The 57671-nt window shown below is 33.8% G+C and carries 54 protein-coding genes (1 of these 54 running past the window's edge); 19 read left to right on the forward strand and 35 right to left on the reverse strand.

Annotation, left to right across the window (positions count from 1 at the left end):
* Positions 1–594: 594 nt before the first annotated feature.
* Positions 595–1206: a hypothetical protein gene (locus ACRD69_RS17315; RefSeq protein WP_430816382.1), complete on the forward strand. Its 612-nt coding sequence runs from the start codon at positions 595–597 to the stop codon at positions 1204–1206.
* A 216-nt stretch (positions 1207–1422) separates the two neighbouring features.
* Positions 1423–1857, forward strand: a complete 435-nt coding sequence (locus tag ACRD69_RS17320) for a hypothetical protein (protein ID WP_430816383.1) — start codon at positions 1423–1425, stop codon at positions 1855–1857.
* 115 nt (positions 1858–1972) lie between these two features.
* Here the strand turns inward: ACRD69_RS17320 and ACRD69_RS17325 are convergent, their stop codons facing one another.
* Positions 1973–2506 carry a hypothetical protein gene (locus tag ACRD69_RS17325; RefSeq protein ID WP_430816384.1) on the reverse strand — a complete coding sequence of 178 codons (534 nt, stop codon included), beginning with the start codon at positions 2504–2506 and terminating at the stop codon, positions 1973–1975.
* 158 nt (positions 2507–2664) lie between these two features.
* On the opposite strand from ACRD69_RS17325, the gene ACRD69_RS17330 reads away from it, so the two are divergent.
* The 4 genes from ACRD69_RS17330 (at position 2665) to ACRD69_RS17345 (ending at position 5291) form a co-directional block, all read left to right on the forward strand.
* Positions 2665–3018 carry a helix-turn-helix transcriptional regulator gene (locus ACRD69_RS17330; protein WP_430816385.1) on the forward strand — a complete coding sequence of 118 codons (354 nt, stop codon included), beginning with the start codon at positions 2665–2667 and terminating at the stop codon, positions 3016–3018.
* 9 nt (positions 3019–3027) lie between these two features.
* Positions 3028–3636: a hypothetical protein gene (locus tag ACRD69_RS17335; RefSeq protein WP_430816386.1), complete on the forward strand. Its 609-nt coding sequence runs from the start codon at positions 3028–3030 to the stop codon at positions 3634–3636.
* A gap of 85 nt (positions 3637–3721) precedes the next feature.
* Positions 3722–4621, forward strand: coding sequence for a hypothetical protein (locus ACRD69_RS17340; protein ID WP_430816387.1), 900 nt, complete (start codon positions 3722–3724; stop codon positions 4619–4621).
* 4 nt (positions 4622–4625) lie between these two features.
* Positions 4626–5291: a metallophosphoesterase family protein gene (locus ACRD69_RS17345; protein WP_430816388.1), complete on the forward strand. Its 666-nt coding sequence runs from the start codon at positions 4626–4628 to the stop codon at positions 5289–5291.
* Here the strand turns inward: ACRD69_RS17345 and ACRD69_RS17350 are convergent.
* From ACRD69_RS17350 to ACRD69_RS17360, 3 genes are read right to left on the reverse strand one after another with little or no spacing between them, the layout of a single operon-like run.
* Positions 5288–5581 (reverse strand): hypothetical protein, encoded by a 294-nt coding sequence (locus tag ACRD69_RS17350; RefSeq protein ID WP_430816389.1) that lies wholly within the window; start codon positions 5579–5581, stop codon positions 5288–5290. The two genes, ACRD69_RS17345 and ACRD69_RS17350, sit on opposite strands and share 4 nt — an antisense overlap.
* A 3-nt stretch (positions 5582–5584) precedes the next feature.
* A complete protein-coding gene (locus tag ACRD69_RS17355; protein ID WP_430816390.1) occupies positions 5585–5911 on the reverse strand; it encodes a hypothetical protein in 327 nt (108 codons plus the stop codon).
* A complete protein-coding gene (locus ACRD69_RS17360; RefSeq protein WP_430816391.1) occupies positions 5908–6261 on the reverse strand; it encodes a hypothetical protein in 354 nt (117 codons plus the stop codon). The genes ACRD69_RS17355 and ACRD69_RS17360 overlap by 4 nt, the downstream gene beginning before the upstream one ends.
* Before the next feature lie 33 nt (positions 6262–6294).
* Here ACRD69_RS17360 and ACRD69_RS17365 point away from each other — a divergent pair, with 33 nt between their 5' ends.
* Complete coding sequence (locus ACRD69_RS17365) at positions 6295–7251, forward strand: HNH endonuclease (RefSeq protein WP_430816392.1); 957 nt, start codon at positions 6295–6297, stop codon at positions 7249–7251.
* A 2-nt stretch (positions 7252–7253) separates the two neighbouring features.
* On the opposite strand, the gene ACRD69_RS17370 is transcribed toward ACRD69_RS17365, so the two are convergent.
* The 7 genes from ACRD69_RS17370 to ACRD69_RS17400 all read right to left on the reverse strand — a co-directional run bounded on the left by ACRD69_RS17370 (position 7254) and on the right by ACRD69_RS17400 (position 14974).
* A complete protein-coding gene (locus ACRD69_RS17370; protein ID WP_430816393.1) occupies positions 7254–8006 on the reverse strand; it encodes a DUF5131 family protein in 753 nt (250 codons plus the stop codon).
* Between the two features lie 282 nt (positions 8007–8288).
* A complete protein-coding gene (locus ACRD69_RS17375) occupies positions 8289–8891 on the reverse strand; it encodes a hypothetical protein (RefSeq protein WP_430816394.1) in 603 nt (200 codons plus the stop codon).
* 124 nt (positions 8892–9015) lie between these two features.
* The gene (locus tag ACRD69_RS17380; protein ID WP_430816395.1) at positions 9016–10134 is read right to left on the reverse strand and encodes a phospholipase D-like domain-containing protein; all 1119 of its coding nucleotides are present in this window, start codon (positions 10132–10134) and stop codon (positions 9016–9018) included.
* A gap of 434 nt (positions 10135–10568) precedes the next feature.
* Entirely contained in the window at positions 10569–11591 is a 1023-nt protein-coding gene (locus tag ACRD69_RS17385) for a hypothetical protein (RefSeq protein WP_430816396.1), read from the reverse strand.
* A gap of 170 nt (positions 11592–11761) precedes the next feature.
* Complete coding sequence (locus tag ACRD69_RS17390) at positions 11762–12718, reverse strand: hypothetical protein (RefSeq protein ID WP_430816397.1); 957 nt, start codon at positions 12716–12718, stop codon at positions 11762–11764.
* A 176-nt stretch (positions 12719–12894) separates the two neighbouring features.
* Positions 12895–13731 (reverse strand): hypothetical protein, encoded by an 837-nt coding sequence (locus ACRD69_RS17395; protein ID WP_430816398.1) that lies wholly within the window; start codon positions 13729–13731, stop codon positions 12895–12897.
* Positions 13732–13861: 130 nt separating this feature from the next.
* Positions 13862–14974 (reverse strand): FRG domain-containing protein, encoded by a 1113-nt coding sequence (locus tag ACRD69_RS17400; protein ID WP_430816399.1) that lies wholly within the window; start codon positions 14972–14974, stop codon positions 13862–13864.
* Between the two features lie 303 nt (positions 14975–15277).
* Here ACRD69_RS17400 and ACRD69_RS17405 point away from each other — a divergent pair, with 303 nt between their 5' ends.
* On the forward strand, positions 15278–17209 hold the full coding sequence (locus ACRD69_RS17405; protein ID WP_430816400.1) for a hypothetical protein: 1932 nt from the start codon (positions 15278–15280) through the stop codon (positions 17207–17209).
* Between the two features lie 161 nt (positions 17210–17370).
* On the opposite strand, the gene ACRD69_RS17410 is transcribed toward ACRD69_RS17405, so the two are convergent.
* The 3 genes from ACRD69_RS17410 to ACRD69_RS17420 form a co-directional block, all read right to left on the reverse strand.
* Entirely contained in the window at positions 17371–17535 is a 165-nt protein-coding gene (locus ACRD69_RS17410; RefSeq protein ID WP_430816401.1) for a hypothetical protein, read from the reverse strand.
* A 165-nt stretch (positions 17536–17700) separates the two neighbouring features.
* Entirely contained in the window at positions 17701–18132 is a 432-nt protein-coding gene (locus ACRD69_RS17415; protein WP_430816402.1) for a hypothetical protein, read from the reverse strand.
* 69 nt (positions 18133–18201) lie between these two features.
* A complete protein-coding gene (locus ACRD69_RS17420; protein ID WP_430816403.1) occupies positions 18202–20106 on the reverse strand; it encodes an AAA family ATPase in 1905 nt (634 codons plus the stop codon).
* Positions 20107–20391: 285 nt separating this feature from the next.
* On the opposite strand from ACRD69_RS17420, the gene ACRD69_RS17425 reads away from it, so the two are divergent.
* Positions 20392–22308: an ATP-binding protein gene (locus ACRD69_RS17425; protein WP_430816404.1), complete on the forward strand. Its 1917-nt coding sequence runs from the start codon at positions 20392–20394 to the stop codon at positions 22306–22308.
* Between the two features lie 30 nt (positions 22309–22338).
* On the opposite strand, the gene ACRD69_RS17430 is transcribed toward ACRD69_RS17425, so the two are convergent.
* The gene (locus tag ACRD69_RS17430; RefSeq protein ID WP_430816405.1) at positions 22339–22911 is read right to left on the reverse strand and encodes a recombinase family protein; all 573 of its coding nucleotides are present in this window, start codon (positions 22909–22911) and stop codon (positions 22339–22341) included.
* A 442-nt stretch (positions 22912–23353) separates the two neighbouring features.
* On the opposite strand from ACRD69_RS17430, the gene ACRD69_RS17435 reads away from it, so the two are divergent.
* Positions 23354–24172, forward strand: a complete 819-nt coding sequence (locus ACRD69_RS17435) for a hypothetical protein (protein WP_430816406.1) — start codon at positions 23354–23356, stop codon at positions 24170–24172.
* A gap of 29 nt (positions 24173–24201) precedes the next feature.
* On the opposite strand, the gene ACRD69_RS17440 is transcribed toward ACRD69_RS17435, so the two are convergent.
* From ACRD69_RS17440 to ACRD69_RS17470, 7 genes are all read right to left on the reverse strand, one after another.
* Complete coding sequence (locus tag ACRD69_RS17440) at positions 24202–25500, reverse strand: MBL fold metallo-hydrolase (protein ID WP_430816407.1); 1299 nt, start codon at positions 25498–25500, stop codon at positions 24202–24204.
* 2 nt (positions 25501–25502) lie between these two features.
* Positions 25503–26375 carry a hypothetical protein gene (locus ACRD69_RS17445; protein ID WP_430816408.1) on the reverse strand — a complete coding sequence of 291 codons (873 nt, stop codon included), beginning with the start codon at positions 26373–26375 and terminating at the stop codon, positions 25503–25505.
* A gap of 193 nt (positions 26376–26568) precedes the next feature.
* On the reverse strand, positions 26569–27198 hold the full coding sequence (locus tag ACRD69_RS17450; protein WP_430816409.1) for a hypothetical protein: 630 nt from the start codon (positions 27196–27198) through the stop codon (positions 26569–26571).
* Positions 27199–27318: 120 nt separating this feature from the next.
* A complete protein-coding gene (locus ACRD69_RS17455) occupies positions 27319–27930 on the reverse strand; it encodes a hypothetical protein (protein ID WP_430816410.1) in 612 nt (203 codons plus the stop codon).
* Complete coding sequence (locus ACRD69_RS17460) at positions 27923–28504, reverse strand: hypothetical protein (protein WP_430816411.1); 582 nt, start codon at positions 28502–28504, stop codon at positions 27923–27925. Before ACRD69_RS17460 ends, ACRD69_RS17455 begins: the two co-directional genes overlap by 8 nt.
* A gap of 1 nt (position 28505) precedes the next feature.
* Positions 28506–29384: a PDDEXK family nuclease gene (locus ACRD69_RS17465; RefSeq protein WP_430816412.1), complete on the reverse strand. Its 879-nt coding sequence runs from the start codon at positions 29382–29384 to the stop codon at positions 28506–28508.
* Between the two features lie 83 nt (positions 29385–29467).
* Entirely contained in the window at positions 29468–29788 is a 321-nt protein-coding gene (locus tag ACRD69_RS17470; RefSeq protein ID WP_430816413.1) for a hypothetical protein, read from the reverse strand.
* 127 nt (positions 29789–29915) lie between these two features.
* Here ACRD69_RS17470 and ACRD69_RS17475 point away from each other — a divergent pair, with 127 nt between their 5' ends.
* Together ACRD69_RS17475 and ACRD69_RS17480 are read left to right on the forward strand one after the other, a co-directional pair.
* The gene (locus ACRD69_RS17475; RefSeq protein WP_430816414.1) at positions 29916–30575 is read left to right on the forward strand and encodes a hypothetical protein; all 660 of its coding nucleotides are present in this window, start codon (positions 29916–29918) and stop codon (positions 30573–30575) included.
* A 217-nt stretch (positions 30576–30792) separates the two neighbouring features.
* The gene (locus tag ACRD69_RS17480) at positions 30793–32016 is read left to right on the forward strand and encodes a hypothetical protein (protein WP_430816415.1); all 1224 of its coding nucleotides are present in this window, start codon (positions 30793–30795) and stop codon (positions 32014–32016) included.
* Positions 32017–32029: 13 nt separating this feature from the next.
* Here ACRD69_RS17480 and ACRD69_RS17485 read toward each other — a convergent pair whose 3' ends face one another.
* Both ACRD69_RS17485 and ACRD69_RS17490 read right to left on the reverse strand, forming a co-directional pair.
* Positions 32030–33406, reverse strand: a complete 1377-nt coding sequence (locus ACRD69_RS17485) for a hypothetical protein (RefSeq protein ID WP_430816416.1) — start codon at positions 33404–33406, stop codon at positions 32030–32032.
* Positions 33407–33545: 139 nt separating this feature from the next.
* Complete coding sequence (locus tag ACRD69_RS17490) at positions 33546–34994, reverse strand: hypothetical protein (RefSeq protein ID WP_430816417.1); 1449 nt, start codon at positions 34992–34994, stop codon at positions 33546–33548.
* 276 nt (positions 34995–35270) lie between these two features.
* Here ACRD69_RS17490 and ACRD69_RS17495 point away from each other — a divergent pair, with 276 nt between their 5' ends.
* Positions 35271–38351 (forward strand): DEAD/DEAH box helicase, encoded by a 3081-nt coding sequence (locus ACRD69_RS17495; RefSeq protein WP_430816418.1) that lies wholly within the window; start codon positions 35271–35273, stop codon positions 38349–38351.
* Positions 38352–38770: 419 nt separating this feature from the next.
* A complete protein-coding gene (locus ACRD69_RS17500; RefSeq protein ID WP_430816419.1) occupies positions 38771–40618 on the forward strand; it encodes a nuclease-related domain-containing DEAD/DEAH box helicase in 1848 nt (615 codons plus the stop codon).
* A 99-nt stretch (positions 40619–40717) separates the two neighbouring features.
* Here the strand turns inward: ACRD69_RS17500 and ACRD69_RS17505 are convergent, their stop codons facing one another.
* Complete coding sequence (locus ACRD69_RS17505) at positions 40718–41023, reverse strand: hypothetical protein (RefSeq protein ID WP_430816420.1); 306 nt, start codon at positions 41021–41023, stop codon at positions 40718–40720.
* A 96-nt stretch (positions 41024–41119) separates the two neighbouring features.
* Positions 41120–41482, reverse strand: a complete 363-nt coding sequence (locus ACRD69_RS17510; protein ID WP_430816421.1) for a hypothetical protein — start codon at positions 41480–41482, stop codon at positions 41120–41122.
* Positions 41483–41684: 202 nt separating this feature from the next.
* On the opposite strand from ACRD69_RS17510, the gene ACRD69_RS17515 reads away from it, so the two are divergent.
* Complete coding sequence (locus tag ACRD69_RS17515; RefSeq protein ID WP_430816422.1) at positions 41685–42443, forward strand: hypothetical protein; 759 nt, start codon at positions 41685–41687, stop codon at positions 42441–42443.
* A gap of 87 nt (positions 42444–42530) precedes the next feature.
* Positions 42531–42845, forward strand: coding sequence for a helix-turn-helix domain-containing protein (locus ACRD69_RS17520; RefSeq protein ID WP_430816423.1), 315 nt, complete (start codon positions 42531–42533; stop codon positions 42843–42845).
* 9 nt (positions 42846–42854) lie between these two features.
* Here the strand turns inward: ACRD69_RS17520 and ACRD69_RS17525 are convergent, their stop codons facing one another.
* The 3 genes from ACRD69_RS17525 to mnmE form a co-directional block, all read right to left on the reverse strand.
* Positions 42855–44099, reverse strand: a complete 1245-nt coding sequence (locus ACRD69_RS17525; protein ID WP_430816424.1) for a tyrosine-type recombinase/integrase — start codon at positions 44097–44099, stop codon at positions 42855–42857.
* 1 nt (position 44100) lies between these two features.
* Positions 44101–44844, reverse strand: coding sequence for a helix-turn-helix domain-containing protein (locus ACRD69_RS17530; protein ID WP_430816425.1), 744 nt, complete (start codon positions 44842–44844; stop codon positions 44101–44103).
* A gap of 240 nt (positions 44845–45084) precedes the next feature.
* Positions 45085–46497 (reverse strand): tRNA uridine-5-carboxymethylaminomethyl(34) synthesis GTPase MnmE, encoded by a 1413-nt coding sequence (gene mnmE, locus ACRD69_RS17535; protein WP_430816426.1) that lies wholly within the window; start codon positions 46495–46497, stop codon positions 45085–45087.
* A gap of 192 nt (positions 46498–46689) precedes the next feature.
* On the opposite strand from mnmE, the gene ACRD69_RS17540 reads away from it, so the two are divergent.
* Both ACRD69_RS17540 and speB read left to right on the forward strand, forming a co-directional pair.
* Complete coding sequence (locus ACRD69_RS17540) at positions 46690–48108, forward strand: type III PLP-dependent enzyme domain-containing protein (protein WP_430816427.1); 1419 nt, start codon at positions 46690–46692, stop codon at positions 48106–48108.
* A complete protein-coding gene (gene speB / locus ACRD69_RS17545) occupies positions 48101–48952 on the forward strand; it encodes an agmatinase (protein ID WP_430816428.1) in 852 nt (283 codons plus the stop codon). Before ACRD69_RS17540 ends, speB begins: the two co-directional genes overlap by 8 nt.
* A 794-nt stretch (positions 48953–49746) precedes the next feature.
* On the opposite strand, the gene gshAB is transcribed toward speB, so the two are convergent.
* The 4 genes from gshAB to ACRD69_RS17565 form a co-directional block, all read right to left on the reverse strand.
* Complete coding sequence (gene gshAB, locus ACRD69_RS17550) at positions 49747–52062, reverse strand: bifunctional glutamate--cysteine ligase GshA/glutathione synthetase GshB (RefSeq protein ID WP_430816429.1); 2316 nt, start codon at positions 52060–52062, stop codon at positions 49747–49749.
* Positions 52043–53389, reverse strand: a complete 1347-nt coding sequence (locus tag ACRD69_RS17555) for an MATE family efflux transporter (protein WP_430816430.1) — start codon at positions 53387–53389, stop codon at positions 52043–52045. The genes gshAB and ACRD69_RS17555 overlap by 20 nt, the downstream gene beginning before the upstream one ends.
* A 100-nt stretch (positions 53390–53489) precedes the next feature.
* Positions 53490–53897: a DUF2721 domain-containing protein gene (locus ACRD69_RS17560; RefSeq protein ID WP_430816431.1), complete on the reverse strand. Its 408-nt coding sequence runs from the start codon at positions 53895–53897 to the stop codon at positions 53490–53492.
* Positions 53898–53969: 72 nt separating this feature from the next.
* Positions 53970–54665 (reverse strand): HAD family hydrolase, encoded by a 696-nt coding sequence (locus ACRD69_RS17565; RefSeq protein ID WP_430816432.1) that lies wholly within the window; start codon positions 54663–54665, stop codon positions 53970–53972.
* Between the two features lie 144 nt (positions 54666–54809).
* Here ACRD69_RS17565 and ACRD69_RS17570 point away from each other — a divergent pair, with 144 nt between their 5' ends.
* On the forward strand, positions 54810–55160 hold the full coding sequence (locus ACRD69_RS17570) for a translation initiation factor (protein WP_430816433.1): 351 nt from the start codon (positions 54810–54812) through the stop codon (positions 55158–55160).
* Between the two features lie 71 nt (positions 55161–55231).
* On the opposite strand, the gene ACRD69_RS17575 is transcribed toward ACRD69_RS17570, so the two are convergent.
* Positions 55232–56413 carry a TolC family protein gene (locus ACRD69_RS17575; RefSeq protein WP_430816434.1) on the reverse strand — a complete coding sequence of 394 codons (1182 nt, stop codon included), beginning with the start codon at positions 56411–56413 and terminating at the stop codon, positions 55232–55234.
* Positions 56410–57671, reverse strand: partial view of an efflux RND transporter permease subunit gene (locus ACRD69_RS17580; protein WP_430816435.1) — the end only. The gene runs 1846 nt beyond the window's last position; only the last 1262 of its 3108 coding nucleotides appear in the window; the start codon falls outside the window, past its right edge — the gene reads right to left on this strand; it ends in the stop codon at positions 56410–56412. Before ACRD69_RS17580 ends, ACRD69_RS17575 begins: the two co-directional genes overlap by 4 nt.

The raw sequence follows: 57671 nt of genomic DNA on the forward strand, positions 1-57671 counted from the left end.
GAAAACTCTTTGAGTTTACAACAGTTCCAACAGCTCATCATTATCATCATGATTTAGCTGTTTGTAGAACTAAAAGTATCTCTTAATTTTAAGCTTCAATTTGTCCAATAAGTTTTGACGTCAAACACATATCTCAGTATGCCAGCACTATAATTACACTTTATTGGTTGTTGTTTTCATTTATTTTCATTCCCCAAGAATTGATAAATTCTAACATTACTTTCCGATACGGAAAGTATATAGTGCTATTATTCTGCACATTAAAGCCTAGGTGATACATATAAGATACAAACACTGCACAATGAATCACAAACAAACACAAATCAAATGTAATCTTTAAGATGATATTCGTGGAAATATTTTCTATACTTTCCATCCAATACTTCATCCCTATCTTGTTCTACATACCTACCCAACACTTTCAAGTCTTCTAATATTTCAATCTTTCCGATTTAATATCGTAATGCAGATACCATCTTACCTAAAAAGTTCTATTTTTAATCCGTTATGATAGTACCATCAATGTCTTCACAGGAATTAGCCAATGAAATCATAAGCGATTTCAAGAATGTTTATACTAAGACAGGCCATATAATGAAGAAAACACATCGCATGGCTTTAAAATCAAGGAAGAAGCATTATCAGCAGATGTTTGAATATAAGTCACCATTAAAAAATGATTGGCTAATATTTGTAAATCATTACTTAGAAGACCCAATATTTGTTCCAGTTGTATACTACCTTAATGAATATGGAATAAATGGCATTATGATTTCACAGAATCCAGTTAATGACGAATATTCATACCTGTCAGGTAAAGCTAGAATTCAACAAGACATGTACCATTATACATCGCATTTCCTTGATAGGTACAATCAAAGATTCCTAAATGATGAAGGTCTGTCAAAATTAGACCTGCTAAAGCATTTTATTCAGTGTAATCAAATGGTTCAAGCTAGGACTTATTCAGATAATGACAAGTATAAAGATGGTATTTACGGTCGTTTTAATCAGGGAATCGGACTTGGATATATGGAAGAACTATCAACAAATAATCTATTTCATTTCAAGACCTTTTTAACAACTGAAATGATATACGAAAATCAAGATGATTATTTAAAGCAAACAAGCATTGAAGATATTAGCTTGAATAAAGATTTTTGGGGTGAAGTTTATGGACGAAGGAATATTGATTCATTTGGGTGACATAAAATAGGATGTTCTAAAGGAAAGGGGCTTGATAACGTAAAGAACTACAACCTAAAGTAAGTAATAGGAAGTTTAGTATCATATGTGTGACCGTTTTTTTTCTTTGGACCTAGATTTTTGATTATTCCCTGGTTCAACATCTACCTTTTACCTACCTTGTATACGTCTAATCAATGGTGCACATTCCCACGCACCAGTTCCAAATTTTAACGTATGAAAACAGTAGATGAAACTATTAAGCATTTACAGCAGCAAGGTGAAGATTCGCAATTTATATTCGTTGCTAACCCTACAATTATTGAAGATGTGATATACATAGATGGTCGCAAGGTTGATAATTTGCTTATTCACATAAGACAAGGGGCTTACTTAGTATTGCCACAAATCGTTTATTACACATCAATGCTTGATGATGATTCGATGGACTTTATTAGTACAGCTTCGGTTGCAAAGAATTTAATTGGCTACAATAGCGAAGACATCCATCTTGTCGTTGACCGAAAGATACCCGAAGACCATGGGCTATCGGATATTGTATTACCCAATCAAATAACAAATATGAATCGGTACGTTGAAACCTTGAAAGGCATGGACTATGAAAAAAGGCGTGAAAATTTCTTTGGTGGGGATATTATTGAATTGGAATAAAAAAAGGGAAGTAAACTTGATGTGTTTTACTTCCCTGCGATGATGTAAATGATTGTTTTCATTTTAGATGTAATATAATTTCAGTTTATTAACAACTTCATGTCCATCATATAGGTTAAGTTCTAACCATACAAGTTCCTTCACCATAAAGTTGGTTTGCAAGTTCCATTGTTTTATTACTATGACATAGTGAATCGAAATCAATATCTTCAAAATTATTACGAAGAAATGCTTTAGAATATAACATTAGCTGTTTCATTGTTCTATCTGCTGCATCTATTTCACCTAGTTCATCACCTTTCTTTTTCCATGAAGTCACTACATTGTCACGATAAAAAATAATGTAATCCAAAAGAAATTCAGTTGTACCTGTTATAGCATCATCAACAATGTTCAGTGCTTCAATTCTTTGACCGTGGACAAGGTTTTTATAATAATATTTGCTTGAAAAAATATCGAATACCATAGGGCTATTGCATTCAGGGCATCGCAAATTATGATTTGCAAAATGACTGTGTGGTATTTCGGTAGTTTCTGAATGGTTACAATCACCGATATTTAGACACTTAAAATGAACCCTAATTGCACAATCTAAATCAACCTCAGGCTTGTAATTTTTTGGAATTCTTTTAAAAATACTTTTATCCATATTCATCTGTTTAATTAATAATGTAATTTTCATTGCAAACATATAATGAATATTTCATATAAACAATGAAAATTACATTTAATATTTCGTAATTTGTTGATATGCACAATTGTGCATATATTTGATGTTGCAATTTAAGAATAATGTAAAATACATTTATGAACTATTTTAAGCAGAATATCAGGCATTTGCGCTCTAAAAAAGAAATGAACCAAACTCAATTTGCAGAATATATTGGTGTCACGAAACCTAGATATGCTTCATGGGAAATCGGACAAAGTTATCCTCAGATTGATGCTTTATTAAGATTAGGTGAATTCTTCGATGTAAGTTTATTTGACCTATTCTTGGTTGAATTTAAAGATGGTTATAAACCATATCCCTTCAACCCAAGCACAATTATCGAAAAGGGAAGTAAGGGTGAATTAAGTATCGAACAAGTGGAACAACTAACGAAAGTTCGTGATACTATTGAAGGTATACTTACCCAAAATGCAGTAGGTGACTTATAAAAATAATCTATGTCAACATACAACGAAAAGGCAAAACAAAGCTTCAATACACGCTTACGCTTCTTTAAGTTCAATTGTGCTGTAAATGAAATGGTTTTTAATAAAGAAAACTTCCTAAGATTTAAATTGGAAGAACAGGAAGCTATTATCGCAATCTACACTGCGCAATACTGTCAATGGTTGGACAACGACCAATTAAAAGGAATAGGTAAAACTTTGACTGTAGAAGGGGCTTACGAAGCAATAACAGATATTTCCCTTTCTAAAGAAGATGAATCCGATTGGTTCGCTGATTACATGGAACAATTTGAAATCAGATACCCTTACAATATTTTTGAAAACCACAGTAAAGCAGATACCTGCGAATATTGCAAAATGACTTTAGACACAATCAGCAAATTAGCCGACAACCAAAAAATCTTCAAGAAACATTCGACACGTGGGTATACCATGGAAATTGACAGAAAGAAACCAAACCTTGAATACACAACGGAAAACTGTGTTCCATGCTGCTACTGGTGCAATAATGCTAAGACTGATGAATTTGATGATGTCGAATTTAAACCAATCGCCCAAGAAATACGAAAGGCACTTGAAAGCAGGTTGGATGAAAGTTAGCAACTATTAAAACAAACGATGGTTTCACAAACGTATTTCAGTTACATTTGATTAGCTTAGTAACTTACTTTAACCCTTAATACACATGAATCAAGAAGAACTTCTGAAGGAATACACAATTATCGAAAACCGCATATCCGAAGTGGTAGATTTTTTCGCTACCCACAAAGAAGAAAAGCCATATAAACAATTTTATAAAGGGATAAGTACACTTCAAAGCCCACTTATTTATAAGCCTGATATTCTATTTGTCGGAATTAATAATGGTGATGGTGAATACAAAGAAGCGATGAATAATAACAAGCCTATTCCAGTAAATGCGTGTCTTGATGGTAATGAACCACCAAAAGAAATTAATTGGTTTAAAGGTGGTAATGCTAGGGGTAGGTTCAGAAAACCAAAAGAATGGGTAAGCCATAATTGGTATCAAAGGGATAAAAAAGTGAACAATCAATTCCCCAAAAATATGATTGACTTGCTTTTTGAAATAGCTAAGTTAAAATATCCCGAAGCAAATCATAACTACGATAATATTTCTGTTCCTTTTTGGCATGATGAATTCGGGGAAAATATCATGTATACAAACCTTTATCCAGTGTCAACTACAGATACTAAAGGTTTGAAAAAGGTTCATCAAGCATTGGCAAAGGAAGCTACTTTAAAAGATTTATGGAAAACATCTCAAGGCGATGAAAAAGCCATTAATGAATGGGTTGTTAGGAAGTATTTTATCAGTTCAATAAACCATTTGGTAAAGCTTATTGAACCCAAAGTAATTGTTTGTATGGGTATGGCAGCATTAAATGATTTTACTTACACAGTTCACAAAGGCAAAGAAATAGTACGAACAGAAAGAACCTTTGATGAAAAGAAAATTCCAGTTGTTGGTTTTTCAAGAAAAGGAAGTTGGAACAGCAGGATACCTAAAATAGCAAAAGTTATTGCACCGTTTTTAGTTCCTAACCAAGTATCATCAACTATTTAATCTGATGACAAATAAGTATGTTATATCGGATATTCACGGCTGTTATAACACTTTTAATGAACTGCTTAATAAGATTGGGCTATCTAAAAGTGATGAATTATTTCTGTTAGGTGATTATATCAACCGTGGGAAGGATAGTAAGAAAGTTGTTGATTACATTATCGACCTTCAGAATCAAGGGTATAATATCACTGCGTTAAAAGGTAACCATGAAGAAATGGTATTTGATTCATTGGAACTTGAAGATTGGACTTCAGGTGCTAAGGAAACCTTAGAAAGCTTTGGGATTAATCATTTAAATCAGTTGGATGCGAAGTACCTCAAATGGTTTTCCAAACTAAAGCCAATCCATCAAGATGATGAATTTATCTTCGTTCATGCAGGTTTAAATTTTGATGTTAGCAACCCATTTGATGACAAGCGCAGTGCTTGTTGGATTCAGAACTGGTATGGTAGTATTGATTACGATTGGCTTGGTAATTGGAAAATCATACACGGTCACGTCCCAATTGAAAAAAGTCAGATTGAAAAAATGATGGAAGGTTTCAATAAAACAAAAGTGCTGAACATTGATAATGGGTGCTATATGACAGACAAAAAAGGTTATGGAAGCATGGTATGTGTCGATTTAACCAACTTAAAATTAACCTTTCAAGCCAATGTCGGTTAAAGTAAATTCAACTTATATCCGTTAAGAATTTCGTCCAAATCCTCAACTTCTATAGCTTTGATTTTGTGGCATTTTTTCAAATTTTCAGCTGTCCGTTCTTCTCTGTGTTTCTTTAATAACAGATAATCTGAATACTTTAGAATATGAATGTGTTTATCATGATTAGGCTGATTGGCTAGTTTATACATCGCACGTGCAGCTAAAAGCAAAGTATCGAAGAATGTATATTTAAATTCATCTTCACGCACTCGCTTATTCAGCAACACGTATGCACCGACTTTTTTCTTCATAATTTAGAAAAGTTCTTGAATTTTAGGAACTACCCTGTTTTTAAGCACATCATCTTTATCGTAAACCTTTAAAACTATATCATCACGTACAACAGCAAAAAACTGAATGAAGACTTTCTTCACATCGGGTAATTTCAAACTAGCACGATAAAAGACGTTCATAGTTATATCAAATGAATCAATGTCAACAGTGCGTTCTTCAAGGTCATTATAAACGACACGAATTTGATATGGATGCTGATTTAAATTCCTTTTAAGTGATTCAAGGTCATTTACTTTAAGCTTTGACATCAAATTGGGTAGTATGTTGTTACAGTCTATGTACTTCATATCAAAAGCAGTTCAAGCTTTTCAACTGTATTTAAGTAATCACACGCATCTTCATAAGAATAGCTTTTATAAGATGAATGCCTATTTTCAGATTCACCTTTTGTTATTTCAGCATTGAAATTAATGTCGGTTTCTTCCACCAAGATTACCAGTGCTTGGGCTGCTTCATAAAGGTTATTGAAGTGGACTTCAGTCAGGTAATCATTAATGCCATACACTGCGATAGTGTAAGGGTAATCTTGGTCCCCCTTATTTAGGCTTCCAGTAATTGTTGTGTATTTCTTTTGCCCAATATGCCAGGGCTTTGGTGCTGATTCAGATACTTTAACTTTAATTGGCTGTAGTTCCATGCTGATAATTCTTTTTATATTTATCATTCATTGATGAAACATCCTATGATTCCACAGATTATAAAAGATTACCTGCAAGTAATTCGTAATGGCAGCAATGTCAATACATATAAATTGACATGGGCTAAAGCCATAATTGAAATATGCGTAGAACAGCCTACTATAACGGTTATTTCACTGGAAGAAATAGCCAAGAAAGTCTTCAAGTACTATTGGAATCAAACCATTTACTTCGACTTACAGCAAAGTAATAACCCCAATCTTGTACCTGAAATCGTAACTGAAGTAAAGGTTAAAATTGAAGAATACTATAAAACCAAGAAGTCCCGAACACCAATACACTTTGAAAAGGTCGAATCGAAAATTGATATTAATACGAAGAAGATTGTTCAAACCTTAAAGTCGGATGTTAGTTGGCGATTTCCTTTGGTTAATAAACAACACTTGCCAGTTTATGAATACAAGAAAGGGGAAAACGAATTAACCGTTAATAATGCAGCAGCTTTGGCTGAATATTCTGATATACTATATGAAGCGATAAATTACAAATGGACTCAAGTACTGGAAACATTTAATTCAGCACCACGCATTGCAAAGAAGGTTCGCATAATTGACTTTCCCAACATAAAGCGTAAGCCGTTATCACCTTTCAGACCAGTTCTTGAAATAGAAAACCCTAACCATATATGTTTTATTTGCGGTGAACCAATAGTTGATGAAACACCTGCTATTGACCATGTGATTCCTTGGTCTTTCCTTTATTCGGATGATATATGGAACTTGGTTTTTACTCATCAAACTTGTAATTCTTCAAAGTCGAACACTATACCAAGTGAAGCTGATATTGAAAAGCTTGAAGCAAGGAATGTAGGGCTGTTAGAAAAGATGAAAGTCGATGTAAAGTACCATCATAAAAAGGTGTGTGCCGAATTAGAAACAGCTGTTGACCGTGACTATGTTCGTAAGTTTTGGGTGGCGTGTAGAAGCTAATACTAAAACAAAGCAGCTGGTTCTTTCGAAGGTGACTTTGATTTCGAATGCAGATTCTTTGCCCAACTTTGGCAGTAAGCATCATTCAATATTCTACGCAGGTTCTTTTTCAGGTAAACCTTGCTAAACTTGTTGATTTCCTCAATCAGTTTTATTGTTTTAGGGATACTAGGTTCAGGAAGTCCGTGCCTTTTGCTATCAGCACCAATGGAAACCAATTTAGGTTTGCATGATTTAACCAATTCCACCATTTCTGATAGGTCAAAATCCATTATTGGCTCAATGGTAACATAGTTTGCAGTTTCAAGCTCCGTTGCACACTTATTCATGTATTTAGCACGTTCCTTTGGTGTTGGGGCATTGTTCATTATTAATGGTATATACCTGTTTGTTTCAATTGTTCCGCAAAGCACATAATTGTCATTGAAAGGTCTATCCTTAATGATTTCGTAGAACCTTTTAGGGTTCTTTGTGTGAAACATGTACTTGTTCCTATATCGTTCGCACGTATCAAATGTATCAAGTATCCATTTTTCAGGTACATTATCAGCGAATACATCTGTATGACTACCAACGAATATAAATTTACCTGCACCTAAGTCAGTGTTGAACGCTTTATGATTCAAACGAAGCTGACTCTGTTCATGTACTTTCATGTAGCAATATTTACAGTTGTGCTCACATTCACCGATGATGGTGTTAAAGGTTTCGTCTATGAAGGGGTACATGTGCCCATTTGATTTGTTTAGTCCCATATTAAATAGTTTTTTGACCATTAAATACATGGGAAATCAATAAGGTTTAGTTTTCGGGATATTTATTTTTGGATAAGGGCTGTGAAAGGTGGTTAAACCCCCACCGAATAATACCCCCTGCTAGCTATAAGGACACAAGTTAAAGAACTATATATAGAAATTACTTATTAGACTTATGTCCTTTAGATGTATTGTTTGGTGGGGTAACTGATTACCGAACCATGCTTTCTAAAAAGCTACGACCGCCATATGGTTTATACTAGCGTGTCACCCAATGGCATTTTATAACCAAAACTGTAGAGCGTTTCCATTTGCTTTAGTGTCCTTTATAAACTTTAAAACCGATTCAAATTCTTTTAAAACCGAAGAAGAAAACTCTGACTTATTTGATTTAAAAATCTTAATGGCCGAATCCAAACCTTCGTTTAAAATCATTGCTTCTTCAAAGTCCTGAATAGGTCCATATTTCATTGGTAAATGCTGAAGTTTATTGATTAAGTTGGTGGACCATATTTCATCATAGAACTTGTCCGATAACGGTAAGCTTACCTCTATTTTCTCAAGTTCCTGAATGGTCATTTTATCATCGTCAATGGTCTGACAAAGTGAAGGATTTCTTTCTGTCCATTTTTTATTGAAATCAGCTTCAGGAATAGATTCAAACTCAGTATCTGATAAATCTAATTTCATATCGCTAAGCATTCCATAATTGTCGTGTGAAAATTCAGAGTCATACCTTATTATTATTCCAATAGAATACTCTTCCACTTGTCTTTTGACCGTGCCATCTTTTTCTGTTTCAAAGTACCATATTGAATTTCCCCAATGGTCGTATTCGTCACCTCTGGTTTCATTCCATTTTCTTCTGATGTAGTTCATCTTCATGGTTTCTTTGCTTGCATACAACGGCTCGAATATGCGTAGTAAGGGATTTCAAGGTACTTCACTGGCAAGCCGCTACTTTGTTTATTAAATGCTTTAAAGTTCAAATTTACCAAATCGCCCCGCATTACGTATATTTATTATTGGCTACTGTTTTTTCTCTGTTTAAAATCAAATTTATATCAAAACAATGCCAATGACTGGTTGCTTCTTCTTTTTGTAATCCTTCCACTAAATCAACCGTTTCGAGTGAAAAGTTTTCAATATTAAAATGTATTTCACAAGTTAAATCAAAGTTTTTCTTTCCATTTGTTGAAGAATCGAAGTGTATTTTAGAAGGACTAGTTAGACCTTCTGAAGAAAAATGGTAATCTTCTTTAATTTCATTAGTATTGTTTATTTCATGCCCATTAAATTTAACATTTGTTATCTTGGTAGCCTTCGTTGTGGTACTTTTTTTCTTGCTATCTCTTAGAACCCAAGCATCTATTGATGTAGGACAATACACAGTACAGTTACTGGATGATGTAGTGCGAAAATGCAGAATAAGAGTATTTTCAAGAACCTCAATTTTATCTGCATAATAATCTTGTCTCCATTGCCTATAAATTACATCACTGATAACAAAATCATTTGCTGAATTTGATTCAGATTTTAATTCCAATTTATTCAATAACGACTCAGCTTCAGTGTCAAAACCAAGACTTTTCATTTCAATGCAATGCTGATATATATCTCGCTTTCCATAGTTATTAAATGAAAAAGAGTCTCTTTTATAAGGATTCGATTTTAAATATTCTGAAATTGATTTAATTAAGTGCAGATTAGATACAATATTGTTAAATTCAATTTTAAAATCACTTATTACGTCTGAAGTGCCCTTAAAAACTAAAATATTCTCATCATTTATACTTTCCGCTAAATATGTGTAATTATATGAACCTGTTATTAACACGTTTGAATCGATAATGCAAAATTTATTATGCATGGGAGTTTCAGGTTTTCCAAAGTAGAATTTGCCACCTTTATCAATAAATCTTTGAAAATCTAATCCATCCAACCTGTTATTAATATCATCATTAATTACTACTAAGTGAATAGGAATTTGTTCAACTTTTTTTAAAATAACATCAAATATTTCATGATTTGTAAACCATGCCATAGCAATATATATATCCTGTTTTGCTTCGGTAAGATTTTCTAAAATCGTTTTTTTTATATTTCTGAAATACGGTTTAATTTCCATTATTGTACTTTAATTTAAAATTGTAGCCAACTCCTTTATATCGTCTATAAATGTTAAGATGCTGATTACATGAAATAAAAGAAGTTGTAAACGTTTAGCACTTTAAGACGTTTAAACATGTTTAAATTATTACACTAAAAGTAATACATTATAGCTAACAAACTAATCAATGCCTTATTTCATTTTAGGGTTCAGATTATGGAAAAGTAATCTTCAGCATATCAATAATACTTTTAAGCACCTTTTAAAGTATATGTTAAAATCACTGAATTTCTTATGAAACAATATTCCTGAATAGCAATAAGGGTGCTTAAATCATGCTTCATCCAACCTAATACCCTTGATGGTCCTATAGGACGTAAGTTGAATAGCTAAATGATAGTAAATACTTATTAAAGTTGTGTCCTTAGGTGTATTTCATTTATTATGACCCTTTATTCTTTCTTAAATTTTACCCCTTCAATTCTTAACTTACTGTCAATATTATGTATTAATACCACCTCCTTTTTCAAGAAATCGCCTGAGTTAGCTAACCATTTAATTACTTTTTCTGCTCCATTCTTCACAAATGGGCTTCCTTCTTTTTGCTCAGTTGTGAAATATTGTTCAACTGCCCCTGCTATCAAATCTGTAATACTTAATAAATCCATTGTATGAATATCTTTATCTTCAAAAGGCAATTTTGCCCCACCAATTTGTTTGTATTTATTATCCGAGTACACTTTAAGCACAGCTTTCAATAATCCTAAAGCATTATTGAACATTTCACTATTTTGAATGACAGGGTCTTTGTCACTCATCCAAATAACTTTCTGATTTGAGTCTGCAATAAGAGGCAATACATATCCTATTATATGTAGTATCCTCATGAGCTTTTCAGCGGCTTTTTTATGCCAATGCCCCAATCCTGCATTTTCTATTTCCTTAAGCAAATGTATATTCTGATTTCCAATAAATAATGAACTTAAATTCCTGTCAATAAGAATTGTTAGTGAAAACCCATAAACATTCTTGTCAATAGTCTCTAAATATTCATCTAATGCTCTAAAAGAAGGGCCGTAATCCAAATTTTTAAATGAGATTTCATTTTTATTCAAATCATACTTTTCTCTGACCTTCATTAGTGCTTCACTAATGTGATAGCAATGATTCCAACCGCAAAACAAGAAAGAGTATGAATTATATTTGCTGCCTTTATGTTCTCCTCCATAATCCGAGAATATTGCTATTGATTCATTTTCCATTGTTTTTAGTTCAGGAAGGGTAAATTTCCCTTTCGAATGTTGTTCTTGAAAGTATGAATCTAACAGTCTAATTAAATGTGAATTTTCTTCGAATCTATCACGTTTTATGGAATTGAATTGAATATCTTTTAAAGTCATTGAATTAACAAATTCTTCCCAAGTATTTGGAACTTCGTATTTCGTGTTATTATGTTCTATAAATCGACTGTTCATTTTTAATTTACCATAACGACTGCATAATAGTAGCCTACTGCGTGGCACTTTCCTGTCAAGTTACAAGAAAGTTGAAGCGGGTGATAACGCTCAAAAAACTCTGAACCCCTTATGAATTATACACATTATTGTATGCTGGTATTAGTTTATTTCAATTTATTTATCAACCACTAATCTTCTATAGCTTTTATAAGTTTCATTTGCTGATTTCTTATTTGTACTATTTTTTTAATCGTATTAGTCGAAAATAAAATTATAACTGGAGACAAGATGCTATAACTCAAAATAATCCAGATACTAATATTAATCCCTGTCCCCAAGAAAGCTATTGAATAAATAATTTCAAGGCCAAACAAACAAACTGTTGCAATAAAAGGACTAAAAGTAAATAGGACTACCCAAACCCAAGAAACGACTTTCTCAAACCAAATATTTGCCTGTAAAATAATCCATGGTTCATCTATTATTTGATTACTATTTATAATGACAATTAGTCTATTCCGAATAATAACCAATAATATAAGTGATAAAATACTTATCGCATAACCAGCTAATTTCCAATGAAAAATAACTGGGGTATTAGATATAGTAACCGTTGATGACCTCATTAATTGGTAAACTTTCCAATTTATTTCTCTAAAAACTTCAAGGTCCGTATTAAATTCCCAAGGTTTGATTGACATTCCTGTTGCAACTTCACTTAAAGTATATGACCTTCCTGAGCTATTGAGGGTTGATTTAAGATGTTCTTTAGTGAAATCCCTATGTATACTCCAAATAGGCACTCTATCTTCATCTAACAACCAGTGGTTTGGAAAAACAACTAATTTGACATTAATATTTTTACCATTGTCTTGAGCGGATTCAATTCGAATAGTCCCAAAATCAGTGAAAACTTCTTCACCTAATATTGAATCAATTTCAAAATTTGATGCAATATATTTGCTGGAAACATGCGATTCTACAAAAGCCTTTCTTGCAGAAATTATTGTCTGCCAATTTTCCCATTGGCTTACTAAAATATTAATAAGAGGATATATTAAGATTATAACCGCAATTGATATTACTTTAACATTTGAAATATAGTTGCCAACATTAATACTTTCTTTTATTTGTTTATTAGACATATCTTTAAATTAATTTGAAGATTTGCTATTCGAGGTTATTCTTGTCTTAATTGCTGGTAACGGCCACTTGCAGGCGTAGTGTGGGTTTAAAAGCACTTTCTTTTCAAGTCGCTACTATAGAGACTGTAAAATGAACTCTGTCCAACATTACGTTTATAATTTGTTGTGTGCTGCCTTTAATGTTTGTTTTTTTCAAAAAACTCTTTCATATCATATATGAACCGACAGTAAGTTATAAAAACTTGGAGATTCGCAAATAAAGTATATTTGTCAACTTTCTTTCCAGTTGGATGGCCTGCACCATTACGGTTGTTTCTTATCATTTGGAATACCCCAATCAATGTATTGTCATATCCATCTTTGATAGAAAATGGTAAATCTCCTTTAAGTGCCTGGATTTCCTTATTAAATTCGTCAAATTGCTTTTTTATAAATTTTCCAGAGGTTTTTTTAATGAATTTTTGTTTTTTGTCAACATTTTCATACGTGTCTGCATAAGTTTCTATTAAGATTAAAAGAGCCTTTTCTGATGCGCACCCCAATGTAATTGTTGCAGATAATAATTGATTTATATTATATGTTCTTACACTTTCTGATAAATATATTTCAATTGTTTCATCGATATCTGGTATTTCCCTTCTTAGTCTGCTAAGATAACCTGTAACGTCATTGGGAACGGGTTGCTCTGCTTCGATTGCTCTTAATCCATAGTCTGTCAAACTAAGAAATGGCCAAGAGTCATTGCTATAGTCACCAATTGTAAGAACACGTTCTGTTATTAAATCCCAAAGAACTTCACGAACCCTGTTTTTATCTTTATTTGTTAACCAAGGAGTACCACCGAAATGATTAGGCGGAAATGGATTTTGTACTAGTTCCTTTTTTATGGCAAGTTGGGCAATTGTAATTTGAAGATTTACAAATTGAAAAGATTCGCCATGAGATTTTATTGCCTCAATGACAAGTGATTTAAATTCTTCATATGGTATCTTCAAATTTGTTATTTCACTCATGATTAGTTTGTTTAGGTTGCACACAACGGTAAATTGTATGAGTAGTAGTAGGTTGTGTGGCACTTTCCTTTCAAACTGCTACGCAGTTTGAGCAGACTACAATCCTTGATATTTACTACATGGCCTGCCATTACTTATACAAAGTGTTATGGGCTTTTTTTAATTCATTCATCAAGTACTCTAGGTTACCTGTCATTTTTCGTATGTCATCTTTGCGTATTGAAGCAGGATTGTGTACTAATTTATTCCTAAAATTCCTTAGATGGTCGAGTTCTTTCAAATAGTTATAAGTTTGCTCCTCATTTTCCATTAAGATGAAAAGAGCTTTTCTCATATTGAATACGTTTCTTTGATATTTTTTAGCCCGTTCTAAGATAATGGTTTCAATTTCAGTCCATAATTTCAAGAACAATCCTAAGTCACTATCCTCGACTTCTGGCTGTAAATCAACCTTTAAATTATCACAAATATCTTTGATGATGTCATTGTCTGGGTATAAAGCATTTTCAGGAATTCTATCAAATTCTGCATTCCAAAATTCATCAGAGTTTGGAATTTCAAATTTTGCAATCAACCTTTGGTTTAGGTCTAATTCTCCTTTATTTATGTATTCGTTAGTAATATCTTCAGTACCTACAAGATAACCTTCTTGAAAATATGGTCTTAGTGCAGATGGAGGTGTAATACTTAACAGTCTAATATTTACTAAGTCGTGTTCTGAGTTTATAGAAATTCTGTTTGAGTAATAAGGAAGTCCAAAAACATAAATAAATGCGGTTTCATTTTCATTATACAACTGAGCAAAAGAGCAAGCCACTCTCAAAGATTGAGTAACGTCAGACAAAGGAGTTCCAGTTACTTCATAATGTTGTAAAACGCTCCACTGAATATATTTTTTCCTTTGCAGTTCGTGATAACCTTCAATCTTTTGGTTTTTAAACTCCTGAACCAAAAGTTTACAAGCACTTTTAAGTAAATCAAATCTGTAATTTAATTCCTGCTGAGTCAAATATTCTCCTCTGTATATTGTCGGATAGAAAGTTGAAACACCTGCTTTGTTTAGATAATCATTCTTTTGTCCTCGATAAAAAAGCAAATAATCTTTATTCAGATATGATAATTTTGCAACTTGCTCAACGAGTTCCCTGAAAGAATCAATTCTATATCCTGGGTCTTTTCCAACAGTTTTAGGAGTTGTGTGAGTTTTTAACTCAGTTGTTAATTGTCCAAATATTTGTCTCATTTAATGATGTCGTTGTCTATTTTTTTAATTGCCCATAATACGTTTATATCGCCTATAAATGTTAAGGTGCAGATTACATTTTATAAAAGAGTTTGTAAACGTTTAGCACTTTAAGACGTTTATGCACGATTAAATTATTATACTAAAAGTAATACATTATAGTTAACAAACTAATCAATGCCGTATTTCATTTTTGGATTCAGATTATGGGAAAGCAGTCTTCAGTTTATCAATAACAACCCTGTCATATTTAAAAGTATATATTAAATTCGTTGAATTTCAGTTAAATCAATGCACCAATAAATGAGCAAGCGCAGTTTAGATAGAGTAACATTTTTTTCAAAAGAAGATATGTCAGCAGGGATAAACCTTCAAAAAGCTGAACCAATATTAGAAAGTTTCATCACAGATGGTGATTTTGGACTTAATGATATTATTGAACTATTTCAAATCAAACTATACTTTGATAACGAGATATATTTAACAAGCTGGTCTGAACAAGATGTTACAAGATATAAAAGCATTGTAGGTAATATGTGGGGCAAGATAGTTCAATATTGGAAACAGATTAATGATAGCAACTTTATTTCACATTTTGAATCCATTGAACTTGGCTACCAACCTGCATTTTGGAAATTACATGAAGTATTAGAGACCTATAAAAAAGTTTCTAAAGAAGTATTTAAGCAAGTACTCGGTAAGGAAGAGTTATGGATACGGGAAGTATTAAAACAACCTAAACTGGTCAAATATTTCGGTCAAGAAATACGTGAGTACCTAATTAAAGATGATAAATCTGCTGAATTAATTGTTGGTCAATACGAACAGGTTAAAGATAGACCCGATAGTGACCTTCATTTTCCAAAGTGCTTATCTAATGATGATAAGGAACAGATTATTATTAAGTATTTAGGAAGTGAAGATGCTAACCTTAATTACGTTCGACTAATAATAAAATCTCGTGATAATAGCATTAAGCTAAAGCCCCGTACACGGTTAATGGCTAAAAAATTATCGGAAAGGCTTAACAATGAAATTTTGGAAAGTGGAACAGCCACTGAGTATGGCTTGCAAGTTGGCATTAGTGAAGTTCAACAAGAACCAATTAAGAGTGAGTTGGATGGAAATACTCAAAAGATAACATATAGTGCTAGGTGTATTCAGGAAGAAAGTGATGATGTATCCTTGGTGCATAATTTTAGGCATCTGTTCGATTACCTTGATACTTTTGGAAATATTTCACTGATTAGTAAAGCTCACGAATTTGATGAACTAATGATTTTCGGTTTGCAATCGAAAAATGAGTACTTAAAAGGTCAAGTTTTTACCCGAAAAAGCATGTTATCACATATTCAACTTGCTTTATATGTTCAATACCTAAATGATAAGTTAAACAGAAAATTTGAAGATGTTTTAAGTTCCTATATGAAAGAGATGCTGATTAATCATTATGGATTATCAGGACTTAAATTGAATTTCCCATCCCCAAACACATCTTACTTAGAAAAAAACAGGTTAATTGTACCTGAATTAGAATCGCTTTTAAAGCAATATTCCCTATATGTCGAAGAAGGACACATTGACCATGAACTTTTACAACTTAGTTCAGCTTCTTTGAGCATAAATAAAATCCCAAGTTTGGTTGAAAAGAAATATGTATATGGCATTGGTGATGAATTTAATATGCTGAAACACCACTTCTTTTCTAACCAAGGTATGCTTCATCATATTGAGCCATTTAAGGGCAAATACAGGAATTTGTTTCAATTGCTTTTCAATGAGGATGTTGCTTTAGGTGATTTTAGCAAATACGAAAAGCCAGTAATTGAAAAATATATTGGCAATGAGGTTCTATATGTAGATGAAAAGGGCTTTGTAAAGATTAAATGTGCCCCACAACTAGTAACTATTGGGCGAATATATTTTGACGAAGTAGCAAGCTACAAGGTTCTTCCTGAAAGTTATCAAGAAGAAATTGATAAGATGGTAGACCAAGGGATACTATCATTTGGAAACACTCTATTTGCTGAATCAGAATATAAGTACTTTAACTATTACTTGAATAAATCCGAGTATACAAATGGCCTCGACCTCCGCAATAAATATGCACACGGTTCAAATTCAGATTCCGAAGAGGTCTGTAAAAATGACTATTATATTTTATTGAAGTTGTTGATACTAGTTTTATTAAAGATTGAGCAAGATTTGTATTTGAACAGTTATAAGGGTGATTAACAATTATTTTGCCCCCAAAATAATACCCCTGTTAGTTTTTACGGACGCAAGTTAAATAGCTATATGTAGTAAATAGTTATTATAATTGTGTCCTAGCTGTATTGTTCGGGGCGTTTAGTATTAGCTTGTGCGATTACAAATCTAGTTTACTCAAAAATGACTCAGGTAAGTTTCTTAGCTACTGGCATTTTTTCCGCTAAATACTTATCCATTTTAGCATATTTGATACACGTAAGGATGCCTTTGTCTTCTGTCAAGTACTTATCATCAGGTGAAACATACAATAGATTAAACAAATCAATCCAATCGTTATCCTTTACCTTCATTGTAGTATTTGTTTCTAAAATTTTAAAATAGGCATCAAGGGTATAAAGGAATAGCTCAATCTTTGACCAATCGTAATCTTCTGATAAAGTAAATTTCCCGTTAGTCGCAGCTTCTACGAATTTCCTAATAACGTTCTTCGTTGTCTCAATCGTATTAATGCTCTTTTACTTCTTATTGTCTTTTATATTCTTCCTTACTTCAATAAGCATGGCTTGAAGATTAGCTGTGCTTTCTGCAATAGAACTTCGGACTCCATCTATATGTTTCTTTAGTGGTTCAATTTGGTCTTCAGGAAATGTTATTCCATCTTTTAACTTACATAAAAGTTCAAATTCATCTTCTAAATTCTTTTGCGGTTGTTTTCCATCAAATTTTTGGTTGTCAATCGAAAGCAAATATTCTAAAGGAGTCTCAACTATAACTTCATTTCCTGAGTCAAAAATATTATCTACAGCATTCTTAATCGTCTCGATTCTATTAACCAAGTTAGGGCTATTGGCTATTTCTTTTATGGATAACGGGGTTAGTGTTAGGTCTTTATATGAATTTTCTTTTGTATCTAAGTCATACCAAATATTTGTGTCACATATGGTCATAGGTTATTAGCTAAAGTTCGTTTTTAGATTTTTTTTCATTCGATGTTAATTATAAACATAGAATTATGGTTACTTTAAATAATCCTCCATTGCACAAGGTAGTTCTTTTGGGATATGATTGGTTGCCCTAATATATTTTAGTGCATTTAAATGGGAAAAACCACCAAGGTTGAATTTGCTTTTATAAAGGTTTCTCAAATCTTTTCCACGAGCCTCAACAATCCATTTGGGTATCTTTAAGTTATGACCATTAAGATACTTGACTTCAATTATTTCATTTAGTTCAGAAGTTATCTTTAGATTTTTTGAGGAATTATCATAGTGGAACCCTTCGATTGCATCATCAACTGAAACGACAGAATTCATTATTGAAAGTATTGAATCGACAGCTTTTTGCAATGTTTCTGTATCGCAATTTGAAATTTTATGTTCGAGACCTGCATCCAAATCAAGGTGGTTTATATTACTAAGTTGAGAATCTTTGCTATTTAAAATGAAGCAGTACATAATCACAGGGTCAAATAGATAGTTTTCAATACTATACCTGTTTAGAATCAACAATTTGTTTTCTTCGTTATATTCAAGGTTACCTCGGTCTTTATCAATTATTCCTTTAATTACAGAATTAAAGGAGCTAAATCTATTTACCCATTCTTTAACCCTATCTTTTCCTCCGTTTACTTCACCGTTAGAAGTTGGCATGAAGTTAATATTCGACTCCTTGGCAATTTCAGAAACACTTAGTATAGTTCGATAAAATTCCACATCATCATTATCTTCTACAAAAACAAATTTTGTTTCAGGTGTTACAAATACTAATCCATTGGATAAATAATTAATGCTATTTGAAAAATTTATTGAGTTATCCTTTTTCAATAACGTTGGTTTTGACATATAATAAACACCAACATCGTTATACTTTGATGCCAGAGCCAATGTAGTAGCAGAATGCGTTGACATTAGGATTTTGATTCCTTTCTTTACAGCTAAAAAATCATGAATAATTTGAAAAAAATGCTTCTTCATGGAAGGATGAAGATGTGCCTCAGGTTCATCTAGGATAATAAGCTTTGTATTTTGTTCTGATACAGAGTACGAGTATTTTAGAAAGCCAAGAGAAAATAATATTTTTTCACCTGATGAAAGATTGCTAAAATTAATATTCTGATTTGTGGATTTATCGAATAAAATTATCCTATATGGGTTTTCCGTAACTAAATCCATCTCATTATCCAGTATTTCCGAAATTTTTTGCGTATCAGGAGCAATAACTTCATATGCAAATCCTAATTCATCAATTATTTCTTGCAATAAAACCCATGGTGGTTCAGAAAGCTTTAATGAATTGTCAAGGTTTTCTCTTAATTGATATAAATAAAATAAGAAGGGTAAAATTTGTTCAAAATTTTGGTGATTAAGCAAAAACTTATCAAAAGGAAAAAATGCTTGAATAGTTGATGGTTTTAGTTCTTCTTTAGAGACACCTGATTTATCACATATTTCATCTAAATAAAATTGATTGTTGGCTTCACAATGTATCCGCAGATTACCGTTTGTAATAATGTCACTGTTTGACGGTGTACCTCTTTGATTTTGACCATTCTTTCCTAAATAACGTCTAATCTCATTAGCCTTACTTGGTTGAGCTACATTAAGAAGGTAAAGTACAACTTCCTTGAAGTCAGAATATTTAAAAGGAGTATTAAAAATAGTGTTACCAATATTCATATTTGCTCCTTGATATACTATTTCTCTTATATGGGATATGTTAATTCCTTCTATTTGAAGGTTTGAATATGGAGGCTGATTTACCTTTGCAGGGTTTTTTAATGTGTCCGAATAATAACTATTAAGCAAGCTTAATAGCTGAGTTTTTCCTGAACCATTTAATCCTGTAATAATAGATACTTTTTCATCAAAAGCTACTTCAAAGTCTGTTAGAGAAAGGTGTCTACCTGAAAAGTTTAAATTCATATGGAAAAAAGTTTTAACCAAATGTATCAAAAATTACAGAATTATTATTGAATTGAATTTGTAACTTATGTTCATTTAAATTCTGATGCATAGGAGCTGAATAATTTAGGGAAATTTGGTTTTGGCTATTTGTCATTGGTATATCAAAAACAAGCTAATAACTTAGTTTAATTCATTAGCAAGGTGCTTACAATGACATCTTTTGTTTAACAGAAGATAATTAGTTAAATTGCTTGCTCTTCCTGGTACAGGGAAAATGCAATCAAGCACCAAATACTTAACCATATGAAGAAAAATGAAGATGTTATTCAGGGTTCACTTTTTGAAGAAGATTACCTTATTCGCACACTTGGTAGCCTTGGGACATCGCCTGAAATTGCCTTAACTGAATTGGTTGCTAATGCGTGGGATGCAGGTGCAAGGCAGGTTAATATTTTCATTCCTGATGAATTAGGTCAAAAGTTAATTATAACTGATAATGGTTCGGGACTAACTAAGGATGAATTTTATTCACGATGGATGAAACTTGGTTACAATAGACTAAAACATCAAGGTAAAAAGGTCCAGTTTCCTTCGGGTATTAATTTGCAACGTACTGCATATGGTAGGAATGGAATCGGTAGACATGGAATGCTTTGTTTTAATAATACTTATAATGTAGAAACAAATAAAAATGGTAAACAGTCAAACTTTACCATTACTACAAATAGTGAAAAACAACCGTTCTTAATAAAAAAGGAATCTTTTAAAGAATCGAAGAAAGAAGGTACAAAACTAGAAGTGGTTGTAGTTAAGAACCTACCTTCTGCATCTAACATTTTGGAAGTGATTTCTGCAAGATTTTTACATGACCCGAATTTTAAAATAACAATTAACAATCAAACAATCCAACTGGAACAACATAGTGGTCTGATTGATAGTAAGGAAGTTAATGTCAATGACATTGACTTCAAAATACACTTGATTGACACTAAGAAATCAAGAAAGTCAACCATTTACCAAGGTATAGCAATGTGGCAAAGTGGGCGTTTAGTCGGTGAACCATCTTGGATTTTAGGTAATCATGTGGTACTTGATGGACGTTCTAAACAGGCAAAGCGTTATTCAGTAGTAATTGAAACAAATGGTTTAGCTGATTTTGTAAAGGAAGATTGGACAGGATTCAAGCGAAAAAAGGAATTAGAAAGTGTTTTTGAAAAAATCAATATTTGTATTCAATCCATGTTTTCAAAAATAGCTAAGGAAAATATTGAAGAAACAAAAGCACAAATAAAGCAAGACTTCAGAAAGGAATATGAAGAACTTAGTCCATTAGGAAGGTATGAATTTAATGAAGCGATAGAAAGTATTTCTGTTTCAAACCCAACAGCTAGTCAGGATGCTGTGGCATTGGCAGTTGAAACAGTAATTAAACTTGAAAAGACAAGAAGCGGAAGTGAACTACTCCAAAGACTGTCCGTACTTTCGTCCGAAGATATTGATGGTTTAAATCATTTATTAAATAATTGGACAGTAAAAGATGCCTTAACTGTTTTGGATGAAATAGATAAACGCATTTCGGTTATTGAAGCAATCAGGAAGCTTTCAAATGATTCCACAGTAGACGAATTGCATGTTCTTCACCCATTAGTTGCAGGTGCAAGGTGGATTTTCGGACCTGAATTTGATTCACCTGAATATTCTTCAAACAACCAACTACACACTTCAGTAGAAAAAGTGTTTGGTAAAAAAATTGATAGGAAGATTTTTAGTAATAGTATGAAACGACCTGATTTGGTAGTGATGGGAAATTCTATCTTTTCAATCACTGCAACAGAAGCATTTGATAGTAATTCAGGTCTTTCTACCCTTGACAAAATATTAATCATAGAACTGAAAAGGGGTGGTTTCAAATTAGGACGAAAAGAACGTGACCAAGCCACAGGTTATGTGGAAGATTTTATGAATTGTGGAAGCTATATCGGCAACCCATATATTACTGCTTTTGTTGTTGGGGAAACGTTTAGTGAAAAACTACAACCCATACACACTATTTTTAATGAAAATAAAGTGGAAATGGGTAAAGTTTCTATTTGTCTTTTTTCACAATTAGTGGATTCAGCTGAACGAAGGTTATTTAATTTAAAAAGCAAGCTTAACGAACGGTATTCAGATGTTTCAGGTATAGATTTATTTGAAAGACAAAAACAATTAGCAATTTAACTTTAGAATAAACACTCAAAAAGATATTACTTATTCCAACACACCTTCACGTCTTAGGTACTGATAAAGCGTAGATTTACTTTTTATACCAGTAGCTTCTAAAATATTGCTAATACTATCACCTTTTTTGTAAAGTGTGGCAGCAGCAGCCGATTTCATTTTATTGTATGTGCCAGTTGGACGGCCCCCGTTCTTTCCACGGGCACGGGCAGCTTTTAACCCGTCTAGTGTCCGTTCACGAAGCACCTCAACTTCAGCAGTCTTGAGAATGCTAACGATTTGAAATACAGCACGTCCCATCGGTGAAGATGTGTCGAAGATACCTTCTTTAAGACTTTTTAAGTGGATTCCTTTTTCTTCGAAGTCAGCTAAAAGTGAAATCAGCTGTTTGGCAGTCCTAGATAATCTATCCAAACTGTCCACAATCAAAACATCGCCTTTACGTAGCTTCGATAATAGTAAATCCAATTGTGGTTTATCCTTTGAACGTCCCGATATTTTCTCTTGAAAAATTTCATCGCACCCTTCTGCTTTTAAAGAATCAAGTTGTCGGTCCAATGTTTGGTGAACTTTTGAAGATACCCTTGCATAACCAAATTTCATAACTAGTTCGTTTAATCGTTAGGAATTTAAATATACGAACTATGATTAAACGAACCAAATAAACGAACTCATTTCCTGGGGATTATGTTTACAAATTGAATTTTGGTTGGTTGTTCGTTTTATCCTTCGTTTTTCCGAACTAGAATTTTACAAATGGCAAAGGCATCACTTACGACACCTTTGCAAAAAATTAAACAAACTACTTCTTCTGATTAGGATTTAATTGCTTCCCTCTGTTGCCTTGATTTGTGCTGTAGGTTTTGTTTGTACCTCTTGTGCCTTTGTTAGCATTTACCATGTCCGCTTTGTGATTTGATTTTTTAGCCATAACGTCTGTTTTTTTTAGTTGTTAATAATAATTGGAACAATAGTAACGATGAATACAAGCTGATTTACACGTTTGGAATAAAAGTACTATTTCATGTCCCCAAATTTGATATTTATGAATAGCATAGAATATATATTTGAAATCAATAATCCATTTCATGAAATAAAGGTCACTGATAGTTATGGTAATGAATACAAAAACAAGATTCTTGAAAAAGACATCTTCTATATTGAATATGTTGATAGGACTACAAAAAGAATTGTACTGAATAAACCATTAGTCAGCACCATTAAAAGTTCAAGAATTATCGAATGGAAAATAAGGGATTCTTTAGATAGTATAATTGAAAAACACCTTGATAGAAAATCCTTTGTGCAAATTAATCAAAAGGTCATTACCCGTAGAATCAATATCATAGGAAGAAGTGCTGATTGGACACATTTACAGTTAAGGATACGTGATGATTCAAAGCGATTAAATTGGCTAACAAAAAAAATAAAGTTAGGAAAACCATTTAGACCGCAATTGGAAGATTTCTTAAATCATCAATATCTTCAGGTAAAAAATATAAAGGGAAATTCTTCTAGTGATTATATTTTCATTCACCCATTGGATATTATTTACATCGAAATTTCTAAAACTGTCAAACGATTACATCTAAGAAACCCATATAACTTTGGTGATAAGAATGAATTTATGATAGAATACCATAGCAGAAAAAAGATAACAGATGTTATTATTAATAATACATTCGGTATTAATAGCTTCATTCAAATTCATCGAAAGTTTGTAATCAACATTGAACATGCTAAATACACCGTTGGCACAAGAACCATTACGATGATTTGCCCAAATAAAAAGGAAAAACTTTCTATTGGTGAAAAATATTACGAAGACGAAGAATATTTTGCTATAATCAATGCTTTGGCTTAATCCACAATAGTACCCAATATAAGATTAGTTCAAACTTCCAATACTTGATTATCATTCAACTGTATAATCTTTTGCGAAAAGATGCTTTGATAATCCTGTTTATTAAAAGTGTGTATTGGTATTATGGATTTGGGGTTAATGGCATTTGCGTATTCCTTCAGTGTTTCAACATCAGCATGACCACTGGTGTGAATATCAATGACCGAAAAGTTCTTAGCCTTTAGCCAATCAACAAATTCTTTTGTTGAAGGTTGTTGCTTGTACCCATTCCACATGGAATAAATTAAATTTCCTTTGTCAACAGAAACCTTTTCCAAATCAACCTTCATTGAAGGTCTTGTGATTACAACGTAACCTGAAGGGTTTTCAGAAATCTGTTCTTTGGTAATTTTATGTCCTGAAAACTTATTTGCTAGTTCATCCATACCACGCCTAAACAGACCTGATGTAAGTTTGTACGGAAACATCACTTTTAACCGTTTGTAACCATTTAATGGGGAAGGTAATTTGGCATACTGTGATAATTTATCCAAAACATTAGCAGTGTAAACATCAATAACAAAGGTTTTACCTGATTGTAAGCAAGCCCTATAAAGTGATACTATTCGGTCGATGTTTTGACTTGAAGTGTAGACATAATTAATGCAATCCGAATTTTTAAATAGTTCGACAAGTTCCAGTTCTATTTCATCTTCGGTTTTAAACTTTTTGGCTTCCCTTCCAATGGTTGTTCCTTCAATTAATAAACAGTCAACGTTTTTAGGCGCATTGTATGTAAACCATTTGTAAGCCTTGGCTTTTCTTCCATGTCCACGAAAATCACCTGAATAGAAAACGCTTTTACCATCGGCTTCGATTAGAAATGAATACGCATCAAAAGCTGAATGGTCATTCCAATACGGTGTTACTGTAAATTCACCGATTTTAATTGGTTTGCTTTTTTCAAAATAAATCGGTTTTTCAATATTGTTTTCTTGATATATGAAAACATTGTTAAGTTTTAATATTTCATGGGTCGGTTTTCCAAGGTATACTGGAATTTGTTTGCTTAGGTACTTCATTAATCCAAAGTGGTCAGCGTGTGGATGGGAAATCAGAACACCATCAATATCGGCATCAATGTTATAGGCATTTGATATGTCGGGTAATACACCTTCTGAAATCAATTCAGGAATTGAATGGTTTTCAAACTGTTTAAAATTGAATGCATCACCTGATTTATTAACCAATGGCATTCCAAAGTCCAATAATATCCTGCTTTTATCTGATTGTATTTCGATACAAATACCACCAATTTCGTTAGTCCCCCTGTGGATGGTTAGTTTCATGCTTAAAAGATAAAACGATTCCTACTTGACTTTGAAATCAAATCACAGTTACGGTCAGTACTGCCAAAATAATATGCACCTACAGCTACATCTTTAATCCTTTTATTAACATCATTTGCGTTGCTATTAATCCAAGCTTGCTGACAATCACCAAACAACAATAATGGTTTCAATTCTAAATTATAGTCACTTATCGAATCAAGTTCCTTTAATCCTTTGGGTAAAATTCCAAGCATCTTCTTTATTTCAAAGACCTTGGTATAGTAGCCAATAATTTCTTGTTCGTACTTTACAGCAAAATCATGGTACTTTTTAAGTTGGTCCCTTAGTTCAGTGGTGTACACACGGCTATCACCCATAGTCTTTAGTTCTACAAATACGATTTTCTTATTTGAAGTGTCAATCCACACCAAGTCAATACGTAGTAATGAATTACCATCATTGTAAGCCATTTCTGTGTCCAAAAAGCAATTCGCATTTTTTATAAAACGTGCTTGAATACCCTTTTCTGATGATGCAGGATAGTGTGTGGAAATATTATTGGTTATTAACTTTAAACTAGCTGAATCAAAATTATTGACATCTAGCAAGTTTATCTGTGATTGCTGTAAACCAATTGATTGGTTATCGAAGTCATAATTAATGTATTCTGATTTTACAGGGACTAGGTATTTGTAATTAATAGAACCATTGAACTTACCGTTCTTAAAACGAAGTTCACGAATAATGTTACCACCGTTATAGTACACATCAATGTAGTTGTCTTTTCTAATATCAATGTATATATTTTCATCATTTACAAGGTTTAACCACCATGTTGGCTTCTGTTTCACTAATTCTGTAAATAATGAATTGTTACGGGTTAGTTTATTCATACCATCTTCTAATTTAGTTCTGCTTAGAATCTCAAATGACTTACTATGTAAGTCATTTTTGCTAAAATTAAGGTTTTAATATAACTACAAAGCAAAGGCGATGAAAACAAATTCACCGCCTTTAATGATTCCCGATTAGTAAAATCAAAGTTATATTAATATCTAATTTACTATTTTTTTTGAAAAGGGATGGTTATTTAGACATCCATACTTTACGAACTAATTTACCATCTTTGATGTAGCCTTGTTTCTTACAGTATTTCATATGTCTATAAATTGTTGCCCTAGACAAATGCTTCTTCAATTCTTCCTGTGACCCTAAATTGTCAAATTGAATTAGGAACTTTCTAACAGCTACTTTTTCCTGCATAACCCATTCCGCTATTTCTTTCTTGGGTTCTTTCTGACTTTTCTTCTCAGGTGGGTATTTGGCATACGGTTCATCTAATTCTGCTAAATTGTATTGGGAATCGACATCAAACTTAGGTTCTATCACCACAGAATACACACATTCTTCTTCACAAGTATCAAAGTCTAAAAATCTTATCCGAAATTCGCCAATTAAGTTATTTGCCTTTACTACTTCAATAAAAACTATATTCCCTATGAATTCATGAAAATAATCTTGGTCATAGACCTTGTTGCATAGGTGATTAAGTACATTGTCAAAGATTATTGAATCATAAGTTTCTATATCTATTGTGGAATGTGATTCGTAACGGGTGGTTGTAGGGTCTTCAGCTTTACCATATTTTATTTGATATTCAAACTTTCCTACTGCGACAATGTCATTATCTGTAATTCTTATCTGTCCTGACTTCATGTTAATTTGTTTTCAGCAAATATCATGTTAAAAAAATAAAGCAAAAAAAACGGTGTAGAAACGTGTCTCATTTTGAAACAACGACTATCAACATCTGCATCTATATTCTAAATAACATACTTATTTTAAATTGTTTAACTGAAAAATCCATTTCCCATTTTTAGGACTTGGGTGATTCACAAATAAAATATTCAGTTCTCGACCTGATGGACAAACTTCATTGGTTTGCGTATTATATCTAGGTATATCATTCTTTTTATTGAAGTTATGCACATATACTGATTGTGCAATGTAACCGCATATGACAATATTCTTAATTGTAGGTGAATTCTGTAAATACCCAATTAACCTTTGATAAGATTCTTCGATACGCTTACCATCAGTTAATTCATTCAATTTTGAAAAAAGGTCATTGTAATGTTGTATTCGATTGGTGTATTTGGTATACGGTACATCCTTTAATACAGAAAATTGATTTTCCCCACAAACTTCTCTGTCTATCGGGAAATTAAATGTATTCATTATGCCGAATTTGCATGTTTTACCTTTCTGATTATTTAAATAATACCCAAAAGCCAAACTGCTATCACCATCTAGGATTTTATAAGACATCACTTTGCCACTTTCCCCAACACACGGTAATCCAACCCTTATTTCCTCTTTGTAAGGTGATTCCATTATAAATAATGTTTCAATAGTATCCGTGTTGGGTATTAAGTCGTAATTATTCATATTGTTGTGTGTCAATGTTACTAAAATCAATAGGGGTTTTTAGTATGTGCTGATAATCACCCCGTTCAAATAACTTTGACGTATCACACTTAACAAGGCAATCCAACATTTCTAGCTTATTGTCATGGTAATAATCAGATTCATACATTAAGTTCTGAAAAACAATGTGCTTTCTATCATCGTACAAATTGTCAATGTAATGAATCAGATGTTCACCCTTGTAAAACACTTTACCTTCAGTTGATTTGTATTCTATTTCATTATCATCAACAAAGTAAATACCTATTTCCTTACCCATGTCAACATCAATATCTGTTGATTCAGAATTTATTGTTCGGGTGGAACTGAAAAAGTCTTTTAAAGCCTGTTCTGTATTTGGATGGTTTTCATACCGTAAGCCTTTACTTTCAAGCAGAACATCTATGTAAGAATTGTATAAATCAAAAGCTTTAATTCTTGCTTTAATAAGTTCTGCATGTCGGAATTCTTGGTAGATTTCAACCGTGTCAATGTCATTACCGTTTTGTCGAAAGAATTCACCACGGACTATGTAGAATGGGGTATTACCTTTCATGTTAAACCAATTCTATATCAAACCCTAATTTCTTGGCATTTTCTATAAAGGCTTCGGTATTTAATGGCCCCCATTGTGTACAGGTTGAAATTATTTCATTATCACCAAGATTAATTACTTCGTTGGGCTTGATGTAATGACGTTTACGACCACTATCGTTATGGATTTGTTCTGCCCTTGAAGTCTTATCAAAGACACCAAAACTTCCTTGGATTTCTTTAGGAAATGCAGCACTTAGTTCAGCAAATGTAGTTTTGGGGTTTTGGTCAACGTAAGCCCTAACAACTGCATTAACCAAACGTCCTTTGTTATATGTTTGGTTGTTAAACTTGAACTTTGAATAATCTTTTGAAGTGTATTTGTATGAAAAATATGTATCCGATATGACAAAAATATTTCCATCAGCACCTCTAAATCTATTTAAAACTATTCCTGCTATTGGGGTGTCATTGTATGTATAGCCTTGCATTAGTTTTTCTTGTAAATCAGGGCTAACTGAAGAGCCAACAAGCACACCTATCCATTTGGGCTCATATTCTTCTTCCCAATACTTTTCCATTTTAAGAAATTGTTTCTTTTGTTCTAGGTAGCTTTCTAATTGCCTAAGGGCATTGTCATCAATAACACCTAGCTTTAATTCGACAATAGCTAAATATTCAGCACCGTATGAAGAAAGAATATCAATTCTACCATCCCTATTTTTTCTACCTTTTTTTAACGCAATTTCTTCATCTAATACAGCCACCTCAGTGAAATTTTCATTATCAAGTGATAATACTTCTTCATTTTCCACCAAGTAGGCTTCCATTGCTAGTTCTCGTTTGAATGGGTATGGTGTTAACTCAATATTGTTTGCAGTGACTTGTTTAAATATTTTCATTAAGTGATTGTGTATGCGTTTTTATTAAGGGTGATTAGATTTCTAAATCTAAGATTTTAAGTGATGATACAAGGAAACCTTTTTTATTTTTCGGTTTTATCCCAAATAGAATCGTAAGCATAAATATTCTCAATTTCCTTAGTGAAAACAACCTTTGAACCTGCTTGATTACGAAGAATTGCTACATCACCATTATTGTATTCTACGCTAAATCCACGTGTGTCAATCTTATCCTTTTCATCTTTATTAAAACGAATATATTTTACATCATCTTTACCAACTTCAACATAGTTGCGACCAACTTGTACACTCTTAATTTTTCGTGTTGGCCTCCTTCTTAAACTTCTCTTATTGCCTACGAATGCAGCCCCTAAAACTAAACCTGATACTAATAAATTCCACATAATTGTTATTTAATAATTTTTATAAAAATAAGATATTATATCAAAGAATGACTTGTTATAACGAAGGAGTTAAATATTATATTTGTCGTATCTGTGATATAAACCAAAGAATAAAAAGAACACAGCTATGTTTGACTTTAATCCCGATTATAGGGTGATGAATAGATTTCAACGAAAAAGGGCAGTAACAAAATATAGTGGAAAAGAACTAAAAAGTGATTATGATTTTAAATATTTAAGAAGTTGGGTGTCGGCTAGTCAAACTAGTAATTTTGGGGAAATCTCAAGATATGCAAGAAAGACTACAAAATCAGACGAATTCCAATCTAAGAGTGATGAGCAATTAGAAAAAATTTGTAACGAAATAAGTTCAGAACTAAAGCATTTTCCTAACCATATTGGCAAGTGTTATAGGGTAATTTTTTCTCAGGATAATAATTATGAAGAAAGAATCAAGAAGGGTGATTTTGTGATAGAAAAATCATTCTTAGCTGCCTCAATCTACAGGGGTGATGGTATAAGTACATGGGGAAGTAAAACTCGACATCCGATGCAGGGATATTGTTTGCATTTTATTATCGAAAGCTTAACAGGAAAACCTATTTTTTTAGGTAAAACTCTGAATAGTAAGGAAAAAGAAATACTTTTTAATAGAAATACAATCTTTAAGATAAAAGAAGTAAAAAAAGTGAAAGAATCTTTTTTTATTTACATGGAAGAAAGCGGTTTATCTTCATCTAATACTAAAGTTAAAGATATTTTCACAGGAAATAATGTTGATATTTAGTTTTAGCAATAGCTAAAACTTACATATACTGTGACTCACGATTTGTTTGGGTAAACATTGAAGAAAATTAGTCTGTCTACTGCAAAAAAAAACTTAACCAGGGCATTGATTTTGTTATTGAATAGTATCGGAAAGTTTCAGGTAGTAAAAAAAAAGCAAAAGCCAGATTGACTGAAAATTAGTGAATAAGGATATTTATGTATTAAAGCTTTTCCAAATGAAGATATTAAGCACCCTTTTACTACTAACATTAGCCATTACATCTTTCGCCCAACACATTGATGGTCCTGCCAACATGCGTATAGCACCCAATGGTGATAAACTATTTTCATTGAACGATTACGTTAGGGTTAGCTTAAAAACAGAACAACCTGTCAATAATTGGTATGAATTAGAAGTTCATTGTTATGTAGTCCCCAATGACTTAATTAATAAAACCACAATCAAAGCTAATACAACACTATTAAGTGTAAATGGTGATTCAATTGGTTTTACGTACAATCAATTTGAAATTGAAAACTATAGTGAAAGGTATTACGCATACGATGATTTGGAACAAATTGAAATTTATTTAAAAGGTCAAACTTACAAATCGAACATTCGTAAAGGAATTAGCAATGGTGAATTACTAGCAAACAAAAAATCATTGGCTGATAGTTGCATGTCAACGTATGTAAGTTATCAGGAAGAAAATGGTCAGTGGGTAGATTTAATTGAAGAATGCAGTATTTACCCTGCTTCTATAATGATTAATAATGAACGTGAATCGGTTCTTGTCAAACAGAAACAAAAGATTAAACGGTATGCAGGTGCAGAAGGTCAATATTCAGTTATTGATTTGGAATTCAAAAAGATGGACTATTCTGACAATCCTGCCATTAAAGAATTCACTATTGAAGCTGACAAGGTTGATATTGAATATCCACTACTTAATGCTGTCACTTATGGGTGCTGCGGTGCTGAAAATTATTACCAACTATTCACAACAAGTAACTTTGAAAAATTAATGGATTACATCGAAGTTTTGTATGAAATTGACATCCCCAATTCATCTACAAAGGGGTATTTAGGCTATATTCCGTTTGGTCGAAGTAATGATGAAGAAATAGTTGGTCAGCTTACATTTGTTGATGGTAAAGAAGTTAGAAATACTGTGTACTTTGCCACTAACGATAAAAGTAAGAAAGACAATATTCTACACTTCGTTCCTGATATGGAATTCAGTCCAATCAGTGACCGTGATAAAATTAGAAATGAAGGTCGGCAAATAAGACTTTGGTCACAAAATGGAAATAAAGGCTCAAGTGTATTAACTGGCTTTAAGTTTTTAATTCATTTGATTGATGATAGTACGGGTAAGGATTACGTTCAGGAACTTGAAATTACTGATGGCTACGTAAATGGCAACAGCGAAAGGGAATTTACTATATGGATTGACTAAAAGCAAAAGTGCTCTAACTTTTCCTCATTTCTGCACGAATTGGCATATGTGAAGTTATTTCTTCAAATATGCCAAGTTTTTTGGCAGCATTGTAAGCAGAACCACTTCCTTTAAAAAAATCCTTTTTAGAACTGTATTTCAATGCTTCTACTTTAATGCTACTGAAGTCCCAAGTCTTTCTGTTTTTTTTCATATGCTTTGTGACTTCTTCCAGTATACCTAATCTTTTAGCTGCTCTGTATGCAGCGGATGATTTCTTATTAAATTCGGTAAGGGTTTGACAGCTTAAAGCCAATTCTTTAATGCTATTTTCATCCCATGTCATATGAAGCTTTTTCATATGCTTACAGATTTCATCAAGCCAACCATTCTTTTGTGCTGCACTGTATGCAGCAGGGTGTCCATATTGAAATTCACTTCTAGTTTTAAAGCTTAAAGCTTCTTTCTTGCAATTTTCAAATGACCAATGTCCAACAGGATTTACTAACCTAGTCATGTGCTTGCAGACTTCATCAAGACAACCTTTTGTAATAGCTGCATTGTATACACTACGTGAACCCTTTTGAAAATCTACCCGACTAGAATACTTTTCAGCTTCCTTTTTTATTACTTCATAGTTATATTTACGTGTGCGGTCAGCTTGAACCATGTGTGAACACACTTTTTTTAACCATCCTTGACGTTGCGCAGCACGATAAGCAGATTTACTAATTTTTTTAAATTGATTTCGTGTTGTATATTTTTTTGCCTCAGCAAGAACTGATTCGTATGTCCAAATTGAATCTATTTTTCCTAATCCACCACCCTTATCAACATTAAGAACTATTGTGCCTTTTTCCCTTTCAGCAGCAATCATTGATATTTCTTTTTCCGCTGCAAGGGTTGATTCCATATAATCGGTCAGTTGAATCATTTCATAATCTTGACCTGTTAATTTAGCGTATCTAGTGACAGTATCTCTTTTGCTTAGTTGTCTATCACTTTTTCGGTTTTCAAAGTTGTATGTTAATCCGATATAAATAGCACCATCAGGAAATTTACAGACATATAAACATCTTTTTTTACGATTCCCTTGTATCTTCATATGTTTGCAAACATCTTCCAACCAACCGTATCTAATTGCAGCATTATAAGCTGCATTATGCCCCTTAGCAAAACCCGACCTTGTATTATATTTTGAAGCAATAGACATGCAGCGTTCCTTAGTCAAATACCCCTTGGGGAATCGGACTTTTTTCATATGCTGACAAATTTCATTAAGCCAATTATTATTATAAGCAGCTGTATATGCACCACTACTGTATTGTTTAAATTCAGTCTTGGTTTGATATTTACGGGCTTCAATAATTAATTCTTCTTTAGTCCATTTACTTCGTCTTCTTGTTCGCATAAAGCAATTATAGGATTTATTTAAAAACAAGAATCATTAATTTCTCATCAATAAGTCAAATAATTCGATAAATGGTTCACTGTTCCTTAGCAGTCATTTTGAAAGGGCGTACCTAGCATTTAATTTTGGGTCCTCATTTTCAATGCACGTCTTCAATTACACCTTCATCTATAAAATCTTTTTTCTGATACGAATTGAAGATGTACAGCTTTTTATTCTTTTCAATATGACCTGCCAAATCAGGATACAGTATTTCAATTATATACCTTGCAATTAATTCAAGAAGTATATTGACATTATTAATATGTAAGTAATTCTTTGAATAATCATACTTGGAATTATACTGACCATTAGCACCATGGGCGACTCTATTCCTTCCTGTTTTATATAAAATTTCACCAATAGTTTTATTCCCTAAATATGAATCAGAACTCCATTCATGTATAATTTTCTTTGCTTCCTTTTTTAATATTGAAGTCAAATTACACATCGCAATTTTTCTTGCTTTATTAAAAGTGCCTTCATGGAAATTTGAAGAAAAACCATTATCAATGAAATAGACAGGAATGAAGTTAAAGTTCAAAGCTTGTTGGGCGTAATAATCAATGGCTGTAATTGGCATGTTAGTAGCGTTTTTATATTGTTTTTGGTAATGAAAAGAAATGCCATATTCTAGTATTCGATATAAAAAAACACACCTTGGTAATGGTTCTATTTGTTTTAAAGAAGACTGGTATAAGTCAAAAATGCGTTCATGACTGCAATCAGGTAAAATTGTATGATGATATTTTTTATTAAGCCTGAATATCGTTGGTTCTATTTGAATAGATTCATTTAAACCTTTTCCAAAAAAACGTTTATTCCTTAATTGCAACATATCTAAAATATCAAATTCAGAATAAATGTTTGATAATTTCTGATTGTAAATTGAATTATTTGTTAAGATATAAACGGGGTGACAATTCAAGTATGAAAAGATATTGATTATTGCATTGATTGTTTCAAAAGAAGTTTGTGAATTTGAATGAATACCAAATCTATGATGCCCAACATGGGATATGTAAACATCTTTATAAATCAATATTTCTTTTTCCCATCTAAGTCTACAGTTTTCATCTAAATGGTTTATGATTTCGTTTTTGAAGACATGCGGATGTTTTTCAAACAAATATATTTTTTCATTAGTTTTAGTCAACTGAATTTCAAGTGCCCGTAGAATAATTCGTTTGATATTTTTAGTTAAAGATTCTTCTTTATGGTAGGTACTATGATTTAATAGAATATCATTGTTCTTAATAGTTTCATTAACTAACACTACTGTTTCATCTTTTGCAACTGACCTACGTTGTTTAATAATAGTTTTTCGAAGTGCTTTATATGAAAAAACATATTCATTAACCAATGATTGACGTTCCGTTCCTTTCTTTAACAATTTAGACAACTTAGAAAATACCACTTGAAAGTCGGTTATTTCATAATAAAGCAAATAGATAAGAATTGCATTGTCTTCAATATTGGACAAGTCAATAGTTTTGTAATCAAATTTTTTTTCAACTTTCCCTACAAGGTCTATGATTTCAGGCTTCATCTATAATTTTGTTAATAGTATGATTAAAGATAGTTCTATTGGTTAAATACTAAAATATGATTTACAAACCATTTTTGACAAAGTACTATAATAATATTAAAATGGTATGTACAATATATTTCTTCAATTATAAACCCTTTTCATTTCTGATGTATTTAATACTACAAGTTCACTTATTGAAGGTAAAAAGGCTGTAGAAGTCTGATTGTCTTCTTGTTGTTTTTCATCAAGGGGCGACCTAAAATATTTGGATAAATATTTAAATACACACACATAATGAAAAATACACATGTTACAATGACTTATCTGCCATCAACATATAAGGGCATCACTGAAGCTGACAGAATACAGCGCAGTAAAGTACAATACCCTTCATTAAAAACTAGTCTTGGTTGGATAAAGGACTGTTTGTATTCCGATAAAATAAGGCGAATCAATGATGAACCTGATGAAGAACAACAGAAGATACTAAAGCAGGAACTGTTACCAATGCTGACCTTTTATGCTTCTTTTGTTGTTCGCAAAGCATCAGGCATCGACAAAAGTAAAGTGCCAACTGGTATACTGGTTATTGATTTAGATAAGAAGAAAGAATCAAGTACCTGGGAACAGTTTTATGAAGAAGTTGCAGCCCTTAAATCACTACTATTAAATAGCCCGTTTTCAAAGTACATAGCATTCATATTCAATTCACCACGAAAAGGTTGGAAAATTGGAATTAAAACAGATTTAAGAACCTATGATGCTAATACTTACAAGGCATATTACATTACCTTAATTGAACTGTTTCAAATAATACTAAGGCGAAATGGGTTCAAATTTGAATATTCCGAAGTTGATTACAGGTGTCAAGACATAGCACGTGGTCACTATATTTCCGCAGATTCTGATATATACATTAATCCCAATGTAGTCGATTGCCCCCTGACCAAGTTAGATTTACGTGAATCAACATATAAATCGAAGAAAAAGAAAAAGACCGAACCCATAATCAATATTGAAAGTCAGGAATTAAATTCAGAAGAACAATTATATAATCGTGATGTCAATAATAGGCTGTTTAACTATTTTATTATAAACGAAATAATGCAGCACTTAAAGAATAGGGACTTTAAAAGAAAGTTTATTAAAGAATTTGACTTAGGTGATTGGCAACAATATTTCATTTTAATGTGCAGTTTACAACATGCCTTGGGCTATAATAAAAATTCAAAGCATGCATTTGAAACTATTCTTAAAACAGCAGGTGTTTACAAGCAAAATATAATGGAACAACACTGGAAAAAAGTTTCAAACCCAACAACCAATATTAATTATTTCATCGCTGCTGCACATAAAGCAGGGTATACATTTACTTCTAAAGATTATCATGGCTTAATTAATAGGGCTAAGGCAACTTCAGAAATAATGAATAACTATATACCTAAGGCTGATTTAACTGTAGACTATCGTATAACAGATGAAGCAAAAACAATTTTTAAATTTATAAACAGCAATAAGTTTATACAGATTATTGCGCCAACTTCTTCAGGTAAGACTGACCTAGCAGTCAAACTACTACATGAAACATTAAAATCACCAGTTGCTTTGTCCGTACCTTATAGAATCTTGGCTGATGGTATTCGCAACCAATACAAAGAACATGTAACCAATTCGGAAGATGAAGTCTTCCCTAAAGACTTTCCAGTGCACTTGTTAAAAGTTATGTGCTATACCTATGATTCTACACCAAAATTAGATGATGTGTTAAGTGATAAGATTAAAGCAAACTCAATTTTAGTTATTGATGAAATACATCAGGTACTTGCGGCCCTTAACTATCGAAAAAAGTCGATTCGTGCATTATTAGATTTCGCAAGTGGTTTTGGTAAAGTAATAGGTTTAACTGGAACAAGATTGCCCGAATCTATTGAAAAGATTTCGCCATTTCTAAGGCAATTTAAGACACTTCATATTGATAATAGATATGAAAAGGGTCATGTTGTTAACTTTGAATACAAAGCTAATATTGAAGCAAGTATCATTGAAAAATTGAAACCATTCAAAGGTCAAGGTAAGAAATGGGCTATATACATGAATGATAAAGATGGTAATAAAGAACTCGCTAAAAAGCTTCAAGAACAAGGTTTTACAACAATGGTAGTTAATGCAGACAAGAAAAACAGTAAAGAAGTAAAGTTGTTAAAGAAAACTAGGTTAATACCTGATGATGTTGATATTATTATTGTTACCTCAGCGATGCGTGATGGATTCAATATTGAAAACAAGGACGTTGCAGGTATATTCTTTTATCGGATGCCTCCAGTAAGGGATTTGGTGCAATTTAGTAGCAGGTTTAGGGAAGTAAAGGGGCTGCAAATTTCGGTTGTTAGTTCTATGACAGAATTTAAGCTGAATAACTGTTACAATCCTGAATTAGTGGCTGTAGACTGCAGAAGTGATGCCAATATAGTTATTGGTAAAATGAATGACATATTATTACCATCCATTGTTGATACACCTAGGAAAACTGAAATTACCGAAAAAGTATTTTATAAAACGATGGAATTTGCAACAGATGATGAAATATATGTTGACAATAATATTAAACATGCAATTGCTTTTGGTGCAGGGGATAGAAAAGCACATCTTGATGAAGAAGGAATTGCTTATTGTGTGCTAGAAAATCATGATAAAACAGAATGTTCCAATCCTATATTTTTTGTTTCAGAATTGTTGAAGTATCGATATAAAATCGGTGTGGTAAATACAGGAAAGAAACTATCCAAAGAAGATAATGTGGAACACATGGATGAAGCCAAAAAGATTACCAATGAATTAGTTTCAAAATGCAAAACGGACAAAGACTTTGATGAACTATTAGAACAAATTAAGGATGAAGATTCTGTTGCTACGAATGTATCAAGTCTGATTCAGCATGTAAGTAAACGAATAGCGATAATAGGTGGAAGGTCACTTGAAATCAGAAATGAAGGGTATAAAAGTAAAACTGCAATTACTAAAGCTTTGGAATTCGATGAAGATAAGTCAATCTATAATGTCTTTATATCTAAAATAAGAACCTATAACAACCTAAAGGCAGGTATTAAAGATGTCCACATAATTCAATATGAAAAGAATGGTCTACAACAGCAAAAGGAATATTCAAATAAGGAACTTAAAGCATTAATCAGGAAGTCAAAAGATGAAATTGGTGATACGACTAAAGATTTGCCAAAGCAGGAATTATCCAAGTATTATCAATTAGCAGATGGTAAAAAACGAAGTTCGATTGTTATTACAGATTATGTACAGCCTGATGTTTTACCTGATGATAACACTGAATCGGTAATCCAAACCAAGAATAAAGCAGCGTAATTCAAGATAAATAATTAAACATACACCTGATATATTAGATAACGATTTAATCAGAATGGTGTATCAATTAAGAATTTCAAAATGTGTGTATTCAGATTAAGCCCATCAGTCCTTGGTGGGTTTTTTCGTTCTTATTTTTAGGGTGATTTTGATGTTAACGGCTGAATGGACTATATGCCAAGAAGCTTGATAAATAATAAAAGAAGGAAAACATACCCGACAAGTCCAGTTTGCATTTAATTCTTAGGGTGTGTTGTTTTTAAAGTATCACGTGTCTACTTGCTTGATTAAATTAGTTTTTGAAAGCCATTCGATATTTCGGGTGGCTTTTTTATTAGATATACCATGGAATGTAACCATAACTATTATCTTAGTGTATAACACTTATGCTAAAATGATTAACAAAACCTCATTCATCCATGGCACAAATATTTCCAAGTATCGCAATACTGAAAAGACAGAAGGTTCAACCAACAGAAGGTGAATGGGCTTTAATTAATTTTCTAGTCAATAACTTAGATAATTCCTATGAGGTTTTTGTACAACCTTTTTTAAATGGTGACCAACCTGACATTGTGGTGATGCGTAAGGGAAGTGGTGTTTTAATAATTGAAGTAAAAGATTGGGATTTAAGACACTATTGTATTGATGAAAATACAAACTGGCATTTATTTAAAGACAATACGAAAATTAAATCCCCACTTTATCAGGTTGAAAAATATAAAGAAAACCTGTTCAATTTGCACAGTGAAGAACTGTACCTAAAGAAGGTAAAAAACAAAAATCTGTGGGCTACGGTCAATTGTGCTGTTTATTTCCATAATGCCAAACAGGAACAGGTCAATTCGTTCTTGTTAGATGATTTTCAGGGAAGCAACTATGACAGATACAGGAAGTTTATTAGTTATTTTGGATTAATAGGTAGCGATTCTTTAAACCTAGGATTTGTGATGAATTTGTTTTCTAGGTATTACCTTAATAAAAAATCATATTACTTTGATGATTCTTTGTATAAGGGTATTAGAAGATATTTAATGCCACCAATACACCAAATAGAAGATGGTAAGGAAATAATATATACAAAAGAACAGCAGCAACTAATAAGAAGTGAAATCCGACCTAGAAGGAAGATAAAAGGCGTTGCAGGTTGTGGAAAAACCTTAGTGTTGGCAAAAAGGGCTGTAAATGCTTATTTAAGGACAAATAGCCGAATCCTTATACTTACGTATAACCTTTCATTAAAAAATTATATACACGATAAAATTAATGATGTAAGGGAAGAATTTCCATGGTCCAATTTCTACATTGATAATTACCATCAGTTCTTTAAAAAGGCAGCTAATAATTATGGGTTAGAAATCACGTCTTTAGGAAGTTGGGATGATAAAAACTTTTTTAAATCAGTTGAACGGTTAATAAAACCTTATGATGTTGTTTTGATTGATGAAATTCAGGACTATAAACAGGCTTGGATTGACATTATTGTTGAATATTTTACCAATGATAATACTGAACTTGTAGTCTTTGGTGATGAAAAACAGAATATCTATAATCGGGAACTTGATGAAAACAATGAAATCATTGTTAGGCAGATACCTGCAAGATGGAATAAATCATTAAATACATCCCATAGATTCTCAAGTAATATCGGTAATCTAGCTTTAAAGTTTCAGAAGACTATTTTCAATATGAAATATAGCCCTGATGACATAAACTTTTTAGCCACACTTGACTTTGAACAAAGGTTAGTCGAATACCATTCATTTACTACTGAATCAGTAGATGCTATTTTGAAAGTAATGTATAATGTGTTGGAACGCAATGAAATTCACTCATCTGATTCGTGTGTGTTGTCCTCGAAAGTTGAAGTGTTAAGGGAATTGGATTATTTAATCCGTAGTGGCAAAAAGGAAAGTACTTGCACCACCTTTGAATCAAAGGAAGAATATGCCACAATGAAGGGTAATGATAAAAAGATTGAAGACCACAGAAGGTTTAAGAAAAGTCATTTTTGGATGAAAACAGGTACGGTTAAATTGTCTACTACCCACAGCTTTAAAGGGTGGGAAATTGATACTTTATTTTTGATTATCGAAAATGAAGAAGATAACGAATTTACAAATGCTGAATTAATCTATACTGCACTGACACGGGCTAAACGTAATCTGATTGTGATGGACTTGGGTAACCATCGGTATGAAAACTTCTTCCTTTCTGAAGTACAATCTTGTTATAAGCACAGTGACACGGAATTACAAGTTCACTAAATTAAAATTGTTCTGACCTGAATTCATTTATCTAGCTAGTGGTCAGGGACAATTTGTAATTCATGCCTTTAAGGTGGCTTGAAATTAAGCTATGTCATGTTAATCCATATGGTCAAACATTAAAAACATATCGGGTATAGACATTGGAATCCAATTTATAGTTCCATAGCATGGGGTCTTTCTTTCAATAGCAACTTTACCTTCCTTAACCTTTTGGCAAGCAAAGAAAGTTTCGATTGCTTCTTCAAAGGTATCTACATAGAAGATGTCTTGAAAGAAATCATCTGTTGTTACAGTCACACGGATTTCTTTATCACTTTTGTCTTTTTTAATGGCGAACTGATTGTCCATTATTTTGGCAAACCTTTCATCTTGGTTGCCTTTCTTAATTTGAAATTTCTCCATTTCTTGATTTTTAAAATTTATAATTTGTGGTATTAATATGTGTAATTTACTTGGCTGTTATTTAATTGCACCTACGTCAGCCAAGGTTTGATTAAGTTACTTTTTCATGTTGCACAATGTTTTATATGAATCTATAATACCTTGTAATTGAAAGTTCGTCCAATCTTTAAGAAGCTTGTCGTCACGAACTTCCAAATCAATTAGTATTTTACCATCGTGAATACCTTCAAAAGCCATATACTTTAAAACTGCATCTTCATAGGACTCACAATTGATAATAAATTCATTGTCGTCTAGCAGGTTTTTTACAGCAAGTCTGTAAGAAGGTTTTTTTAATATGTCCAAATTGCCATTTAATAGAAATTGGATTAGTAACTGCCTGCTAATTTTTGCTACTTCTTTTGCTGTTTGTTTACTCATCTTCTGTGATTTTTTAGTTTTTGATACTTTGTTATTCATTATCTTAAATTTTAAATGTTTATTATTCGATTTCGTTTGTTTTTTTCTTGTTCGCAAAAGTCGCAACACTTTAATTTCCGTATAGACACAGGATTGTGTTATTTTGGAATGACTTGATTTTTCAGATGAAAAAAATAGCCTATAACACCTATACCTATTGATGTTGCAGATAAAATTATATCTTTCGTAAAAAAGTTAATTAATGGCTACTTATATTAAAGAAGACCTATCGACAGAAAAAATATTCGATGTATTAAATTACATTGGCAACAGTATACAAGATGAACATTTACCCAATGAATCATTGAAAAAGGTTATAAAGCTTCTACCTAATTATATTGATGAATTAATCGTAAAAACAGAAGAATCAAATCAGTATTGGGAATTTTGTAAATCCAGTACCTATGTTTATAATTATGATGAAAGATTAAATGTTTTCAAAAACGAATTCCATGATGTCAACGAAAAAGATTTTATTGAAAGCGAAATTGCATTGCTAAAAAATGAACACCTAGTTCTTAATTTGACTAATGGTAATTCTATTGATTTACAGAAGCATTTACACCCCAAAAAGTACCAAGACCTAATATACATTCAAAATAAGAAGATTGATTTTCTGAACACACTACTATTGAATTTAGATGACCAAGGAAATTTGATGCATTATATCCGATACTTTAAAAACATTACCTGTTATAAATTATTCTTAGATTATTACAATAGTTATAAGGACAGTAATGTATGTCTAGTTCATACTTCATTCATTTTTCATCAGATGCGTAATGACAAATATATTTATAGCGACATCGAACAATCTGATTTTATAAAGTTTTTAGATGAAGTGGAAATTAATGTTGGCTTAACCAAGTTAAAATCTTTCAGCGATTCTGTTAAAGTTGAAAAGCTTAAACATTATAAGGACTTGATAAGATTATACGAAAAATCTTTACCTAAGGAATAATAACCATTCCAAAAAACAACAATTTCATGTCTATGTAGAAATGGTACATGATTTTCCTTTGCCGTTATAATTCTAATAGCAAAGAATATGAAGCGAATAATAACAACTGAAATGTCGGATGATGATTTCAAAATGCTACTGAAAGAATGTGTCGATGAAGCAGTACAGAATATACAAGTTCAAAATAATGTAGTTAAAGACCCATTAGATGATTTCATAGGTCTTGAAAAAGCAGCGCAAATCCTTAATATATCCGAACATACATTAAAAACAAAAACACACCGAAAGGAAATCAGCTATTATAAACCTGACAAGAAGCTTCTGTTTTCACGAAAATATTTATTAAAATATATTCATGAAAGCAAAAGAACGTCCAATAAAGAAATAGATGAAGAAGATTAATGATTGTAATTACCAATCAATAGAATTGACAAATTCAACCCTTTCTGCTGCTTCATATTTGTCAATATCCATAACCTTAGCATAAGTTCTCACCGTACTACTCAAAGATTTGTGACCTAATAATTTACTTACCGTAAAAATATCTACTTTTTTATGGATTAAGGCACAAGCGTAGGAATGTCTAAAGCAATGAAAAGTTATTTTCTTGTTAATACCTGCATCCTTAATCCATTTATGCAGTTCAATATCTAGGGTAGACCAATGTGTATCTTGCAATGATGAAAACGGTTTATTTGATTCATTAGATACTTTCTCAAGTATATTCAAAGCACTTTTATTAAGGGGAACAGGTACTATTTTCTTAGTTTTTTCTTGGGCAACATTAATATATTTTTTCCCTTTATACCCTTTTCTTATACCTTTTAATGAAAAATTAACAACATCACTTCTACGAAGCCCTGTAGCACCACTAAACAGTGCTGCTAATTTATATAATTCGTTGGAACAGGGTATAGTGGTTAATTTCATCAATTCATCCAGTGTAAGGAATTCAATATTTGTATCTAACTCTTCAATTTTTAGTTCGTTAAATCTTTCTAAATCATCTATTTTTATTAGTCCTCGTTTTTCTGAATCAGCAACGGCTCTTTTAAACTTTCTAAAATACGCAGATGCAGTATTCTGACTCAAACCTTCATCATTTTCCAAGAAAGATTTAAATTTTTCACAAAATTCTAAAGTTATTTCCTTGTTGTATAATTTATCACCTGCAAATTCCCTTAGTTTCTTTAAAGAACTTAGAAATATTGCACGGGTTGATTCACCCTTCGTATCAGCTATTTGCTCAAACAGTTCGATAAAATTTAATGAAGTTACTTTTTTGGATAGGAATGAATAATTACCGTTATCAATAAGGGATTGAATTTCAATGACTTTCTTATTAGCCTTTCGTAATGTTTTACGATTGTGCTCTTTTTGTAAGTCCGTAAGTGTATTCTTGACTGGCAAAGGGTTTCCATCCTTATCCTTTCTGTTGCCAAAAACTTCAGAATGCTTTACCGATTTATTTCCTTTTCCTGTAACGTATTCTTTTGATTCTAATTTAGTTTCACTATAAATTTTTCGACCTAGGTTATATCGCCTGGTTAATTTATTTGTATCAGGATGGCGTATAGCAGGGTAAAAATCTAAATAAAGAATCCTCATATTATTAGCTGCTGCCTGATTTCTTAACGTAACCGTAGTATCTGTCATTTCAAATTTTTATATAGTGAATGTCGTCAAAATGCTTTTTGGAAATCTGAACAAATTTTCCAACCCGTTTCCTAGGAACAGCGTTTGCACTTAGTTGATTATAAACTTGGTCCCTTGATAATCCGAACTTATCCATAATTTCTTGAACACTGTACCATTCAATTATATTATTCAAATTTCTATCTTTTTTCTTAAAAAAATTATCAATGTGTTCCTTTGAAACTAAGGTTTTACCTAAATGATACGTTTTGGGAATCTTGTGTTCTTTTATGATTCTGTAGGTGTATGTATTTGCTATGCCATATTTTTCTTGAACTTCTTTAATTGTATAAAAATCAGTTATAGGCTTGTTATTGGATATTGGTTTTGCATATGCTGTTTTGGATTCTAAAAATGCCAAAATATCATTCTTCAGGAATAAGACCTTACGATTAGATATTCTTTTTCCATTAAGAATACCATTATTTAGCCAATTATAAACGGTCTGTCTACTAACCGATAAAAACAACGCAGCATCAGAAATTGTAAACACATCCTTATTTTTCAATGCTGTTAAATAATCTTGGTTTTGGGTTTTTATAGTTTGTGTCTTTTCATTCGATATGTCAATCTTAGCTTGGCGGTATTTTCTTTTTAAGGCAGCACTATTACATGTTTTACTACAATATCGTGTTACCGTAGTTTTTGCATTAAACTCTTTACCACAATATTCACATACACGTTTAATACGAATTGATGAAGTCATAGCTTATTCGTCAAATAATATCCAATAATGTATAATAATGACAAATAATGTCAAAACTATACACTTATAATTAGCCCAAAATTATCATTAAAACCCATACGATACAAATATGATACAAACAAGATGCAGTTCAACGCAAACGAATACAAACAAACAAAACATTACAACACAACAAAACCCTTGCTAAACAAGGGTTTTAAAATGTATATTAATATTTTTTGTTTGTGTATGAAACTAATTCTACTTTCCGATACAAAAGTTCTTAAAAATATTACCCAACACCTCATCGGTATTAATATGCCCGGTTATCTCACCCAGGTAGTGCAGTACCTCACGAATATCTTGTGCCAAAAAATCTCCGCTGATACCTGATTGCAGACCATCTGAAACACGGTTAACTGATTCAAGGGAGTTTTGCAGCGCTTCATAATGGCGGGCATTGGTAACAATTACCTCATCATTGTCAATGGCCGAAAGGTTAACCGTTTTTAGCAAGGCATTGGTTAAGGCATCGATATTCTTTTGTTGTTTGGCAGAAATAGGTACGATGGCATCCGTCTCGGCCAACTCTTTAAAGCTGTCAATTGAGAAGCGGCTGGATACAGATACGTCATCTGACAGGTCTGTTTTATTGATAACCACAATCAGCTGCTGATGATCGTCCAGTCGCTTTCTAATGTCACTAATGGCATCGTGTATCTTCTCATCTGGGTCGTTAACATCAAGCATTAACAATACAATGGTGGCTTTACTAATCTTATCATAGGTGCGTTCAATACCCAGGTTTTCAATCTCGTCTTTGGTAGCACGTATGCCTGCTGTATCAATAAAACGAAAGCCGATGCCTTCAATATTGATGGTATCTTCAATCACATCACGTGTTGTACCATGAATATCAGATACAATGGCCCTCTCCTCCTGAAGCAAGGTATTGAGCAGTGTTGATTTTCCGGCATTGGTATGACCTACAATTGCCACCGGTATACCATTCTTAATGGCATTACCCAATGAAAAAGAGTTGGTAAGCTTCTTTAACAGGGATTGCATATCACTAACCAGCTTAGTCAGCTCGTTGCGGTTGGCAAACTCTACATCTTCTTCACTAAAATCGAGTTCAAGCTCAATTAAAGAGATAAAGTTAAGCAGTTGAGTGCGCAGGTTGATAAGTTCATTGGAAAAACCTCCTCGCATCTGTTGCAGGGCAACCCGTCGTGCGGCTTCACTTTTGGAAGCAATTAAATCAGCCACCGCTTCCGCCTGCGACAGGTCCATCTTACCATTTAAAAAAGCACGTTGGGTAAACTCACCAGCTGTTGCCAGACGCGCTCCATTACGCGTCAACAATTGAAGAACCTGCTGTTGAATATAAGGTGCACCATGACATGCTATCTCCACAATCTCCTCACCTGTAAACGAATGCGGCGCCTTAAAGATACTTACCAATACCTCGTCAATATCCTTTTCACCATCGGTGACTGAACCAAAGTGAATGGTATTGGCTTTTTGTTGCGACAAGAGCTTACCCTGTTTAGCCGGAACAAAAACTTTCTCGCATATTGAAATAGCTTCAGCGCCTGATAAGCGAATAACTGCTATTGCCCCCATACCTTGAGCTGTTGATATGGCACAAATTGTATCTTTTTGGTCTTGCATTTCTTAACTCCTGTTCTTCAGTAAAAATTATCTGCAAATATAGTCAAATCATCCTTTGCAATAACACCTGCCGTTGACATACATCAACAATCGATCTGTATTAAAAATGATATCACTTGATGTTTTATATTTCTATTTTGAATAAATTTGCCACGATATAATTACTATATATTACTTGTTGGGAATACATAAATGAAGAACACCTATTTTGATTTGATTGAGCAAAGTTTTTACTTTCCTCAGGAGGGTTTCGATCTGAAAAATAATTACCTCACTTTTCATGGCGTATCACTTAAATACCTGATTGAAAAGTATGGAACACCTTTCCGTTTTATCTATTTGCCAAAGATTGGCGACCAAATCAAAAAAGCACGAAACCTGTTTAATCGTGCCATTAAGAATAACGCCTATAAAGGGAAATACCACTTTTGCTATTGTACAAAGTGTAATCACTTTAACCATGTAATTGACGAGGCATTAAAACACAAAGTCAATATTGAAACGTCTTCATCGTTTGACATTGACCTGATGCGTTATTTACATAAAAAAGGCAAGATCAAAAAGGATATCATCACCATACACAATGGTTATAAAACAGATGATTACCTTAAGAAGATCATCAAACTGCAGGAAGCCGGCTTTTCCAATTCCATTATCGTATTGGACAGCATCAATGAATACGACCGCCTGTTAAAGCTCAAATCAAGTCAAAAGCTGAAGATAGGTATTCGCATGGCCATCAATGAAGAGGCTCAATCGGCTTATTACACGTCACGATTAGGCATTCAGCACAAAAAAATCATTGATTTCTTTAAAGAGAAAATCAAAGACAACGATAAGGTTGAGCTTAAGATGCTTCACTTTTTCGTGGATTCGGGCATTAAGGATACACCTTACTATTGGGGCGAATTCCAGAAAGCTCTTAAGTTGTATGTTGAATTAAAAAAGGAGAGTGCCGACCTGGAGTCCTTTAACCTTGGTGGTGGTTTTCCCATTCGCAATCACCTTGGATTTGAGTACAACTATGAATATATGATTCATGAGATCATATCCAACATTAAAAATGCCTGTACCAAAGAAAACGTAATGGAGCCGGATATTTACACTGAATTTGGTAAATACACGGTTGGTGAGTCGGGTGCCATCATTTTTGAAGTACTGGAGCAAAAGCAGCAAAACGATACTGAAAACTGGTACATCATCAATAACAGCCTGATGAACACCATTCCTGATGCCTGGTCCATTCAGGAAAAGTTTATATTACTACCGGTAAACAAATGGAACAACGAGTATGGCCGTGCCAATATTGGCGGTATCAGTTGTGATCATTCAGACTATTACAATTCGGAAGATTTTAACCAGGAAGTTCTTTTGCCCAAATACAGCGATGAAGATAAAGAGCCGCTTTACCTTGGATTTTTCCACACCGGAGCCTACCAGGATTCCGTAAGCGGTTATGGCGGTATCAAGCACTGCCTGATTCCTGCACCAAAACATGTTATTATTGACCGCGATGACACCGGTAATATAGTTGATACTGTATACCGTGAAGAACAGTCGGTTCGTGAAATGTTAGATATCCTCGGTTATTTAGAAGATAGTGATGAATAGATTTTTTGGGGAAACAAAGGACGATTATGTCTCTTTAGAGGAGGCCAATATCCTATTGCAGTCTGTCCCGTACGACGGGACCAGTACCTGGGGCAAGGGTGCCGATAAAGGCTTTGAGGTATTTTTAAATACGGTACCCAACCTGGAGTTCTTCGATATTGAGACTGATGCTGAGGTCTATAAACAAGGAATTCATATTCTACCGGATATCGAAGAACGTTCATCGCCTGAAAAAGTATACCAAACGGTTCTGAAGCATACAAAGGAACTGTTGAAGATGAATAAGTTCCTGACTTTCTTTGGTGGGGAACATTCTATTTCCATAGGTATTATAGAAGCCTTTCGTCAGCAATATAACAACCTGACAGTACTGCAACTGGATGCCCATTCCGATCTGCGTCCCTCCTATCATAACAGTGAATACAATCATGCATGCGCCTTACATAAAGCATCACAAACAACCAACCTTATTCAGGTTGGTATTCGCAGCATGGATGTGGTAGAGAAGCCCTACCTTGACAAAAACAAGTGCTTTTTTGCCGAAGAAATATATGGTACTGAAGACTGGATGGATAAGAGTATTGAACTGATGACCGATGATGTGTACCTTACCATTGACCTGGATGCACTTGATCCGTCGATTATGCCATCAACCGGTACACCAGAACCCGGCGGGTTGAGCTGGGATACATGCATCCGCTACCTGAAGAAAGTATTTCAACGAAAGAATGTGGTGGGATTTGACATAGTTGAGTTTGCTCCAATAGACGGATTACATGCACCTGATTTTCTGGTTGCTAAACTGTATTACAAGCTGTTATCCTATAAGTTTTACCTCAAGTAAAAATTAAGCCATTCAATTAAATAGACACAGCTAAATCAGCTGCAATTCATAAGATCATTCATTAATTCCGGGCACAAGGTCCTGGCATAAGACTTTCTTATATTCATCCTGCAGGTTCACTCAATTATACTTTGTAATTCATTGACTATTTCGTCAATATTTATTCAATTTCAATCGAACAAACATCGAACAAACATCGAACGAACATCGAACGAACATCGAAGGAACCCCGTCGAATTGGACTGGTTTATTTTAGAGCATTGCACGGACACTTAATAATGCACCCTCATCCCTTTTAGCCTGATCGATAGCAGGAAGTACAGTAAGGCAGTTATAAGGATGGGGACTGACAAGCGGGACAATTTTTGTAAATAACTATAAATTCAGCTGTAAGTAAACTTCTGCAATAGGTAATTGATGGTCGGAACAGGTTTGGTGAAGCACTGATACACTGGGTTACTTCCCGGTTTAATCGATAGATAAACTGATCGTTCAATCTTCAACTCTTCACCTTATAAACCAATAAACTCTTCCGATAATTCGACCATTCATCAATTCGACAGTTTAGCAGTTCGACAATTCGACAATACAACAGTTCAAATGACTAGTTCCCCTTCAACTCTTAAACTGATCAACTCTTAAACAGTTCATCAATACAATTCCCCAATAGCTATCAGTATTATTGGTTCGGCACTTCATCAATTCGACAGTTCATCAATTCATCAATTTGACAGTTCATCAATTCGACAGTTCATCAATTCGACAATTCGACAGTTTAGCAGTTAATCATGAAACTAAAACCCCAAAGCATCCAGCATCCTGGCATTTAAGCGCCTGTTCTGTCCTTTAAACGGATGGCAATGTATATGAATGGCGGGATTAAAATTCATCTCTATGATTGAATAATTATCACTTGATGCAGGTACACTGATGTCATCGATCATCATATCCAGTCCGGTTACTTTTACATCCAGTGCCCTGGCGGCTTTAATGGCCAGCTGCTTGTATGATTCATGCACTTCATCCGTAAAATCGAGGCTATCTCCCCCCGTACTTATGTTTGAATTCTCACGCAGGAACACTGTTTCCCCATCTGGGGGAACCGAGTCAAAACCAAGCCCCTGGGTTTCCAAAAACATGGCCTCCGCTTCTCCTTTGGCTATTTTTTCAAGAGGTGTTTTATATCCTTTCCCCCGCAAAGGATCCTCATTCTTTACATCAATCAACTGACTGATGGTTAATTTGCCATCGCCCACCACATTCGCCGGAACACGGTGTAATATGCCAACCAGTTCATCGTTAATAATAAACATACGGTATTCACGCCCACTTACAAACTGCTCAATAAGAATGGTATTGTCATGTTCAAAAGCCATATTAACAGCCCGTACAAACATAGCTTCATCCTGGTTATCTTTTAAGATACTAATCCCCAGTCCAAAGTTGGTGGACTTTGGTTTAATGACTATCGATTTCTTTTTGTAGAAGCTAAAGCTTGCCAACGCCAGCTTATCATCCGTATATTCCTTTCCTGGTGGAGTGCTTATACCTGCGGTCTCAAGCACCTTCTTCGTCATTACCTTGTTTTCCATCAGTAAAATACTGGCGTAATTATCGAGTGATGTACGAGTGGCCTGCATCACATACTGTGTATTATTACCCCTGGACAACCTGACGAAGTTTTCACTCCTGTCCATTATATCAATAGCAACACCTCGTATTAAGGCATCCCGCAAAAGCAGCTGCGTTGACAACTCCATATCTTCAAGGCCATGGAAGTTATAGGTTTTTTCTGAACTCTCATTCAGGTATACTTTTGCCTTCTGCAGATTCCAGTCTATGAAATTATCATCCCTTAATTCCTTTAGCATAACAACTGCTGGGCGGGATTCCTTATCATGAACCATGTTTTTCAGGACATTGAAACTTAATCGGTAATTATCATTCAACAGATGTCCGGTTGCTTCGTCGATCTCACCAAGCATATCTTTCAAGGCATCCTGCAAAAGAACAGCTTCATTGTTATCATCCATTATATGAGTACCTTCATCTAAAATACACGATGCAGCTTTTTCATGGTTGTAGTAGGCAATCATTTGAACCTCCTGGTCAAAAGCATGAGCTTCAGGCTTAATTAAACAATACAACAGAAACTGGTGTATGATACGAGCATGGTGAATATCAACACCCGCCCTTACAAAGGGATTGAGATCGAGCATGCGAACTTCAAGATGAGAAATGGTTTTTCCTTCATCAAGCGATTTTAAGCGGATACTGGCGTAATTCTCTTTGGCTTGTGATATAAGCCCATCGTCAATGGCTTTCTCTATACTTTTATGATAGCCTTCAAAAGTATTATAGTTAAGGCAAAGGTTTTCTTTATTACGGTAGCCGCACATGCTGTTGCGCATTGAACCGGCATATTTCAAATGAAAAGTATCATCCTGCAACTGAGGCAATAAGTTAACGCATTCATTAACATACGAGCGATGCACTACCGGACTGTTACCCAACAGTGCTATTAAGAACCATCGGTAACGCTTAAAATTTCGCAAGGTCTTCAGATAGACCTGCTCACGAAACTGATCATAGCTATATGCACTGTCGTCTGTTGAATCGTACATATGTTGTAAAACCTGCTCGTCAAAAGAGATATTAAAATGAACCCCTGATAAGAGTTGTTTTTTCCTGCCATAGTTTTTAGATAGATAGACCCGGTATTGCTCCATGTCAGAGCCTTCAGCATCGAACTTCGCTATTGGGATATCTTCATCTGCGCAGGGTAACTTGGGTGGTGCGCTTTGTGGCCAAAGCAGTTCATTATCCAACTTAAGACTTACCTCATCGTGTAAGGTTTCCAGAAAGCCCAATGCTTCTTCTACACTATGTCGCACAGGTGTTATCAGCTCTATCTGGCTCTCGGAGAAATCAGTGGTAATATAAGGATGCTCACGTTTGTTGCCAAAAATCTCGGGGTGAGGCGTTTGAGCAAGGTTACCTTGCAAATCAACACGAACATTTTCTTTCTCAAATCCAAATCCGCCTTGTAACAGATAAGGGTTAATATGCTTATTTATAATGTGATCAATATTAATACAATCGTTCTCCATAATTAAGCTTTTTTTGCCATTTAAAGTTTAGGTAGTAATAAGCAGACGTTACTAAAATACCTCGAAAAAAGGTACTGATAAAAATAGCATACCAAATGCCATCCACGCCATAGCGATGTGGCTGTGACAGCCAGATTGCCATTGGCACACGTACAACCGTCATAATGATATTAATGGTAGCCGGATAACGGGTTTTACCAATTCCGTTGATAACACCCGAACCGATCATTTCAATGCTCATAAATACTTGTGACAAGCCAACAATGCGCAAGTATGATGCTCCAATAGTCACCGTTTCAGGATCCTGCACAAACCATCGTACCATCTCCTCGGCGAACGTGACAAAAAGCACCGTCATTAATGTACCGATAGCTATGGCGAGTACTAATCCGGACTTATAGCCCCTGTTGACACGTTCATATATTTTTGCGCCAAAGTTCTGACCGGTAAATGACATAATGGCACCGTTTAATCCACCAACTGTCATAAAGGTCATTGCCTCGATTTGCAAGCCTATTTTTTGTGCGGCAATGGCGTCACTTCCGAAGCCAGCTACAATTTTGGCCATTATAATGGCAATCACTGAGAATATCATGTACTGAACCGATGGAGGCATTCCCAACCTGGCCAGTTTTATGGTTTGCTGAAGCGATAGTTTCCATTGCCTGCTGACACCTAAAAACAAACGCCAGCGCTGAGAAACAAAGATAAATACAGCCACAAACTGGGCAATAAGCGTTGCCAGTGCAGCCCCGGTAACCCCCAGATCTAAAACAAAGATCAGCAGCGGGTCCAGAATAATATTTATAATTACCCCTATCAATGTGATCTGAAATGGCTTGCGCGAATCACCTCTTGCATTGCTATTACCGGTAAAAAGACGGGTTGTAAACACAAAAAACAAACCCAGGGAAGCCAATCTCAGGTAGCCATGTGCCATGGTTTCTGTTTGTGCGTTATTTAACTCAAAAAAACCTATTAGCTGAACATAGCCCAGTTGAACAACACTCAGGTACAATAGGGTTAGAATAAAAACACCCGCCAGGGCATTAATAGCTATCTGCTTAGCTTTGTCTTCGTTTTTATCACCAATGGCATGTGATACGGCAATATTATTGCCAACCATCACAATAGATGCGAATGCCCATCCCAAATGAAGAAAGAAACCTGAAGTACCAACCGCTGCTACCGCTTCTGAACCAAGTTTACCAACCCATAGCATATCGGTGAAATTATAGGCAAATTGCATAAATGAGGAGCCTATAATAGGGATTGCCAACTTTATAATATTGGAAAGAACGGGACCTTGTGTTAAATCTTTTTGCATAGTAAAATTGTCAGCAATCTATTCGGGACACTGTTTGAACCATAATGGTGCCACAATTGAATAAAAACAGTATTTTAACATCTTATTAAGACGATCTCTGCTATTTATTATCCTTAAAGTGCTCCATATCATTTAAATGGAGATCAAGGGCACGAACCGATATCTTTATTTCCCAACCTGACAGAAGCAGGGATATAATCAGCAACAGCAAGCCTAAACCAAAAGCATAAGCTGCCGGCTCAAACACTTCAACATAGATCAGAAACATGGATAAAACGCAAAACATTAAACTGGCAACACCCAACAATTGCATGTTTTTAATCAGGTAAAGCCTTTTACGCAGGTTGATTATCTGGTCGAGCAATACCTGGTCAGGATTAGCCTTCAGCTTTTCATACAACTGACGAACCAGGGCGGCATACCCCAAAAATCGATTGGTATAGGCTAAGAGAATTAATGAAACAGCAGAAAATAATAAGGCAGGCGTTGTTAATGTTAAGGCTTCCATATACTTTTTATTGCAACAACCTGTCAAATCCTGCATTGTTCGATGGCAGGCTGTGTTTTAACAAAGTTTAAGCTAAAGCATGGGCATAAGCTCCCATATGGATTGCCTTTCACAGAATCTGACTGAATTGATCTTTTCAGTTACCACCTCATGCTGCCAGGTGGTATGAAACGGTATATGCACACCCCATCCTCCTATTTCAAGGACCGGTAAAATATCTGACTTTAACGAATTCCCAACCATCAATAGCTCAGAAGCCTCTATATCAAGATGCTTTAGCAGTGACTGGTATGCTTCAGGCGTTTTATCGCTCATCACCTCAATATGGTGAAAGTATTGTAAGAGCCCCGACTTCTTTAATTTACGCTCCTGATCGAGCAAATCTCCTTTTGTAGCTACAATCAGCTTGTACTTACGCGCAAGCTGCTGTAATACATCCTCTACCCCGTCCAGGAGCTCAACGGGCTTGTTAAGCATTTCTTTACCAATCTCAATGATGGCATTGGTCTGTCGTGCGCTTGTCTGAAAACCGGATATTAAATTGGCTGTTTCGATCAGTGAAAGCATAAAGCCTTTAATGCCATAGCCATACATTGGCATATTCTCCATTTCCACATCAAATAGTATGCGAAGCACTTCATCCTGTGGTGCATATGCACTCATCAAGTCCACAAACTTCAGTTCTGCTTCCCTGAAAAATGTTTCATTCACCCATAGTGTATCATCCGCATCAAATGCTATAACCTGAATTCCGTTAATCTTTTCCACTACTATTTATAAAATTAAATAAAGCACCATACTACAACTCTGCAAAGATATTGATAAGAACCAACTATTTGTCATCGGAAGAATTTAAAGATTTTAAGTATAAAAGTGCCTTGTGTTATTACTTTTGTAAAAAAAACCAGAACAATGGCTAAAAAGAAAAAATGGAAAAACCTGGATGGCGTTGTCTTTTCAACCAATCAGGATTTTGACTATCAATATAATGAAGATGAGCAGGATGAAACCTTAGCGGCCAATGAACAGGATTTAAGGGTGATGCTGGATAAAAAACAACGGGGTGGTAAAAAAGTCACACTCGTGACAGGCTTTGTTGGTCATGAAGATGACCTGAAAGACCTGGGAAAATTCCTTAAGAGCAAGTGCGGCGTAGGTGGTTCTGCCAAAAATGGTGAGATACTGATACAAGGTGACTTCAGAGATAAGGTGGTTGACTTACTTAAGGCTGATGGCTATAGGGTGAAGAAATCAGGTGGATGATAATGAGTCGGCTTGTAAAAAAATAACCCGCAGATAACCCTTCTTTAAAACTTTATCTGCGGGATTTTCTTTTAATAAATCTGGAATGCCATCATTTGAGCATAACTTAATTGAGATTCCAGCTCGGCATTAAGAGCATTTTCAATTGTCGTGTAATATATTGATTGTTCCATCATATATTCAAGAATAGTAATCTGACCTGCCTCCAAAGCTGTTTCCAGTATGGTGACATTATTCATTGTCTTCAACGATTGTCGATAATTACCTGCAACAATTTGCCTGTTTTTCGTTTTAGCATATAAAGCTTTTAATCCATGATATAGCTGCAAGCGTTTGTCTTCCAACTCATTTTCAATAGCTATTGTGTTTAACTTAGCTTGTTTGACCGTATTTTTATTTTCCCAAAGAGGTATTGTCAATCCAACATTCACCCCTTTGAATTTATCAATCTCATCACTTTCCGAACTATAGCCACCTGTTAGTTTAGGCAAACTCAAAGCTTTATTAAGTTTCTCCCTGTAACGGTTGGCATCCACACCTTCCTGCAAACTTTGAATCTCAGGAATAATGTCAGCATTAGCATTAAACCAATCATCAAAATCAGTTGGTAAAATTAACAAGGGCCAATTAACGAAAGTTATTTCAAGCTGCTTACCTCCATTAAGACTTTGTAAGCGCTCATTCAACAATTCATATTCCGACCTTAGCTCAGCTAATTTATTCTGTGCATTTAACAAATTGATATCAGCCTTATTTCGTTCGAGAATATTAGCATCTCCCTCATCAAACTTTGCATGAAAAGCCCTGGCTATCGTTTCAGCATGCTTAAGGCGTTGAGAATATTCCTGTATTAAAGCTTCCTGAAAAATTAAACGAAACAGTATACACTGAGCATCCAGCATAACAATGTTATAAGCATTTAAATAATCACGTTCAGCCTTCTCACTCATACTTTCTGTCATCTGCTTCCGATAACGATAAGCTGTAGGGAAATCAAAGCTCTGTCGTATATGAAACTCCTGCTTATTTCCTGCCTGACTTTTGTTTCCCCACTGATATATATATTCTACCTGTGGATTTGACGGGTTTAAACCAGTTTTATTTTTTAATACAATGGCATCAGTCTGAGCCCTTAATGATTTTAATGAATAGTTGTTTTGCTCAATAGATTCCAGAATTTCAGGAATAGTACTCTGAGCACCTACCACCATTGAAAAACATGAACAGGCAATTACAAGAACTATTTTTTTCATGATTCACCTCCTTTCATCGAACGGTTACTTTTCTTATGTATCAATGCGTAAACAATAGGAATTACATACATATTTAACAATGTGGAACTTAGCAATCCTCCAAGAATTACTTTAGCCATCGGGCTTTGTATTTCATTACCTGGTTGGTCTCCCTTTAAGGCCAGTGGAATTAATGCCAGTGCTGCCGTAAGAGCTGTCATTAAAATCGGATTCAGACGGTCGACCGAGCCTTTTACAATCACATCCTTAATAGTTAAGTCATTTTTTGATAATGACATATAATTGGAAACCAGTAAAATACCATTTCTTGTTGCAATACCAAAGAGCGTAATAAAACCTATTATAGCAGGTATACTGATTATTCCGGATGTCAACTTAATGGCAAATACACCTCCAATGAGAGCCAGGGGTAAATTCAGCAATATGATACCTGCCAGCCTCGTATTTTTAAACTCCTGGTACAGCAACAGGAAAATGATACAAATCGCCAGAACAGATGTTAGCAGTAATGTTTGTGAAGCTTTGGCTTCACTCTCAAACTGACCTCCATATTCTATCCGATATCCATCTGGTAAATTTAGGTTTTCACGAGCCGATTTTTTAATGTCATTCACAACACTGCGCAAATCACGCTGCGCCACATTGGCGGAGACAACAAGCTTACGTTGCACGTTTTCACGACTAACCATACCCGGACCTGCAGCAGAAGCTATTGTAGCGACTTCTTCAAGCGGTATTTTTTTACCATCCCCGGTATCGATCAGCGCTTTTTTCAAACCTTCAATGGAGTTGGTATAATCATGATTAAAACGGAGCAACAGATCAAAACTTTTTTGTCCTTCATAAATATCGGCCAGCTTTTCACCGGCAAATGCCACATCAATAAATTCATTGAATTCATTCATGCTAATGCCATAAGAAGCCAGTTTAATACGGTCTGCCTTTATTTGAATTTGAGGAATTTCGGTTTGTTGCTCTACATTTACATCAACCAATCCATCTATATCAGCAATAGCAGCTTTTAACTGATTACCAAGCGTATAAAGCTGACTAAGATCCTGCCCGAAAATTTTAATAGCAATATTTGCTCTTGTACCTGACAACATATGATCAATACGATGCCCTAAAGGTTGTCCTACTGTTACAGCGATACCCGGCACATTCGCCAGCTTATGACGAACATCTTCCATAAACGCGTCCTGGTCACGTTTGTCCAACACAAAGTTCACATCAATCTCCGCACTGTTTGTTGTTTGCG

Origin of the sequence: Carboxylicivirga agarovorans (assembly GCF_050589845.1) — a bacterium.
In the GTDB taxonomy this organism is placed as follows: domain Bacteria; phylum Bacteroidota; class Bacteroidia; order Bacteroidales; family Marinilabiliaceae; genus Carboxylicivirga; species Carboxylicivirga agarovorans.

Excerpts from the sequence above, each read along its gene's own strand:
- ACRD69_RS17315 (WP_430816382.1), top strand. The coding sequence starts at position 595 with ATGAAGAAAACACATCGCATGGCTTTAAAATCAAGGAAGAAGCATTAT.
- ACRD69_RS17320 (WP_430816383.1), top strand. The coding sequence starts at position 1,423 with ATGAAAACAGTAGATGAAACTATTAAGCATTTACAGCAGCAAGGTGAA.
- ACRD69_RS17325 (WP_430816384.1), bottom strand. The coding sequence starts at position 2,506 with ATGGATAAAAGTATTTTTAAAAGAATTCCAAAAAATTACAAGCCTGAG.
- ACRD69_RS17330 (WP_430816385.1), top strand. The coding sequence starts at position 2,665 with ATGAACTATTTTAAGCAGAATATCAGGCATTTGCGCTCTAAAAAAGAA.
- ACRD69_RS17335 (WP_430816386.1), top strand. The coding sequence starts at position 3,028 with ATGTCAACATACAACGAAAAGGCAAAACAAAGCTTCAATACACGCTTA.
- ACRD69_RS17340 (WP_430816387.1), top strand. The coding sequence starts at position 3,722 with ATGAATCAAGAAGAACTTCTGAAGGAATACACAATTATCGAAAACCGC.
- ACRD69_RS17345 (WP_430816388.1), top strand. The coding sequence starts at position 4,626 with ATGACAAATAAGTATGTTATATCGGATATTCACGGCTGTTATAACACT.
- ACRD69_RS17350 (WP_430816389.1), bottom strand. The coding sequence starts at position 5,581 with ATGAAGAAAAAAGTCGGTGCATACGTGTTGCTGAATAAGCGAGTGCGT.
- ACRD69_RS17355 (WP_430816390.1), bottom strand. The coding sequence starts at position 5,911 with ATGAAGTACATAGACTGTAACAACATACTACCCAATTTGATGTCAAAG.
- ACRD69_RS17360 (WP_430816391.1), bottom strand. The coding sequence starts at position 6,261 with ATGGAACTACAGCCAATTAAAGTTAAAGTATCTGAATCAGCACCAAAG.
- ACRD69_RS17365 (WP_430816392.1), top strand. The coding sequence starts at position 6,295 with ATGAAACATCCTATGATTCCACAGATTATAAAAGATTACCTGCAAGTA.
- ACRD69_RS17370 (WP_430816393.1), bottom strand. The coding sequence starts at position 8,006 with ATGGGACTAAACAAATCAAATGGGCACATGTACCCCTTCATAGACGAA.
- ACRD69_RS17375 (WP_430816394.1), bottom strand. The coding sequence starts at position 8,891 with ATGAAGATGAACTACATCAGAAGAAAATGGAATGAAACCAGAGGTGAC.
- ACRD69_RS17380 (WP_430816395.1), bottom strand. The coding sequence starts at position 10,134 with ATGGAAATTAAACCGTATTTCAGAAATATAAAAAAAACGATTTTAGAA.
- ACRD69_RS17385 (WP_430816396.1), bottom strand. The coding sequence starts at position 11,591 with ATGAACAGTCGATTTATAGAACATAATAACACGAAATACGAAGTTCCA.
- ACRD69_RS17390 (WP_430816397.1), bottom strand. The coding sequence starts at position 12,718 with ATGTCTAATAAACAAATAAAAGAAAGTATTAATGTTGGCAACTATATT.
- ACRD69_RS17395 (WP_430816398.1), bottom strand. The coding sequence starts at position 13,731 with ATGAGTGAAATAACAAATTTGAAGATACCATATGAAGAATTTAAATCA.
- ACRD69_RS17400 (WP_430816399.1), bottom strand. The coding sequence starts at position 14,974 with ATGAGACAAATATTTGGACAATTAACAACTGAGTTAAAAACTCACACA.
- ACRD69_RS17405 (WP_430816400.1), top strand. The coding sequence starts at position 15,278 with ATGAGCAAGCGCAGTTTAGATAGAGTAACATTTTTTTCAAAAGAAGAT.
- ACRD69_RS17410 (WP_430816401.1), bottom strand. The coding sequence starts at position 17,535 with ATGAAGGTAAAGGATAACGATTGGATTGATTTGTTTAATCTATTGTAT.
- ACRD69_RS17415 (WP_430816402.1), bottom strand. The coding sequence starts at position 18,132 with ATGACCATATGTGACACAAATATTTGGTATGACTTAGATACAAAAGAA.
- ACRD69_RS17420 (WP_430816403.1), bottom strand. The coding sequence starts at position 20,106 with ATGAATTTAAACTTTTCAGGTAGACACCTTTCTCTAACAGACTTTGAA.
- ACRD69_RS17425 (WP_430816404.1), top strand. The coding sequence starts at position 20,392 with ATGAAGAAAAATGAAGATGTTATTCAGGGTTCACTTTTTGAAGAAGAT.
- ACRD69_RS17430 (WP_430816405.1), bottom strand. The coding sequence starts at position 22,911 with ATGAAATTTGGTTATGCAAGGGTATCTTCAAAAGTTCACCAAACATTG.
- ACRD69_RS17435 (WP_430816406.1), top strand. The coding sequence starts at position 23,354 with ATGAATAGCATAGAATATATATTTGAAATCAATAATCCATTTCATGAA.
- ACRD69_RS17440 (WP_430816407.1), bottom strand. The coding sequence starts at position 25,500 with ATGAAACTAACCATCCACAGGGGGACTAACGAAATTGGTGGTATTTGT.
- ACRD69_RS17445 (WP_430816408.1), bottom strand. The coding sequence starts at position 26,375 with ATGAATAAACTAACCCGTAACAATTCATTATTTACAGAATTAGTGAAA.
- ACRD69_RS17450 (WP_430816409.1), bottom strand. The coding sequence starts at position 27,198 with ATGAAGTCAGGACAGATAAGAATTACAGATAATGACATTGTCGCAGTA.
- ACRD69_RS17455 (WP_430816410.1), bottom strand. The coding sequence starts at position 27,930 with ATGAATAATTACGACTTAATACCCAACACGGATACTATTGAAACATTA.
- ACRD69_RS17460 (WP_430816411.1), bottom strand. The coding sequence starts at position 28,504 with ATGAAAGGTAATACCCCATTCTACATAGTCCGTGGTGAATTCTTTCGA.
- ACRD69_RS17465 (WP_430816412.1), bottom strand. The coding sequence starts at position 29,384 with ATGAAAATATTTAAACAAGTCACTGCAAACAATATTGAGTTAACACCA.
- ACRD69_RS17470 (WP_430816413.1), bottom strand. The coding sequence starts at position 29,788 with ATGTGGAATTTATTAGTATCAGGTTTAGTTTTAGGGGCTGCATTCGTA.
- ACRD69_RS17475 (WP_430816414.1), top strand. The coding sequence starts at position 29,916 with ATGTTTGACTTTAATCCCGATTATAGGGTGATGAATAGATTTCAACGA.
- ACRD69_RS17480 (WP_430816415.1), top strand. The coding sequence starts at position 30,793 with ATGAAGATATTAAGCACCCTTTTACTACTAACATTAGCCATTACATCT.
- ACRD69_RS17485 (WP_430816416.1), bottom strand. The coding sequence starts at position 33,406 with ATGCGAACAAGAAGACGAAGTAAATGGACTAAAGAAGAATTAATTATT.
- ACRD69_RS17490 (WP_430816417.1), bottom strand. The coding sequence starts at position 34,994 with ATGAAGCCTGAAATCATAGACCTTGTAGGGAAAGTTGAAAAAAAATTT.
- ACRD69_RS17495 (WP_430816418.1), top strand. The coding sequence starts at position 35,271 with ATGAAAAATACACATGTTACAATGACTTATCTGCCATCAACATATAAG.
- ACRD69_RS17500 (WP_430816419.1), top strand. The coding sequence starts at position 38,771 with ATGGCACAAATATTTCCAAGTATCGCAATACTGAAAAGACAGAAGGTT.
- ACRD69_RS17505 (WP_430816420.1), bottom strand. The coding sequence starts at position 41,023 with ATGGAGAAATTTCAAATTAAGAAAGGCAACCAAGATGAAAGGTTTGCC.
- ACRD69_RS17510 (WP_430816421.1), bottom strand. The coding sequence starts at position 41,482 with ATGAATAACAAAGTATCAAAAACTAAAAAATCACAGAAGATGAGTAAA.
- ACRD69_RS17515 (WP_430816422.1), top strand. The coding sequence starts at position 41,685 with ATGGCTACTTATATTAAAGAAGACCTATCGACAGAAAAAATATTCGAT.
- ACRD69_RS17520 (WP_430816423.1), top strand. The coding sequence starts at position 42,531 with ATGAAGCGAATAATAACAACTGAAATGTCGGATGATGATTTCAAAATG.
- ACRD69_RS17525 (WP_430816424.1), bottom strand. The coding sequence starts at position 44,099 with ATGACAGATACTACGGTTACGTTAAGAAATCAGGCAGCAGCTAATAAT.
- ACRD69_RS17530 (WP_430816425.1), bottom strand. The coding sequence starts at position 44,844 with ATGACTTCATCAATTCGTATTAAACGTGTATGTGAATATTGTGGTAAA.
- mnmE (WP_430816426.1), bottom strand. The coding sequence starts at position 46,497 with ATGCAAGACCAAAAAGATACAATTTGTGCCATATCAACAGCTCAAGGT.
- ACRD69_RS17540 (WP_430816427.1), top strand. The coding sequence starts at position 46,690 with ATGAAGAACACCTATTTTGATTTGATTGAGCAAAGTTTTTACTTTCCT.
- speB (WP_430816428.1), top strand. The coding sequence starts at position 48,101 with ATGAATAGATTTTTTGGGGAAACAAAGGACGATTATGTCTCTTTAGAG.
- gshAB (WP_430816429.1), bottom strand. The coding sequence starts at position 52,062 with ATGGAGAACGATTGTATTAATATTGATCACATTATAAATAAGCATATT.
- ACRD69_RS17555 (WP_430816430.1), bottom strand. The coding sequence starts at position 53,389 with ATGCAAAAAGATTTAACACAAGGTCCCGTTCTTTCCAATATTATAAAG.
- ACRD69_RS17560 (WP_430816431.1), bottom strand. The coding sequence starts at position 53,897 with ATGGAAGCCTTAACATTAACAACGCCTGCCTTATTATTTTCTGCTGTT.
- ACRD69_RS17570 (WP_430816433.1), top strand. The coding sequence starts at position 54,810 with ATGGCTAAAAAGAAAAAATGGAAAAACCTGGATGGCGTTGTCTTTTCA.
- ACRD69_RS17575 (WP_430816434.1), bottom strand. The coding sequence starts at position 56,413 with ATGAAAAAAATAGTTCTTGTAATTGCCTGTTCATGTTTTTCAATGGTG.